The following is a 57,671-nucleotide window of genomic DNA, read 5'->3' as shown; positions in this document are numbered from 1 at the left end:
GAAACTCGGTGGCAATTCTGCACCCTGTACCGGGTATCCCCGCAAGTATCACGGTTCCGGCGCTGGATAATGACGGTAGTTTTGGTGTCAGTTGGGGAACTGCCAGCGGGCATGTTGAGCACTATAACCTTCAGCGACGATTGGGTGAGGGAGCTTGGTCATCAAATCTGTATTCGGGTATAAGCCAAAGCTACAGTCAGGCAGGCCTTTCAAATGGCAGCTACACCTATAAGGTGCAAGCCTGTAACACGACCGGGTGTAGTGACTGGAAGATCTCCTCAGTTGCAGAGGTATTACATCCTCCGGCAACACCGGCCAGCTTAACCCCACCGGCTTCCGATTATGACGGTGCCTTTACGGTAAGCTGGGCCAGTACAGCCACGGCTACGTCCTACAAATTACAACGTAAAACCGGCAGTAATGGCACCTGGTCCTTGGATTTATATTCGGGCAGTGGAACCGGGTATAGTCAAACCGGCCTGGCGAATGGAACCTATTTTTATCGTGCTCAGGCATGTAACGCCGGTGGTTGTTCTGGGTGGAAAGAATCTGCGTCGGTACTGGTGAAGCGTACACCGGGAATCCCGTCCTCTATAGGAATTCCAGGTTCAGATATTGATGGCGCGTACCTGGTCACCTGGGAAGTGGGTTCAGGGATTGTTGAGTCGTATGAACTTAGTCGCAGTACAGACAACCAAAATTGGTCAGCGATTACCTTGTCTGGCGTTCCAACTTCATATTCTGAAACAGGTTTGGGGGATGGTACCTATTATTATCGGGTAAGAGCCTGTAATAGTCTGAGTTGTTCCGGTTGGCGGGAGTCGGTTACCGCTGTTGTGGTGAAATTACCTCCGGGTGTGCCTTCAAGTATCAATACCCCAAGCGTGGATGGTGATGGCAGCTTTACCGTAAGCTGGGTTTCGGGTTCGGGCATTGTCGAGAGCTACAAACTTCAACGACAGTTAGGCAGTGGTAACTGGTCGTCTGACATCTATTCCGGTTCGGGTACAAGCTACGCCCAGACCGGTTTAGCTAACGGCAGCTACAAATACCGTCTTCAGGCGTGTAACACCAGTGGATGCAGTGGCTGGAAAGATTCCTCCGTTGTCGAAGTGGTACATCCGCCCCTGCCTCCTTCCGCGTTTAGTCTGCCTTCATTGGATAACGATGGAAGTTTCACGGTGGGTTGGGATTTGTCTGCAACAGCCACCTCCTACAAACTTCAAAGAAAGAAGGAAAGTGCCGGTAGCTGGTCAACAGATCTCCTCCCTTTATCTGGTGCTTCGTACAGTCAATCCGGCCTGACCGATGGCACTTACTACTACCAGGTTCAAGCATGTAATGTCGGCGGCTGCTCCGGTTGGACTGAATCCGCTGGGGTATTAGTGGAATACATTCCTGGTGTTCCGCCGAGTATCAGTGTCCCCTCAATAGATCGTGACGGTACATTCACCATAAGTTGGGACGCGGCAACAGGAAGTGTGACCTCGTACAACCTGGAAGAAAAAGCCGATAGCGGTGGCTGGGGCCAGCTGTATTCCGGTTTGCAGATGAGCTTCAACCGTTTGGGGCTGCCATCGAGTGAGCGCACCTATCGGGTTAGAGCCTGCAATGGCGGTTCCTGCAGTGATTGGCGAACCAGTGATATGGTCACGGTGGCGGTTTCTGGTGGTGACAATGGCTTGCAACTCAGCGAAACCTTGTCCAGCGATGGCCATTATTCAATTAGCTGGGACGTAAATACCGTTTTTGGTAACGCAATTTTACGAGAATACTTTAATAATTCAGAAATCAGTGTTGCTCAACTGACTACGTCAACAGGAACCCGTGCTTACACCAAAACAACAGCTGGAACCTATTCATACAGCATTGAAGAGCGGGACTGTCGTCAAGCACCGTTAGTGGGCGAATGCCCTGTGATCGACACGATCCCAGCAAAGTCTGTCGAAGTGCTGTTTCCACCACAGGCTCCGGCCAGCATCTCCCCTTCGGTGACCAGTACGACTAACACCAGTGTCACGGTTTCCTGGCAGGCCTCGGAAACGGCCACAGAATATCGCCTGCAAAAGCGGTTTAATGGTGGTAGTTGGGTATCGGAATACGTTGGTGTCAGTACTAATCGAACGGTGACCAATTTAGCGCCTGGGAGTTGGGTGTTCCAAGTCGCAGCAGCAAATGCCGCAGGCGTCAGTGCCTACACCCCGTCAGTGACGGTTGCGATTAACCTGGTTCAACCAGCTTCACCTGCCACAGTCTCGGTCGATCCCACAAGCACATCCGGCAGCTTGAGTGTGAGTTGGAGCAGCAGCACGGATGCAACGGAATATCGGATAGAGCGGGTTAACACTCAGACGGATACCGTTGAAGCAAGTTTTACTCGTACCGGATCGCCACTGACAGAAAACAACATCGGCGATGGTCAATACACCTACCGTGTTCACGCATGCAATGTGCTGGGTTCCATGGAAGAGTGCAGTGCGCCGGCAGTGTCAAATATGGTGAGCGTACACAGCTCACTCGCGCCGGAAGTGGTCACGAACTTATCCGCGACCAATAATGGAAATAACCGGGATGCGACTGTCACCTGGACTTCGGCGGAAGTGACGAACTTTGTTATCAATCGAATTGGTCAGACGGCAGGAACGGAAAACAAACAATTTACCCAAACAAGCACACAATTGAATGACAGCGTTTTGCCAAATGGTACCTATGTGTATGAGGTGGTGGCATGCCGAACACTGTATGGCATGGAGAAATGCTCGTCGCCAGCCAGTTCAAGTCCACTGGTTATTACTGCGCCGACAGAACCCAATTATGCTAAGGCGTTTGACGGCGTAATCGCAGATAAAACACTGGTTAACTCTGCACCTGCCATGCCGGCCGAGCCGGTGGGTGTGCTGCAAGGTGCGGCGAATGTCAGCGGCGGCTCTGCCTCATACAGCGTTCCTATTGCTCTGCCCCCAGGCAGAAACGGTGTTCAGCCTTCAGTTTCCTTGAGTTATTCATCGCGTGGTGGCAATGACACCTTGGGGGTTGGCTGGAGTCTGGGCGCTGGCGGTGGGATCAGCCGCTGTGGTAACACCTACGCCCAGGATGCCTTAACCCGGGGAGTGCAGTACTCGATAACGGAAGACCGGTTGTGTCTGAATGGCTCACGACTGATGGTGGTATCGGGAACATACGGTGCGGCAGGTGCAGAATACCGGACAGAGAGCGATAGCTTTGTCCGGGTTACGCAGCACAGCGCAGGTATTAACAGCACGGTTGCATGGTTTACGGCGGAATACAAAGATGGTTCCGTTCAGTACTTTGGTAAAAATAGCCAAAGCAAACTGATCCATGCCGGTGCTTCCTACCCGCTTAGCTGGTTACTGGAATTTGAACACGACGCGGTCGGCAATACCGACGGTGCAGCAAACTTGGGGAACGTACCCGTTGCAGCCGCTAACTTTATTCATTACGACTACACCACCTTTGGTGAGGGTGAAAAGCTGTTAACCAAAATTTCCTATACCGGGAACAGCGAAAGCGACAAAGGTGATCGGGCAGTCGAATTTATTTATGAGCCGCGTGATGACAGGACGGTATCGTATTTAGCGGGTGGAAAATCGGAAACCACTCAGCGGCTGCACAAAATTACCACGAAGTATGGTTTAGACAGTGTTTACGAATACCGTGTTGGCTATGGTTTGAGCTTGGCGAGTGAGCGATCACTGGTTAAAAGCATTACCCACTGCGCATTTGAAGGCACTTGGCAGTGCCTGCCTGCAACCCGTTTTGACTGGTTGGAAAACAGTACTATTGCAGAAGTGACCCCACTCAAAATAGGCGGGGTGGAAACCTTTGCGGGAGAAGTGTACCTGCATAATGTGATGTCACAGGGCGACGTGGACGGTGACGGTACGCGGGATTTTATCGGTTACAACGTCAATGCCGAACAAGACAACGAAGGTACCAACGATGTGGATGTCGAGTTTGGTTGCCTGCGCACAGAAGTGAAGGGCCGATACACCTGCATCGAATTAGACCTGGATTCAGACGGCATCAACGATGCGTTCAAGTTTGAGCAAGGGAAGTTGCACGTGCAGTTTTCTTCACAAAAGCCAAGCTCCGGCGTGCACCCCTACGTGAACACCAACATCTTGTTGAAAATCCCTTCCAACTCGGCGACCGAAGATGAGTTGAGAAATCCGATATATAACCGTCGTGATGAAATCCTTACGGCGACGGATGTGGACGGTGATGGGCTGCAGGATTTGGTGGTGAAATACACGGAAACGGGTACCAGCCCCTTTTACCCTAACGAGCTGGCAGGCCGAACACAGCTCCGGGTGTATTTAAATAACGGTGGTGCTACCGCGACCCATTTTGCAACACAGGGAGCAGATGTGTACACCTACCAGGAGTTGGCCGAAACGGTGTATGGCTGCTCTATCGTAGGCTGTGGTCAGCTTCCAGCCGGTGGCCAGTATGATGTCTTTACCTACGAAGCCCTGACCCCTATTGGTGATTATGACGGCAACGGTTTAACGGATTTCATCATCGAAGAGACGATGGATAAATTTCATTTGGCCACCACCTATTACGACCCTGTTCCTGTCGCTGTGTTACTGAATAAAAGTACGCCGGGCAATTTGCAATTTGAGCGTGTGTTAAAAGGCGGCTTTGGTGCAGGAACAACCACGGATTATGGCCCTGGTGAAAAATACTTCCACACCTACCTGGATGTTAATGGCGATGGTTTGTCTGATACGCTAGGTTGGAGTAACGGTCAACTTGCGGTGATGCTAAACAAGGGCGATATCACGTCAAACAGTATCGTCTTAACGCAAGTGGATAACACCCAGAGTACTCGGAAGTTTATCGAAGAGCGATACCATGAAATTTTAATGTCTTATGGTGGAGGGCTATTAAAGCGTGCCATCGTACAGCCTAAATACAATGATGCCATGCACGCGGTTGACCTCAATGGCGATGGACGCCAGGAACTGGTTATGCCGGGGGAGCGTTTAATTTCGGTATGTTCCACCTCCGCATTTGGTTTTGAAGGCACCGTCGAAAAATGTGGGGATGAGTTGTATGGTGCGATCCAGACACAAACGTCGACATACCCGACCACTCCGATAGGGTCGTATTACTACGATGATTCTATCTACCGTTGGGACGCACTCTACTTTGATGACGATGGCAATGGCGGTTACACCGTCAGAAAAGAGCCGACTGCTTTTGTCGGTCCAGCCTACGAAGTGCGTTTCTTTGATGCCTTTGGTGACGGCAATGTGGATATGGTCAGCACCATCGGTTTGCGTACCTATACCGGCACCGTCTCTAAACGAATCGATACTGCGAACTCCAATTCAACCTGGCTATCCGAACTGGCCTCTGGCAGTAATTTTATTGCCGGTGCCTACATCACCCGTAACTACGGTTCGGGTAATGGCACCACCACCGGCAGCTACAACCCTGTGGATGTGATGAGCAAGGCAACCAATGGCTTTGGCGTGACAGGGGAATGGGCCTATCGTCCGCTATCCACCGGAGACACCAGTGTGGCAGGGCAGGCCCTCTACTCCACGGCACATGACTACGTTAACCAGAGCGAGGGGTATTTCCACTTTAGCTCCAGCATGTATGTGGTCAGCAACTTCAAGCAGTCCAACGGCATTGGCGGGCTCAATGAAACCAAATACGCCTACCGGGGCGCGATGTACAACAGCAAAGGGCGTGGTTTTACCGGCTTCCGCTCGATGATTCGTGAAGACGTGGCCAACGGCCTGGTCAGCCACACCGACTTCCATCAAATGTTCCCGATGGTGAGCCTGGTGCAGCAGCAAGGCCAATTCACCAGCGATACCTATGGTACTTTTGGTTCGAGCAATGTCTTTGGTGATGGCGCGGCCTGCACCATCAGTGGCACCTCGGAAACCAGCCTGTCCAGCTTGCCTGCCAATGCGAGCCAAGCCATTCACTTCAGCCACCACTGTTATGCGCAAAATACTGCCCATCAAATGGATATCGCGGTAACCGCGTCGGCTGGTGGTATACACAGCATCTATGCTACCCAGAATCAAAGCGTAATGCGCAAGCTGATGTGTGACACGTTACCCTGCAGCCTGAGCCGGCCCGTATCGATACAAACCAGCGAAACCACCAGCATAGATAAATGGGGCAACGCCATCGCGACCACACAAACCCATTGGGATGAATGGGGAACGCGGGTCACGGCGGCCAGCGCCACGATTGACATCACATCAACGCAGGAAGCCGCCTGGTGGCTGGATAAGAAAACGGTGAGTAGCGTGACCCAGGATAAGGTGACAGGCCGTCATCTTGAGGATGCGTTCTCCCGTTACAGCGGCAGTGAAACCGGCTTAGACAACGCCATTGAAGTTGAAACCACCTACAGCTACGACACGACCCGTTCACTTCGAATACCAAAGCAGGTCAAAGTGACTTCGGTGAACGTCAACGGTGTGGATCAGCTGGCCAGCAATCAAGGGCTATACAGTGACACCGTGACCCTATTCAATGACTACGGCCTGCCAACAAGCACCAGTCAAACCGCCTACCAAAAGAACACCAGTGGGCAATGGCAGTTGCAAACGCGGACCACCACCATCCCCGAGTACAGTACTGATGGCTACTTCCCGCGTACCGTGACCAACCCGTTAGGCCACAGCGTGATGACGGACATTGACCCGGCATCGGGGCAGGCGTTATCCGTCAGTCGCATGCTGGATGCCACCCACAGCGTGACGGTGACCACCAACTATGATCCGTTCGGTCGGCCATTGGCCATCCACACCGATGGTGCCGCCACTCAATATCTGCGTTATACCTTACCGGACATGGATGGCCCGACCCTGGCGGCACTTCAGGTGACCACAACCCAGGCGGGAACCCCCACAAGCAAAGCCTGGCAGGACAAATTGGGCCGAACCCTGCGCACCGCAACGCAAAGCTTTGCGGGCTCCTGGGTGTATGGCGATGTGTTCTACAATGCCCGTGGCCTGGTCAGCTTTGAGTCGGTGCCCAGCTTTAGCATGTTGAACAGTCCGAGTGAGGGCCACGGTGTGACCTACACCGCCTATGACCCGCTTGGCCGGTTAATGGGCAAGCAAGTCAGCCAAACCTGTGGCACCTTGGGCATCAATACCACCATGACCACCAGCTACCGGATTGATACCGCAGACCCCTATCAAACGGATATCCTGGTGCAAGGTGGGTGTGAAGGGAAAACGCTGACCATGAGCCGCACCTACAACAGCCTGGACCAATTGATGCGGACCACCGATGCCGAAGGCGGCATCACCCGCTACGGATACAACAGCCTGGGCAGCCCGGTGGTGATTGAAGACACACAGGGGCATCCGATCGTGGCGTTGTATGACGGCCTAAACCGCAAAGTTAAGGTTAATGACCCCAATCAGGGCATCACCCACTTTGTGTATAACGGCTTTGGTGAACTGCAACAGGAAACCCGGGCCAACAACAAAACCGTCAACTACTACCTGGACTCGCTTGGCCGTGTCACATTGCGCACTGCAACAGGCGAAGACAACCTCAGTTACAGCTACGATAACGCCAGTTATGGTTATGGTCAGCTCTACCAGGAATCGGGTGCTGGTTTAACCCGTCATTACAGCTACAACGACAAAGGTCAACCCGTCAGCACCACCGAGACCCACAGCACCGGTGAAAGCTACAGCGTCACCAGCCTGTACGACGCCAACTACGGCCGGCTCAAAGGCCTGGAATACCCCAATCACCTCACCGTGGAATACGACTACAACACCTATGGCTACATGAATGTGGTAAAAAATGCGGCCACGGGCTATGTCTATCAGGAAGTTGACGACATGGACCAGTGGGGCAACATCGTCGGGGCGACACTGGGCAATGGCATTCAGGAATTGGCGCAATACAGTGCGGTCAATGGCCAGGCATTGCAGATAAGCGCACTGCGCAACCTGCAAGAGATACTGGATATCCAATACCAGATGTACGACGGCTTCGGCAATATTCTGCTGGAACACATGCAAAACGGCGCCGCCACCCCGGATATGGGCGATAAGGGCGGAAGCCACAACTACAGCGAATACTTTGTCTATGACGACCTGCACCGGTTAACCCACAGCAGCTTTAACAGCTTCAATGGCACCGGTCTTGATTACACCTACGACTCAGGTGGCAACCTGCTGAGTAAATCCGACTACGCCCGCAACTACGACTACACCACCGGCACCAGCGGTGGGCCCAACGCGGTCAAACGGGTAGAGAAAATCCTCAAGCAACAGGACGGCACCACCCAATACCAATGGGCGAACTTTGGCTACGATGCCCGGGGGAATATGACCAGCGGCGATGGCTTAAGCCAAGCCATCTACAATGCCATGGACAAACCCACCTATATCGAGAAAGGAGGCGCGACCCTGAGTTTTGCCTATGGCCCCAGCCATATGCGTTACCGGCAAATCAAAGTCAAAGAAAATATAACCACCACCACACACTACGTGGGCAAACTGTTTGAAAAGGAATACCGCGAAGAAAATGGTGTGAAGCGGGAAAGCTGGCGGGCCTACATTGGCAGCACTGCGGTGGTCAGTCAGGACAACGACGGTTTTGCCATCCGTTACCAACACAAAGACCGGCTAGGCAGTGCACGTACCTTCACCGATGCAAACGGCCTGGTGGTGGCACAACGGGACTACGACCCGTTTGGTAAACCGCGAGAAGCCGATGGCAGCCTGAAAGAAAATGTCTGGTTAGGCGGTGGTGAACAACAGCGCCCCATATTGGGCGACGAAGCCGATGCCAAAACCCGACGTGGCTTTACCGACCATGAACATCTGGACGATGTGGAGTATATACATATGAACGGTCGGGTGTATGATTACAACCTGGGCCGGTTTCTGAGTGTGGACCCGTACATCCAGAGTCCAAAGAACTCGCAGAGTATTAACTCATACTCGTACATCATGAATAACCCGCTGGCAGGGACTGATCCGACGGGGTATCAAGCAGAGTGTGGGGTTGGTTGCTATTCCGTTATTTTTAACCAAGATGGTAGTAGTACAACAACGCGAAATGGAAGGATTACGTCCGCATACACAGAAGTGACTACAGCAACAGAAGGTGGTACGAAAACCACATTTTATAATGGGGCTCTGAGCAATGAGCAAGTTGTAAAAAGGCTGTTTAGGGAGAAAGGGGCTGAAACAGATGCGGATACTGAAACCAAAACTAATCAGTCTACTTTACGGAATCAGGAAGCATTGCACGGGTCTGAGAATGGGCTTGTTTATACGGGGTTGATACCGAAGGAGTTGACGAAAGCTGCTGAAGAGACTGAAGGAGACATTGAGGCGATTAGGGTGCCTGGGGCGTCACAAGAGGGGGGGGTTAAGGTTGGAGATGGTTTCCTAAATCCGGCAAATTGGCCTACTCTTCCTGATTGGCTTGTAAACTCGGCGGCAGGTTTTGGTGATGGTGTTTCTTTTGGTCTGACTGATGTTGTTCGTGAGTGGATGGGGATTGATGGGGGAGTCGATGAGCTTTCTACGGAATATGGTTTCTCCAGAGTAGCTGGTCAGCTCCATACTTCTGCACTAATAATTGGCGGTTTTGTTTTAAGGCCGTTTACAGCTCAGACACAAGTTGTTACTCAGTGGACTGTTGCTGGAGAGATTGGTGTAAATACCCGTTGGGTGATGACCGGAGGAAACTCCCTAAGAAACTATATAATGGCGGGAGGGCCACAATTACAGGCTTCGTACTCACAGTCTGTTACAGCAACTGTTGCGGGTAGTAGTCTACGCTATCCTTCCGGCTGGGAAGCTTTTAAAGGCTTGTTTGGTCAAAGAATGCTTGTTCCATAGAGGGATAGATAAATATGACAATGTTTCCAGTCAGTATGATGTTTCTTCTAGTTGGAGTTCTTTTAGATCTTTTATCCTGCTATTTAAATACTCGGAAGCAGGTAACTAAATCTGGTGCATCAGGGATTCCAGGTGTATCTCTAGCAATCTATTTGTTGGTTTTTTTGTGGGATAGAGAGTTGGTTATTTGGGCCAAATATTTGGACATATTATTTTTTATTTGTTTTTATGTTTTTTTTCAGCATGTTGTACCAAAATTTTTATCTAGAGTTTTAAAAAAGAAGAATAGGGGGCAGCCCCTAATAAAATAAACAAAGCCCTGGATTAATCTCCGGGGCTTTTTTTTAGTCTGCGGCAAGCATGAATCCATTCCGCTTGGTGACGTCCCGGCCGATCCCTGGCCTGTCCTTGGCGAATTGCTAATTCAACCTAAAGATGGGAGATGAAAGAGGCCTCGACAGTGGCTTTCCCACGAGTAGTCAGAAAGCTTAAGCGTGTTTTTTGAGCAGTTTATGGGTGGCCTTTCCATTGTGGACGAATGGCAGCGGTGCTGATTGTAGTAATGCTTAAACTGATCAAGCTTTCGCTGCAAATCCTGACTGTTCCAGAAGAGCGTCTGATCGAGTAATTCCCTTCTAACTGTTCCGATTACGCGTTCAATAAACGGGTGGGATGTGGGCACACAAGGAATGGACTTTACTTCTTCTATCTCCAGTATCCGCAAGTTTGCTTTCCAGCGATGGAATTGAAATAACGGATCATTATCGGAGCTTAGATAGTTAGGCAGTGTTTGTTTGCTTTGTATCTGGTTAAACATACGGCATGCCACTATGCCATTTAGATCGCCAGCATGAACAGCAAAACCCACGATGCGACGGGTGAACTGATCCATGACCACCATTACCCAGTGGCTTTTTAGCGTGGCCGATTCACACCGGAAAAAATCCGTACTCCATAAGCTGTCCTTGCTATGGCCTAAAAAGGTTAGCCACGAGGGACCATGATTATCGCCATTTGGTTTGTGGTATTTGAATAAAATGCGGCGAACAATATCCTTATTAATCGTTAAACCAAATGCCTGATTAATTTGTTGAGCAATTCTTGATGTGCCAAAACGTGGGTTTCGCTTTTTGAATTCCAAAATTGCATCAATAACTTCCTGAGAAGGCCCTTTAGGGCCGGGTTTAGCTTTGGTTTTAGCTGTGTAAAGTGATTTATACTTTTTATTTTTCAACGCTGTATGAAAGCGAAGGATAGTCGCGGGTTTTAGTAGGACAGCATTTTTGGTAATACGCTGAAGGCTAAGAAACTCAGCACATAGGGAAAAAACAAAACGATCCTCCGTTTTTAAATTAGGACAACGTTTTTGTTTTCTGGAAAGAATTAAGAGTTGTTGCCTAAGTAGAATATTCTCGGTAACAATCGATCGTGTTTTTCTGGGTACAAGAAACCTGAATAATGTTGTAAGCAAAAACCAAATTATTGTGCACCGGTATTTCATGGTCGCGGATCATAAATAAGTATAGGTAGAGCCGCAAATCTACTTATTCGTGATTTGATTTTGGTTAAACTAATTAAGTTTGATCCGGCTTAGGTGTGAGGGTTCTTATATGTAGGAATCGGCTAATTAACAAGGCATTAACCCCTACAGCTACATTTTAAATAACCCATTAGCGGGGACGGATCCGACGGGGTATAGTGTTGAGAATGAAAAGTCGACGAGAAAGGAAGATCCATGCGTTCCGGGGATTTGCTATACGATTGATTATAACGGGAGAGGGGGAAAGCTGAATTACACGAATGTATCAGTCACCAAAGCCGATGGTTCGACGATTGTCGTAGAAATGGTGGCTCGATATTTAGCGTTTCTTTTGGCAAAATGGGGTGGAATTTGATTTGTTGGTTTTATGGGGGTAGCCAGTGGCAGAGATACTCTTTAAATTAATACACTTTCTTTCCGGAAAGTTTATAAAGAAATTGAATTATGGTTTGAATGGGAATCCTATCTATGGCTTGCAAGTTTGAGAGTAAAGGGTTCGGTTTCTGCTTCATTCTATTAATTCTTACCATGTATTTCGGGGTTTGTTCGGTTGTGTTCGGCTACCCCGCTAATTTGAGTTTTCTGATAATTCCTGCATTGACGACCTTATGGAGTCAGTTGCGCTTAGGTAAAGCTATCTATTCATACGTAACAGAGTTAAGGTTCTGGCACGTGGTTTTAATTATGGTTGTTTCAATATCTGTTTCGTATGGTGTATATAGTACTGTTTATGAAAAATTGGTCTTCAGTTTTATGTCGGTCTGTGTTTTTTATTGTTCAATAGTCATGTTTGTTTTAAATAAAGGTGAATCTAGTAAGAGTGAAGATATTTAGAAGGTAAGCGAAAAGATATGGTAACTAGATGGTGTTTCTGATATGTGGGTTGAGAGAATTTTATGCTAATAATTCAGAGAAAATAAGAATTAATTAAATCTAGTCATGCTAATAAATTTGATATGAAATAAAACTAGACATAATGTTGGGTCTGATAATGAAAGTATTTGTCGGAGTTGCTATTTTCTTTTTTTCCTTTTTCTATTCTGTTTTATCATGGAGTGGTGGTGAAGACGATATGTGTGTATATCGTCCTGCGTATTTTAATAACGACAGTAGCCCTATTCAGATAGAACTTGGGTCTGAAAGGATTGATGAAACGATGAGATCTGGAATTGTAAAAGTCCTAAGCCATTACGGTCATAAATTTGAAGAGCGTAATGGTAAAGTTTTTTTTGGTTGTAATATGTATAGGGATTTTGAGATTTTGGTGAACTACACAAAAAAAGCCACTGATGAAAAGTGGTTGGGTACGCACAAACAACGTCGTAATTCAAAAGAAATAAAATAACAGGGTGTTCCGGCGAACTCCTGATTTAAGCCAAGGGCGGGAGCTGAAAAAGATCATGGTAGTGGCTTTCCGGCGAGTAGTCAGAAAACTTAAGCGTGTTTTTAGAGTAATCAATGTTTTTTGAATTTGGAAAGGATTAGTACGTTTTGTTAAATCTGGATGTTATTTTTAATGGAAGACTTAGTTTTATTGGAAAGCAATATCGTATTGAGTGATTTTAATAACTCAGTTTACTAGAGATTGGTGAAATACTAATATTTATTAATTTTAATAATATTGCTGTTGTTGATATGAGACTGCTGTACCAGTCGCAGGTTGTTAAAATATGATAATGATTTGAACTAAGGGGAATATCATGGTCTTCAGGATTGTCTTGCTTATTTTTGTTGTTGGTACTCTTATTGGCTGTGCAGCTAGCGGACCGATATATAAGCAGTATTCTCCAAAGAGCACAGATTCGGCTGTTGTGTATGTTTACAGAATTAGCCGTTCCGTAAACTGTTGTGTTGCTCCTGCGGTTTATATTAATGATTCCAAAAGGGACAGTCTGAAGAACGGTGGTTATCTTGTTTATGAATTAGATAGTGGAGCGCAAAAAATTACAGTAGGGGATGGGTCATATGGGTTCACGGAGGAAACGCTGGAACTGAATTTGGAGAAAGGTAAACAATACTTTCTTAAGTGGAATATTGGTCCAATTGTTAATATGGAATATGCCATAACTATGGCAGTCGCTTTTGGTGTGGCCTTAGGGCAAAGAGAATACAACTTGGTGCAAATGGATGATAGTGTTGCAAAGCAAGAAATTTCGTCGCTAAAATTAAGTAAAAAATAAGTTCAAAGAGTGAAGTTCTATCGCTGATGAATTCCTAATTTAGGTTAAAAAGGTTCGTGACGGGTAGCTTCCCCAAAATATGAAATATATTTGCGTAAATAATGGGTAAAAAAGGGCAATGGTTATTGCCCTTTTTTATGCGTGCGAGTTAAAAAACCTGAGCTGGATTTTCCAACATAATCTGGTCTTTTCCTGCTGTTAGTACATCAATCATATAATTAAAGTAGCTGGTTTTATTCGCTCCGGTAAAGTCTTTTGCCATCTCCAATACCGCAATCACTTGTTGTATCTGCGCTTTTAGCTGTGGGTAAAGGTTTTGGTCGTCTAATACCCGAATAACATCATTCAGGTCACCTTTACACATCGCGACTATTGCGTCCGAATCTTTGTCCGGGTTGGCGGCAATATAGGTAAAGTTTTTACGGACTTGTTGCATGTTGTCCAGAACATTTACCGAACGCATAAAGTCTGTGATGTCAGCCAGTTGTGTGGGGGTAAATTCGATTTTGCCAAATCGATTGCCTTCGGGGGATAGGGCAAATGCATCGGAAGCATAATGCAGAATCGCCTCTTCTAAGGTTTGCGCGCTATTGTTGTGGAAGTATGGTGCAGTGTCGGCTGCATGGAGTAGCGTTTGTGAGTTAAAGTCTTCGCTTCCCTCAAAATCGTTTCCATCATCAAACGGTAAGTGCGATGCGGATGGACGATTAACGGTACCCGTGTCAAATTCGGCGTTGTTTTCGAACATGCTACCGTGGCAGGCGAAGCATGAATCGCTGAGCATAATGTTCATACCGTTTTGTGTTGTTTGGTTACGGAAGGTAATTGCAAACATGCCGTTGACAAAATCCTGCTGACCAATTGAAAGTTGAAATGCTTCAAGTGCTTCCACTTCGCGTTGACGGGGGATTCTAAAATCGGTGCCGGGTGTACGATTAAGTGAAAGAGGGAAGTGTTGGTTTATTGCACCAAATACAAACTCAGCCAGTGTTCCACGCCCAGGTGAGCCGTCGCCGCTCCAGCCCAAACCGTGAGGTGTTGGATCGGTATTGGAAGCTCTACTGACAACGACAGCGATGCTCGATAAATGGTTGACAGAACGCATTACAAATTTGTTGGCCAGGTCATCGAAACCGTCGATGTTTTCTTTAATTAAACCTTCCGTGCGCAGTAATGTTGCGTCTTCTAACAAGGCAAGTTGAGGCACTCTTTCGTGAACGAATAATGGGTCGTTACTGTCGAGAGTGGCGATGAAATCCGCATCCAGTGAGAAATTATTTTCTGCACGATGACAGGTTCCGCATGTGCGGCCGTTCCCGCCGAAGGTTTCGTTAAAGAACAGGTGTGCACCAAATTTGACCAGCTCGTCATCGGTTGCGGCAACAGTGCCTTCAGCATTTAGGCTGGCAAAATTACTCGGTTGGTTGAATTTTTCCCGATAGAAACGTTTTTCAAACAAGGTGCGTGCGCCGGAAGCAAGTACACCATTGACGGGATCCACACCGCGTGGTGTGACTATGACGAAGTCAAAGTCAAATTCAACGTTAAAGTTGACGGGTGCAACAATATGTTTGTTGTTGCCGTTAAATACAAACTCCCCCACTTTTATTCGCGTATCAATGATTTCCGGTCTAACTGTTCCATTGCTGCCGACAGTGTTTCTTACTAACCATAGGTCAGCTTGGAGAGTGGGGTCGGTGCTGTTTATTTCGCCGGATGCCTGTTGAGTGGCAAAGTTTAATTCAATAAAACCGGTGATTTTATCGTCTGTCGTATTTAAAAGTGGGTTGTAACCGAAACCAAAGCGGTGAAGATTTTGAAATATTAGGTCGCCGTTTAGGTCGTTTTTAAATTTGTTGTATGCAACTTCGAGGGCATCGTTGTTGTTGGCATAACTTAGAGTGGAAAAAAAAGAGGTAAGTAGCAGGCAAGATAAGGCTATCTGCTTAAACATAAAAGTCCTTGTTAAATTGAGATGTGTGGTTGCAAAATTGCGCGGCAATTCTATGCATTCAATACTGCATGTAAAGTGGGTGATGGGTTTTGAGTTTAATTTTGGCGTGTGAAATAAGAATGTTTTTTAGGTGCTTTTTAATGTAAGCCTGCTTAGTGAGCAAGTTGTTTTGTTTTTGTTTTATTTGAATAAAAAGTAATTTTTTGAGTGTATGAAGAGTTGCTGATAAGAGAATTTATTTAGCGACTATTATCTGGTTAAAAATAGATATGATCGATTCTACTTTGTTCAATAAGTCTGTTTATTATTCTGTATAAATTATATGTAATATAATTGGATTGTTGCCTGCTGCATGGCTTTTAATTGTTTATATAACGTAAACGATCGTTTTGTTTGTGTTTATTTCGAGGGTTCAGATTTTTTGGCCAAAAAAAGCCCCCAAGTTGGGGGCCTTGATCAAGAAGAGGAAATCTTTAGTTACATTGATTATTTAACACACAAGCTGCTACGCCGTTGGAGAAGAAGTAATTCACAAGCTCATCTTCTTTCGCGGACCAAGCCATCACACCACCCAGATTCGGATAGGCTTTCGCTGGTGTGTAGCCACCGCCACATTGCAATGTGCGCAAACATTTAATTGCGGCTTTCACAATCGCGGGGTCGGTATAACCACTTCCAGCAGCGCTTGATGAACCGGAAGCCGGTAAACCAATTACCACTTTTTCCTGCGGTAAACCAAGGTAGCGAGTACCGGTACTGGCAATGTCGAAGCCTTCGATCATGGCTTCTGTCCAGGCGACCAAACCATCTTGTGTTGCAGAATCGAAGAAACGGTTACGGTCGATGCCGGGCATTGAACCAGTGTTGTAGTACTGCATTTGTACCCAGGAAATTTCATTGCGCAACTCATTAATCAGTGGCAAATAAACGCCCCAGTTAATGCTGCCAAGCCAGTTGGTTGGTGTGTTTGCACCGATGGTGTGGGCCGTTTCTGGAGCCATGGTGAGCAAAAAGTCTGGGCCAAAGTGTGCCTTGATTCGTCGAATTGCACGCACCAGGTGATCGGCAGAGTATTGCGGGTTGTCAGCGTGGATCAATGTGTCCGGGTTGGTCGACAAACCTTTTTCGGTATCAATATCGATGCCGTCCAGGCCATATTCTGTTGCAATGGCGATGAAGGAATTAACAAAGTTATCTTCGTGAGACTGGCTGGTCAGGTATAGCTGATCCGCCGCGCCACCGATAGATAGCAAGACTTTTTTACCCTGGGCTTTTGCTGCTGCGACTTCTTCCGGGGTCGGGTTGTTTTGCGTGTAGTCCGCATTGGTAAGCTTTAAACTTCCGTCAGCATTGGTTTTAGGGAAGGCAATGTTGAGCACGTTGTAGTTAGGAATATCAGTCATCACCTGACGAGGCCAATGCCAGTTCTCATAGTAGCCAACCAGTTTTACGCTACTGCCACCGGAGCTTGATGAAGACGAGCTGGAGGAAGAAGAACTACTGCTGCTGGAACTGGATGAAGAACTGCTGGACGAAGATGAACTGCTACTGCTTGAGCTGGACGAAGAGCTGCTGGATGAAGACGAGCTGCTGCTTGAGCTGGAAGAGCTGCTGCAGGTGCCGCCAAGATCCCATGCCATATCCCAGTACAAACCCGTGCCTGGAGCGTAAGCCCAGTCCGCATCGGATGAACACCAACCGGCAATTTCACAGGTGTAGTTTGCGCCTGCATTGGTAACTACTTGCCCTACCGCGTAGCTGGTTCCTGGTACGTATTGAGTACAGGTTGAGCCGCCGCTGGACGATGACGAGCTGCTGGAGGAAGAAGAGCTACTGCTGCTACTGGAACTGGATGAAGAGCTGCTCGAAGAGGAACTGCTGCTGGAGCTGGACGATGAACTGCTCGAAGAAGAGCTGCTGCTTGAACTGGATGAAGACGAGCTGGAAGAACTGTTGCACGCACCATCGAATTTCCAGGCTTCCCATGGGCCGGAGTTGGCTTCCGGGTCATTGCCTTGTGTCCAGTAGGCTGCGGTGTAGCCATTGTTATTATGCTGGACTTGAGCGCCGCCGGAGTAGGCTTGTGCTGCTGCCCAAACGTCACGGCTGCTGCAGTCGATTGCCACAGCATTGACTGCGGTGAGCGCGCCGGTAGCCAGCATGAATTGATACAGTTGTTTTATCATAAATCGCTATCCTTTTATTGTGTTTATTGCGTTACGACTTGGAAAAATCTCGCCAAGGTTCCTGATGAAAAACAAAAAATCTGCCACGTTTTCCAGTGGGTTCCGTTGGGAGGGGTTGTGGATAATTAACAGGTGTTGTGAACTATCCAGATGCTTTATCGAGTGATGCGTGATAATCGATTTTTATTCGTACTTATATATCGACCTATGGTCCAGGCTCAATTTATTCACAAAGCAGCGTTTGTGTCTGTGAAAAACTTCCGTAGATTAACATCCCTTTTGTGGCTTTTATATTGCCTTAGCCTATATCAAGCCTTCTTTGTTACATGCTGATTGCATAGTGTGCATTTTTTCACTCGTAACGTCATTGCGATGCATGCGCCAAATAAGCTACTGCTATAAGTCAAACGTCGAATATAGCAGCATTGTATCCATTTTTTTCTCATTTTGGCTTGGACGTATTAGTCAGAAAATATGTGATAAAAAAGTGATTTTTTTGTGACGTGGTCACGACTTTTCTTTTTTAGACTGCCTGAACTGTATCGGTAAGAGGGTAGTGCAATGACATTCAAAACATTTATTACAGCTTCGCTGTTTGGCTTGGTTTCAGTAAACAGCTATTCGGCAACGGTAGATATTTCCATTACGAATTTAACTCAGGGTATTTACTTCACGCCATTATTAATCAGTGCCCACGGGGATGTGCATTTATTCGAGTTAGGCAGTACCGCCAGCCCGGAGCTGCAGGCAATGGCAGAAGGGGGCGATATCTCCGGGTTGGCGAGTGCTGTTTCAGCATTGGGGGGCAGTAGTGTGGAAAACCCCGCTGCGGGTTTATTGGCTCCCGGCAGTACAGCCATGACCATGAGTTTTGATACCGGAGATCAAAAATATTTGAGTATTTTGGCAATGCTGTTGCCGACCAACGATGGTTTTGTCGGGTTAGATGCATGGTCAATCCCGGAGCAGCCTGGCGACTATACTTTATATCTCAATGCCTATGATGCGGGTACCGAAGTAAACGATGAAATTGTTAATGGTGGTGGCGCACCGGGTACACCTGGAATACCGGCTAACCCAGGCGCTAACGGTGGTATGAATGGAACCGGTGTGACGACCATAGAAAATAATAATAGCGTGCATATTCATCGAGGAAATATTGGGGATACGGATGCGGCAGGTGGAGCGAGCGATGTGGACGCCAGAATTCATCGCTGGTTAAACCCGGTGGCCAAAGTGATTGTGACTGTGAAATAGGAGGTGGCTATGAACGGGCTCGGCACATTAATAAAAATTTGTTTACTGATTTGTATCCCCCTCGCGTTTACTGCATGTGGCGGTGACGACAACGACGATGAAGTGCGCAGTCTGGAGAGCCGTGTTGCTGAATTACAAATGCAACTGGATCAACTGGCTGTGGAAGATACGTCGTTAGCAAATAATTTAGCCGCAATTAATACACGGTTGGAGGCGTTGGAAAATGACGCTACCGTCGCTTCCGAGATTGCGGAAATTCAGATTTTACTGGATGACATTGCAGAACGTATCGCTGCGTTAACGGCGGCAGCAAAAAATATTTACCGTATTACTTTAACCAACCTTACTGAAAATCAGCCACTTGCGCCGGCCGCTGTATTGTTACATGGCGCGGATTATTCGGCCTGGAACATCGGTGAAGCCGCAACAGATGGTTTGGAAACTTTAGCGGAGTCTGGTGATCCAACAGAAGTCATTGCTGAAGCCTCAAATGCGATATCTGCAAAATCTTCGGAAGCGGTATTGGCTCCTGGTGATTCATTGGTATTGAATATTTCGGGCTTGTGGCAAGAGGATTTATCGCTGACGTTGGTGTCAATGCTAGTCAATACCAATGACGCTTTTGCCGGAGCGAATACACTTGCTCTGTCACATTTGCGAGTTGGCGAGCAATTTAGCTATATTGCCCCCATTTACGACGCCGGTACGGAGCGCAATACGGAAACGGCTGAAACCATTCCCGGTCCAGCGGGTGGCGGCGAGGGTTTAAATCGCATTCGCGATGATGTGGCAAATCAGGTCACCATGCATCCGGGTGTGGTTTCTCAGGATGATGGCTATGCGCAATCCGCGTTAGATTCATCCCACCGTTTTGATCAGGGCGCGTTAAAAATTGATGTTGCGAGAATGGAATAAACAATCATGATTAAGGGCAGTTTGTCGCTCTGTTGAAATAGAAATTATGACCGCGAAAGTATTAATCGTCGAAGACCAAGAGGACATAGGTTCACTCATTGCAGTGAACCTGGAGTCCTTAAATTTACAAACAGTACATTGTCGTGATGGTTTGCAGGGGTATCTGGAAGCGCAAAAAAATCAATATGATGCAATTATTCTGGATATTATGCTGCCGGGTATGGAAGGCTTGGAGGTCTGCCAAAAATTGCGGCAGGAGGCAAATTACACGCCCATACTTATGCTGACAGCGAAAAAATCCGAAGCGGATCGTGTTGTTGGTTTAGAGGTCGGTGCGGATGATTATCTAACCAAACCTTTCAGCGTTCGCGAGCTCCAGGCTAGGATCAAAGCGCTACTGCGTCGTGTGGCTTTTCACGAAAATACGCAAACAAATAATCACACCGAAGATTTACTACGGTTTGATGATCTGACTATTGATATTCAAAAACGAAAAATATTACGTAACGATATGAATATTAATGTCACGGCCAAAGAGTTTGATTTATTACTCTATATGGCACGACATCCCGGTACGGTTTATACCCGTGAGCAGTTGCTTAATGCGGTATGGGGATACCAGCACGATGGTTACGAACACACTGTTAATTCTCATATCAATCGGCTTCGTTCAAAACTGGAAGAGGATTCGACCAAGCCCAAATTTGTATTAACCGTTTGGGGGGTAGGGTACAAGTTTTATGATAGCTAGTTTTTTACAGACGCTGTTTGGCCGTATTCTTCTTATCCTGGTGGGCGTGTTCACCATCTTTGGCGTGTTCTCTACACTGCTGGTAGTTAATTCATCGAAAAATTACGAACAGGAAGTGACGCAACGAATTCACCGGGAGCTGGCCCAGCATGTGGTGAATAGTTATTTGCTGTATGAAAATGGCAAGCCTAACTTCGCCGCTGCCAAGGCGACGTTTGAAAATTTAATGATTTTAGGGCCGAACTTTGAATTTTATTTGGTCGACAAGGACGGAAACATCGTCGCGCACAGCGAAAAAACCAATCATGTTGTGCGTAAAACTGTTGACCTGAAGCCCATAAAAGAATTTATTACAACCAAAGGCAATCAAGGTTTAATTTTTGGCGAAGACCCAAAATACCAGAATGTGAAAAAGATTTTTTCCGTTGCGCCAATTATTCAAATGGGGCAAACCTATGGTTACCTTTATGTGGTTATTGGTAGTGAAATTCGGGCGGAGTTGGAAGAACAGTTATGGGGAAGCCAAATTCTCCAGTCGGGAATGTGGTTGTCTATTGGTGGCGGAGCCTTGGCAATTTTGGTGTTGATTGTTGTTATTCGTTTGGTTACCCGACCACTCTCCCGCCTTATGGGGCAAATTCAGGAAATTCGTGAGTTGGGTTTTGAAACCAGTGACGAAGTGCGGGAAAAAATCGAGCAGAATCTTGATTGCTGGGATGGCAATAGTTCAAATGATATTCAGTTGCTGGGTTTTACCTTGATGAAGGCTCTGGAGAAATTGCAGCTACAGTACCAGAATATTGTCACCATTGATGATCTGCGAAAAGAATTGCTTTCCCATGTTTCCCATGATCTGCGTACACCCCTGGCAGCGCTGCTGGGCTATTTGGAAACCTGGGAAATTCAACAGGAAAGTCTGACCAAAGAAAAAAGCGAACAGTATATTTCCACCGCCCGAAAAAGCGCACAGAAAATTGCGGTGCTTATAGAACAGTTATTCGAATTGGCTCACCTGGATGGCGCTAACGTGTCGGTGAATAAGGAAAGTTTTCCCATCGCAGAATTAATTCAGGACGTTCTGCAAAAATTTACTATTGTGGCTGAGAAAAAGAATATTGAGCTGGCGGTAGAACCAAAAGACAGCAGTATTTTAGTCAGTGCCGATATCGAAAAGCTGGAGCGTGTTTTTACTAACCTGATTGAAAATGCGTTGCGCCATACGCCGGAAGGCGGAAAAATCACTGTTGAAGTACATCAGAGTCAGAGTAAGGTGGTGATTCGGGTATGCGATACTGGTATTGGTATTCCAGAAGAAGATTTACCGCATGTTTTTGATCCGCATTTCAAGGCTGGTAATAGTGTGAGAGAGAACACTTCACATGGTGGTTTGGGCCTGGCGATAACCAAAAAAATTCTGGAACTGCATGAGTCTGTGATCAGTGTGCAAAGTAAAATTGAGCAAGGCACAACATTTGAGTTTGCCTTGAACTCGGTGCGAGCATAAAGCACTATGTTTGACATTTGTGGTTAGCTAGTGGTAAAGCAGTGAGTGATTCAGGCTTGTGGTATGTGTATATTATTGAAACAGATAATCACCGGTTATATACGGGGATTACTAAAGATGTTGCGCGCCGGTTTTCTGAGCACCAAGATGTGTTTGCGGGGAATTCCGGGGCCAAGGGGGCTAAATACTTTCGCACCGCCAAACCGGTTCGTATTGTTTTTCAGGAAGCGTGTGATAACCGGTCAGAAGCGACAAAAAAAGAGATTCAGATTAAATCTTTAAGTCGTGCACAAAAACTGAAATTAATAAATCAACATTCCGGGTAAAATTCTGCACGTTTCCATTACTTGTATTCTATGGGAAGTTGTTCTCGAATAATTCTTGTATCCTTTATCTTCTAGCTGGTCAGATGAACGAATTATGCTAACCTAGGCGCGTTACTGGCATCTCTGTCATAAATGAATCATCACACCGTAATATAGGGCTACCGCTATCATTGAGAAACAGCATTTAATAAAACTGGCCAATATGAAAATGCCGTTTGGTAAGTATGCTGGCCGGGTTTTAATTGACCTGCCTGAAGAGTACTTGCTTTGGTTGTCTAAGAAAGGAATGCCAAGTGGTGAGTTGGGCTTGCTACTGGCGCTTGCGTTAGAGGTGAAAATAAATGGCCAAGAGTCCATTCTTGACCCATTAAGAGGCTACCCGACATTGCATTAATTCCTTTTCTGATAGCCTCAATTACGCTTGCTCATTTAATGAGCTGAAGGAGCATTTTGGGGTTGTTCAAGAGGTAAAACATAAAAAGATCGAAACGGCTGATTTCTTTTACTTCGGGCATGGGTAGCGAGTTCATGGTTCACTCCAGCAACTATCTGGTTGTTTTTAATCATTGGTGACCAGATTACAACGCTCTGGCTTAACGAAAACTGAATGCTTTTATTCAGTGACAAAAAAACTGCAAGGTTAAAGTGTGTTCGAAGAGGATAATTGTTCTTGCATCGGTATTTGCGCGACAGGTTTTTTATACTTCTACTTTTGGGGCTAATTTAAACATTGAGTTTCTGTAATCCGCCTTAATATAGAATCCATTACGTCGTGTTTCCTGTTTTATTGCTAAGGGTATGTTATGTCTAGAACTGTATTAATTACGGGTGCCAACAGAGGTATCGGTTTTGCTCTATGTGAGCACTATGTGAACAATGGTGATGAGGTTTTGGCCGTGTGTCGTACACCGTCAGAACAGTTAAGCGCTCTGTCGGGTGTGACCATTATTGACGGCGTGGATGTTTCTGTGGCGGAAGATCTTGCCCGCTTAAAATCTGCGGTCGGGGATAAAAACATTGATATTTTGATTAACAATGCGGGTATTTTGTCCAACGAATCACTGGGTGCAATTGATGTAGAGGCAATTGAGAAACAATTCATGGTCAATGCTATTGCGCCAATTCTGGTTACTGAAGCGTTGATGGCCAATTTATCTGCGGGCTCAAAAGTGGCTATGATCACCAGCCGTATGGGGTCGATTGCCGATAATGGCAGTGGCGGTTACTACGGGTATCGTATGTCCAAGACAGCACTGAATATGGCTGGCGTTTCTCTGGCTAAAGATTTGGCACCAAAAGAAATTGCTGTAGCCTTGTTGCACCCCGGCTTTGTGCAAACGGATATGGTTAACCATGCGGGTGATATTAGTGCCAATACTGCGGCCAAAGGTTTGGTTCAGCGTATCGAAGAATTAACCCTGGAGACCTCTGGTGGTTTCTGGCATTCCAATGGAGAAAGCCTGCCCTGGTAATTTCTCAACGGGCTATTACTTCTTGGGGTTATCGGTATTGGCACTTCTGTTGAGTACTGTGCCGTTAACCCAAGCACTTTTCTTTGTTATTCACCTCATCAAATGGTTGGTAATTCTGTAAAACGGTTATCGAATTAATGCATGTATTCGGTCTTGAATGGCGCGAGTTCAATCGCTTGTACATGTTGGCCGCGTAAACGTATCGACCCTTTGTATCTGTAATCGCCTACAGACGAGAATTCAAAGTTATAGACTCGTTCTACTGTAAATAAAGAATGGCCGGAACGGCGCAGTCTCAGGCGTTGTAGTGTGACATTCTGATCGAGTAACTGGACGCCGGATTTTTCACAATGCAGCATTGCTGATTTTCGCGCTAGCCTGCCGGCATTTATGTGTTGCCAAAACAGGTAGCCAAGCAAGAGCAGGAAAAGTGCTGCTACTAAGTCGTTTATTGTCATAGGTCGCTACCGGTATTCATCAATGTTTTTTATTGGGGCGTAAACTAGAAATCAAAGCCGTTTTTTACTGATGCTTCCCCGGTTGCGATTAAGCCGCCACGGAAGTTATGGTTTATCATTGAATAGTACCACTTATCGTCACTGATTCTCTCTATTCTGGATTGAAGTGACACAAGCTGGGAGTTGTTGATGTATCAGGCATTTATTTTTGATCTTGATGGCACTTTGGTGGATTCGTCGCGGGCGATAAGCGCGGCGATGACTGCCTGGTGTCAGCGACACGACTTGGATCTTGAGCGTGCTTTGCAAGTGTGTCAGGGAACGCGAACAGAGGATTTTGTTGCCGAATTTGCCCCTCATCTCCATGTTGAGCAAGAAGTTAAGCATATTGAGGCGCTGGAAAATGAATACCTGGATTTTGTTGAACCGTTAGTGGGTGCCGAGGCATTTGTACATTCGCTGGCGGGCGGTCAATGGGGCATAGCGACCTCCGGCCCTTACGATATTGCATTCCCCCGGCTAATGAAAGGCAACTTGCCTGTGCCTCGAGTGCTGGTGACTGCGGAAATGGTGAGCCGAGGCAAACCCCACCCTGAACCGTATTTGTTAGCCTGTGAGCAGTTGGGTGTGGATGCGCAAGAGGTTCTGGTTTTTGAAGATTCCGATGCAGGTATTGAGTCAGCGCTTTCTGCTGGATGTGATGTGGTTGCTGTGGGCTATGCGCATTCGGTTAGTCGGGACCGTTTGGTCGCCAACATCACCGATTACGCGGGTCTTAGTGTACAAAACACTGAGCGACTAATCCTGAACGGACTCAGCGAGTAATTTTTTTTGCCAACTCAAGCCATATGCTCATTCAAGCGTGTGGCTTTCTAGTTTTCCGTAAAGCCAAAATCTTCCAGAATGGAATACATCGCTGGTAGGACAACCAGTACCAGCAAGGTGGAAGCGATAAGCCCGAAGCCAATGCTGGTCACCAGAGGAATTAACACCTGAGCTTGCAAACTGCTTTCCAGAAGCAATGGTGCGATGCCGGCGATGGTAGTAAATGAGGTCAAGAATATTGCTCTAAAACGATCGCGGGATGCCTGGCTGGCAGCATCATGAACGCTAAACCCTTCGGCGGCACGTTGTTTAACGGACTCCACTAACAATATGGAGTCGTTCACCACAATGCCGGCGAGCGAGACAAAGCCCATGACGCTGGGCATGGTTAAATCCAGGCCCATAATAATGTGCCCCCATATCACCCCAATAAATGCCAGTGGAATAGCGAGCATGACAATAATGGGTTCCAGATAATTGCGAAACTGCAAACTAAGCAAAAGGAAAATACCGATAGCGCCGAGTAAAAACCCTTTTCTTAAAGAACCTCCGGTAACGGCAGCATTTTTTACTTCACCTTCCAGAGTAATCTTTACATCCGGGTATTTATTTTTAAGTTGCGGAAAAAATTCTTTTTGAGTATTGAGTAATACCTGATTCGTGTTTGCAATATCCGCATCGACATCACCGTACACGGTGACAGCGCGCATATTGTCAATGCGATGAATACGCGCGTAAGATCTGTCCTCGGTAATCTCAGCCACTGCTCTTAACGGAATGGGCGTTTCACCTTTGGTTGAATAAATACGCATATTTTCAAAATCCGCCAGACTGTCACGGGAGGCTAAATCCAGTTTGACTTGCAGTTCGTAATCCTCTCCCTCATATTGAATATCGTCAATTTTTACCCCCTGATATGCCGCGCGTAATTGTTTGGCGATGGACTCTGCCGGCAAGTTATGAACCAGATTTCCCGGAAGCAGGGAAATATTTAATTGCGGTTTACCCTGGCGTAAATCATCCATCACATCCACTACGCCGTTATAACCACGTAACCAGTTTTGCAATTCGTAAGAAGCACTGGAAAGCTGTTCAAGATCGTTCCCCTGTAAACGAATTTCTATCGCCCGGCCAGCGGGTCCCATGGTGGGTTGTTTATATTGAATATTGATCACGTCGGCAACGTCACCAACTTCCGCCCGCCATAAACGGGTTAGTGTGTCCATGGTGGTTTGACGTTGGTCCGCTGAGAGTAAATCGACACTGATGGTGGCGATATGTGTGCCGGTTTCGAATGCATCCTGATTTTGGTTGTATGACACGGTAATATTTTTTAATAACCGTTGCCCCTCAACTTCTTCCAGTTGTTGATCAACCTGTTGGAGGCCGTGTATGACTTTGTTTACTACGGCTTCGGTTCTGGACAGTGGTGTGCCCTGGGGGAGTAAAATTCTTGCCTGTACTACATCGCCGTCCAAGTCTGGGAAAGCTTTAAATTTAAGTACACCCGTAGCTAACATACTGATGGAAAAAAGTAAAAGTGCAATGGTTAAGCCCACTGCACCATAACGATAGCGGACGGACATATCCGCCAGCCGGCCAACTTTATGGCGAGTTTTTTCGAATAGATCAGTAAATTTCTGTTTCCATTTGAAGGGTTCTTTTTGATTGTGGTGCAGCGAGTGCATTAAATGATGAGGCAATATACAGAAGGCTTCGACCAGGCTGACACTTAACACCGATATCAGTACAACGGGCATCACCTTAAGCACCTGACCGATATCCCCTTGCAAAAACGCCAGGCCGCTAAAAATAAATACGGTTGTGGCAAACGAAGATAAAACGCCACGGGCAACGCGAGTAGTACCGTCTATTGCGGCATCAGCGGGTGATTTTCCTTTGGCGTATTCGGTGGCGATGCTCTCGGAAATGACAATGGCGTCGTCCATTAAAATACCAATGGAGATGAGCAGGCCAACCAGGCTGATCATGTTGATTGAGATACCAAAGGCGGTAATCAGCGCAAAGCTTCCCAGAAACGAAACGGGTAAACCCAACGCTACCCAAAATGTGTAACGCCAGGAAAAAAATAAATACAACGCCAGGCTGACCAAAATAATACCCTGCCAGCCGTTTTTGACGATCAGCTTTAACCTGTCCTCTACAATCGAAGTCATATCGCGAGTCAGGTGTAGTGAAATACCTTCGGGAAGGGTTTTGTTTTGTTCGGAAATAAAGGTTTTAATTTCCTCTAGCAGAGTTAAGCTATCGTCGTGTTTGTTTTTCTGTATTTGTAAAATTGCAGCGGGCTTGCCGTTAAATGTGATTTTGTCTTCCAGGTGTTCAAAACTGTCAGAAATAGTAGCGATATCGGCCAAGCGAATTTCGCCACCGTTCTGACTGGAAATTACTCGTAGGGAAGCCAATTGTTCCGGCGTGCGGCGTTTTTCCATAAATCGGATTTGATGAATACCGTTCTCCGATTCGATATCTCCAGAAGGTAGGTCGGTTGCCTGTGCACGTATTGCTGTGGCGATATCATTAATGCTCAAACCGTATTGCAAAAGGTTGTGTTGCGGAACCTCGATAATCAGCTGATGTTCGGAAAAACCTTCAATATTTACAATCGCGATATGGGGAAGTTGCTGTAATTTTTGTTTTAGGTCTTCCGCCAACTTTTTTAATTCGGGTTTGGGGATATCTGCGGCGATGGCAATGGCGACTACTGGGTCCGTGCGTCCTAGTTCTTTAATAATGGGTGTTTCGGTGTTGTCGGGAAAGCTGTCTATGCCATCCACTGCGGTTTTTATGTCGTCAATAAACTGAGACATATCACCTGATTCCTGCATTTTGAGGGTCATGATGCCGATGTTGTCTTTGGCTTCGCAGCGTTTTTCATCGGTAAAACTAATGCCGTCAGTAGCTTCCTCAAGTGGCTGGCAAATACTTTCTTCAATGTCTTTTGCTGATGCTGATGGGTATAAAACTGAAACACTGACTTCGAACTTCTTAATTTCCGGAAAAGTTTCCCGCATCATGGAAGGCAGAGTGGCCAACCCGGAAACCAGGAAAATAACCATCAGAATATTTGCTGCAGTCGGATGGTGGACAAAAAACCGAATCATTTCGTTGTCTCCCCGGTTGCCGCCTGTTGTTGGATGCTGTTCTGATAGTCTTGTTTATGAATTGGTTTAAGGGGAATGTTGGCGACAGCGGGAATTAAGTCATTGATAATGACTTTTTCATTTTCTGTTAGCCCATGTTCAATAATGGCTAACTCTCCTTGAGTAAATGCCAGTGTGACAGGGCGAATTTCCAGTTCATTTTCTGCGTTCACCAAATACACTTTATTTTGATGTATTGCCTTACGTGGAATAACCAGTCTGAGTTGAGGTTGAGCCAATAATTCAACCTGTGTGTAAATGCCCGAAAGCAAAGGCGGGCGTTTACCGGGAATAATTTTCTCATAAGGCTTGTCGACCGCGACCACAAATGAAACGGTTCGACTAATAGGGTCGAGTGATTCACCTACGCGCACCAATCTGGCCGGCCAGTGCGCTTCAGGTGGGCCGCCGACCATGGTGACTTTTGCCTCCAGATGAATATTGTCGATAAAGGATTGCGATTGTCTGGCGTCATCCCAGGCGTGTTTAATTTGGTCAATGCCAAGGATAAGTGGTCGAGCATGTAATAGCGGTAATTGCGCGTTAATTTCCACCTGCGCCATATCCGAGGCTTGGAATAATGGTGTACCGGGTGAAACGTATTCTTCCTCCTCAACCAAAACTTTCCCTATTCGGGAATCGAATGGCAGGCGCTGTTCGGTGCGTAAAATATTTTGTTGCCGTTCGCGAATCTGTGCTTGGCTGGCCGCAATTTTAGCCAGAGCCACTTCCTGTTTTGCTGGTAGCACCGCAAGTTGGGTCTTGAGGTTTTGCACTTCTTGTCGTAAACCCAATAGATTTTTTTCTTCGTTATCCACACTGGATTGAGAGATGGAGCCTTGTGTTAACAGGTTCTTTTTACGCTTGAGTTCCTTTTCGCCCAGGTTTAGACGGCGTTGCGCAATTTTCAGGGATGTGGTGGTGTTTTGCTGTTGAATTTCCAGCTCGCTTAACGCCGCTTTGTTGGCTGCGAGGTCGGCTTTGGCTTGTGCCAGCGCCAACTGATAATTTGTCTGGTCGATTTTTAACACCAGTGTGTCTTTCGGTAAAACCGACCCGGCTTTTAACTGGGGGTGCAGGTACACAATTTTGCCGGATACTTCCGCATTGGCTTGCAGCAAGGTGGTTGGTTTTACTTCACCATAAGCGGTGGCTTTTGCCCTGTGTGGAATATGTTGTGCGTAAATAAATTCAACCAGGCGGGCGGGCATTTGGTCGGGATTGTGTTTCAGGTCGGGTTTGAGCTTTACCGCAATAATCACCAATAGTAGGGCACTAATAACAATAATAGGCAGGCTATACCGGTGTCTGAAGAAATCTTTCACAGGATACCTCCTGATGAATTTTGACAACCTTGAATAAATAGCTTGAAGGTGTGTTGGGCCCATTGTTTGCGCTCCTCTTTATAGGGGTCTACACCAACAGCTTCCTTTAGCATCGGGGCGGCGATAAACGGAAAGGCCATCAAGCTGATAAGTGATGTGCGTGCGTACTCAGTACTTAAGTCTTCACGGAAAAAACCGGATGCTTTGAGTTCATCAATAATATGAATAACCAGTTTATTGTTACGCTCTACAATATTTTTAATAAACAAATCCCGTAACTTGCCTTTTTTCAGGATGATCTGGTCGATGACTAACCGGGAAAGCCAGGGGTGGTTTTGGTGTAAGCCAACGAAGGTTTCAATCAGGAAGTACAGTTTTTCGATGGCGGGTACAGTGTCGTCAGTGGTAAACGAATCCAGCTTGCCGAAGGCTTCATCGCCAATTCCCCGTTCAATAAGATGAAAAAACAAGCCTTCCTTACCACCAAAGTAATAACTGATCATCGCGGAATTCAGTTCCGCTTTACCAGCGATTTCCCGAATCGATATCTCGGAATAGGGTTTATGTTTGAGGAGTTCCTGAGTGACGTTGAGCAGGGACTGCCTGGCTTTCTCTTCGCGTTCAGTGTCTTTGGGGCGGCCTCGGGAGGAGATGGGATTAGACATGATCGGCTCTAATTAGTTAATCGTTAGATTAATTTAATCGACCGATTAGGAAATGGCAAGCTAGCTAACGCTTTTTTGCGATAAGTGGTTAAACATTGTTGGATACATAATATATAGTCGGTTTTGGTGGAATGGCGATACCGGAGCATAATATGCCCTAGTGTCAAGCAATTATAAGAAAGTAAGCGCTTGCTTACACTGGGCGTAATAGATGAAAACAGCAAGGCACTCTACTCCGGAATCCTGAGTGAATGCTAAAAAGGATGGGGTTTGTAAGGGGGCGGTGCTTAGTACCATTTACAGTGTTTCGGGATCATTCGATAGATATAAGCCTCCTCGTCGAGAAAGTCGTAATAGCCTTCCAGTGAAGAGCGCAGTTTCTTCTCTTTGTCATAGGCCCGCCAGAAATATGTGGTCTCAACGGTTTTCCTTGCCCTGTCAATATACGCGCAGTAGTAGTTGCTGCTCTTAATAAAGTCGTAGCGGACCGGACGGGAGGACTGTTGAAATGGGATGGGATGGATCAGGCAGATTTTGACTTGGTCTTCGCCGTAATTGGAATATTCGGCGATGGTTTTTACCTTTTCTGTCGAGAATTTACGGTATTTGGTGAGCCTGCGTAAGGTGAGGTTATCCAGGTTTTTGGTTTTAATTTTGCTGTGTTTGTATTTGCCAAATACTTGCTTATAAAAATTTGCCGCTAATGTATCGTCGTTTTCCTTTGCGGTGAGTATGGTCTGCCCGTATTGGGTTACCAGAGTCAGTGCCTGGTTGCTATGCGCCTGGAAGGACTCCTGGGAAAGGTGAAATTCATTTTTGGCTTTTTTAATGTCGCTGTTACAGGTTGGTACGGGTGAGTCCATTCGACCAATTTTCTGTTTCACAAATGGAATAAAATCCAATAATCGGAAATCGCCGTCAGATGTGTCTTCCTTAAATGCTTGTTCGCGTTTTTGCTGTTCCGCTTTAAAAGCTTGTTTTTCCTTTGTGGTCATTTCCTGATACTGGGCGCAGACAGCATCCAGCCTGAATTTCAGTGCGTCAGGTTTTAAGCCCAGCATAAGATAGCGTTTCCAATAGATATCGTGCTGCGTCGATACCCAGCGATCCGGCTGCTTTAGGTACTCAGGTTTTTCACAATAAGTCATTAATACATTGGTTACACTGGCAGCCAATGATGGGTCGAAGTCGTTGGGTAGGAGCGCTTCGCTCCAGAAATCATTGGCATGGTCTCTAAATGTAAACTTTCGTTGAATAATGGGCGTGTCGCCATCCCAGCGAATAATCGCTTTTTTACCGGGAACAATATTGTCTTCCAGCACGCTACGATAAAATAGATAGCCCTCCCAGTTGGCGACAAGGTCTGCGTTGGAATAGATGTTGGTGGATGAGCGGCCCCAATACGTCTGTTCTGTAAAAATGCCCTCTTCAATAGCGGCTCTTCTGCGTTCGCCTTCCGGCTTACCTTGGTGTTCCCTTTCGCTAACTTTCCAATAAATCCAGCCAACGCCAAAAAAGTGGCTGAGTTTATCGGTGCCCATTTGTACGTTATTGAGGCTAAAACTGGCGGCAAGGCCTTTCCAGCGAATAATAAAAGAGTGTTTCCAGCCGGTAGTTTTAAAAATACTGTCGGATTTCACATTTCTCGATTCTACTATCGGCGATTCATTCACCCATTTTTCCAATTGGCGAGAATGAAAAAAACCGGCGATACGACTGAGTAGAGAATAATCGTTGCGCTCTTTGTTCCAGTTTCGAACCACATGTTCGATGGCGTCGTTAACAATTTTATCCATTGACTCCGTTGAGTCGTCCAGCTCATAGAACAGTGTGGAATACTGATCTGTCTCATAGGCATATGCGTTGTTATAAAAAGGCGAGAAGGTAAACAACAGTATGAATATGAGAGGAAGATATGCGCGCAATGTATCAAGTCCTTGGTGTGCTTTTAGAGTGAGAATGCTTATCTTTTCTGTAGGTTATTTAAAATTTTATTTTGCCAGCAAATAGCGAGACGGAGGCTAGCATAAAAAAAATCCATTTTTTAAAAAATATTGTATTTGTGATAACCATCGCGTGTTCTGTAATCCAAATGTCACATTAATTTGTTTTGGGGTGTCCACTGGAAATTAGTTGATGCGGTATGATTCTGGCGTAATACAAAAAATAAAAAATCACCTGTCCTTTTTATCTTTTTTGCATTTGTAGTTGATTGGCGAGCCCTATTGCAGTGAATAGTGGCTTTCGCCGGTGTTGGCAGTTATTTGTTATTGAATACTCCCTGGACGTGTTTTTTTAGAAATGCGAACTTATACCAAAAAAAATGGAATAAAAATGTCTCGAGTAAATTTTCTAACCTGTAAATGGTTGTTGCGACTTTGTCTCGGCTGTGTGTTGGTTGTGACATGTTCAAATGTGTACCCGGATGCTTCGAGCAAGCAGATGCAAAAGGAAATCGAAAAACTAAAGAAGGACCTTAAGAAGCTGAAAAAGAAGGTGAATAAACAGGAAACCAAAACCAATAAAGATTATAAGAAGCTGCCCAAGGTCCACGGTTTATTTCAGCAGGATGTGGATGTCTTTGATGGTGCTTACAATGCCAGTGGTGAAGGTGAACAGATTCACGATACTTTTTTAAGAAGGCTTAGGGTTGGTATTGGCGATAAGCATAAAGATTGGAAATATTATGTCTTATTGGATTTTTCCAATGATGAGGATTTTCAGTCCGAGTTGATTATGGCCCGGCTTCGCTATAGCGGTTTCAAAAATGGGCCGAATATCGATATTGGTAAAATTCGCGAAGACATTAGTTTGGAAGCCCTGTCCTCCAGTTCGAGTATTAATACCATTTCGCGCTCTATGATGGCCAACGTTATGTCGCCCTATTTTAATTGGGGGGTGGGAATTAATCAGTACATAAAACCGACCGGTTTGCGTTATGCGCTGGGCGCCTATAAAGGGCGTGGTTTCGGTTCCACTGGTAACGAAAAAGACAGCGATAAAATGGTAACGGCATATACCTCCAGATTTACCTGGGCGCCGTTAAGCAAAAATGGTCAATATCTTCATTTTGGTGTGTGGAACTCCCATCGTGAATACGACGATGGAATGCGTATGTATTTACGCGACAGGGCAGAGGTGAGAGATACCAATGTTCGATTGGTTGATTATGCCGCTGGTGGTAGCCGTTTTGAAATTAATAAGCTGGTGCAGACGGGGTATGAAATAGCCGCGGGAATAGGGCCGGTTTATATGCAGGCTGAATATGCTGAACGGGATGTGACGGCCGTAGACCCGATAAACGATAACGTTTATGAAGGTGGTTATGTTGGTTTGGGGTATTTTTTAACGGGAGAAAAAGCTTCATATAAACCGAATTCCGCTATTGTGACTGCACCTAAGCCCAAATCGAAATACGGTGCCTGGGAAGTTCTACTGCGTGCCAGCGAATTTGATGCAACAAGTGAGACGCAGGGTACCAAGGTGACAGCCAATACAATCGGAGCGAATTATCATTACAGTAAAAAGCTCAAGTTTATGCTGAATTACATTGAGTCTGAAGTTGAAGGGCCTGGGGCTGAAGAATTAATCGGCGAATATGACGATGGCTCTGCTTATACCTTCCGTGTCCAGTATTCATTTTAAGGAATGCTTCGCAATGACGCCCCGATCTGACATTAAGAGCTCGACATGACGACTTCTACGTTGCATCCAGTACGCTCTCAATCGGTTGCCATTGACAAAGGGCCGGATAAACGTGCCGCGATTAAACGAAAAATGCGGCGCGTTCTTGAGGATATTTCGTCCCGGTTTAAGCGCCGCCAAAAAATAGTTACATTGGCGGTGCTCGCTGATATAGCGTTAAGAAAAGTGGCAAAGCGTCAAGGTGGTTTGCCTAACCTGACTAAGATATGCAATAAGGCAACAGAAAAGGAAAAAGTTCTGGCGCTTAAATATTTGGGTAAGGTGGGGCTAATTCGTAGAGCACCTTCCTTTTTAACCCGTGATAAATTAACCCATTTTCAGCTGGCGAATGGCGAGTTGGCTGATGCGTTATTGAATCTTCTGGAAAAACACTCCGATGTCAGAGCTTACCTCTATGCTGAGAATCTGACTCATCCAGCGGGCAAGCCGGATTCCTGGCAGAAAAATACATCTATTTATTTGACCAGAAATCAATTAGAAAAGTCGATTCTGGTTTTTTTGGATATATTGCCTCTGCAAGAGATTTCGATCCGTTTTTTATTGGAAAGCGCTTTATATCGCAAGAGTCAGGCGTTGAAGTATATAGCGAAATATTATGGTCTGGATAAAACCTACCGGACTATTGAGCAGTTTATTCATTCCGATGATATGCGTTTACGCCTGGGCGCGGCATATGGCCTGAGTCGGTTGGATGCATTTAAGTTTCGCCAGCGTGAAATTGGTGATCTTTTATATCGTTGTGCCATGTCGGACGCGTACCCCAAGGTGCGGATATTATGTGCTTATGGTTTGGCGAAATATTATCGGAATATCCACATAGAAAAAATTAAACAGGATACGCAAAAAGTGCGCTTTGGCTTATTGCCTTTTAGCACGCGTACGTTTGATCTGTTTTATCGTTGGTTGGCATACCGTCCGAAAAATATTCTAAACTCGTCCACTCGTGAAGAGCGAGCTCTGGATATTATCGCTGTATTTCAAGCGTGTAATATCGACTTAAGTTGTGTTCGTCGCGTAGTCAGGCGAAAAGCCCGCTTGCGATGGCATAAGCGCCGCTTAATGGGGGCCAGGTTAAGTTTATTGGACTGGTCTAATCAGGGGCGTCTTATCGGTTTGTCTGCTGCGCTGGGCTGGTTAGCCACGACCGGAGCTTTTTTATCGCTTCTGGTTAAAAATATTTTTATTGCCAATACGGACGTGAGTGGACCGCTTTATTTGATGTGTGTAGGGCTAGTCTCCTTTTTGATTGTGGTTGTCGGATTGAGTTGGGGAAAATCGATATCCAAAACGACATTCGTCAGGCATGCTTTGCTGAGCTGTTCATCGTGGTACAAGTATGTTTTGCACAATACACCCTATAAAACAATATTGCTGGTATTGGTTTTGGCCAGTGTGTTACTTGCCAGGGATGTTGAGCATTATGCGGTTGCCTATTCCATTACGGGTCTGCTGTTGTTATGGCTTATTGTGCCTTTGATATTTCATGCTTCGAATAAAATGGACTGGAGCCACAGGGAAATAATTCGAGGAAAAACGTTTCTTGGCGGTCTTGTTATTTTTTATTGTGCCTTTTATCTCGGGCACTATTTGTCTAATCATCATCAGGATGATCAATACTTTTTCTTTTTTGTGGTTCTTGCGGGTGTGATCAGCGCAATTTACTCCATCATTTACTTTGCGTCCAATATGTCAATCGAGGCGCATTCGTTGCAAGGAGAAAGCAGTCGTTCATTGACTTTAACTGGTTTGCCCTTGATGACCAATCTGTTGCTGATTGGTCTTTCGATTATTGTATTTGCCCTGGCGATAGTGGATGCTTACGGAAAAGAAGCATTGCTGGGTCGAATCGGAGCAAAGAAGCTGGAGTACAGTAGCAAAGAAAATATTTACTACGCGAAGGATGCTAATCAATATGGTGTTGGAGACTTAAACTATTACAAGTTTGATGTAAACAACCGTGAACCTGTACTCATGCGTATTCCTCTGGAAAATAACCTGCAACGTCAACAAAATGCGGTATTGAATTTTGATAAACTTGAGGAATTGGATGTGTCTTTTTCTCCTGGTGAGGCGTATTTGGTGCCGCCTGGGGAACATTTTGTTACCGCGCGCAGTAAAGACCACTTTTCCAGCTTCCAGAAGCGTCACCTGTTTTTTGCTTATCATTTGGATTCTATTCCGGAGACAACGGCCGGTTTTGTCAAAAAGGCGAAGAATAAGCCTGGTTCACTTTTGATGTTGGATGGGCTTAAAGCTACCCGAGTAATGTGGTATCGAAATGAGCGAAATGGTTATTGGACTGCGACATTGACCGATATGATCGATTCTTCATCGTCAACAGGTCGGTTTCGTATTCTCAAACCGCTTTTTAGTACTGCGATCACAAACGTGAACAAAGCTTTAATTTACGCCGCTGAGCCTGAGCAGGGAGCATTACATGCCAGTGTTACCGTGCAACCTTTGTCGGGAATTACACACGTTTCTACGGACACTTTTTTTCAGGAAATAATCGACAATGCTGTACTGGAAAACCGTGACGGGTATTGGGAGCTTACCCTGTACTTGCATTGCCCGGATCTGGATCCGTCAATGAGCCATTTTGAAACCATTCTTTTCTATGACCTGGCGGTTAAGTCGCAGTAGATTAATCCACCCGCTTGCAGCAGCAAACCTCGATAGTCTTCGAGGTCTTATATGACTATTGACCGCCCGCGTTTGTAGTATATTCTTGCCGTACATTCTTCGGTAAACCAAGTCCGGAAACTTGAATGAGTAGTGAAGGTTTTATACTCACGCGCGGTCGCAAAGAAATTTTAGGGCAAACTCATATTGAATACTGGCTTTCCAGTGCAGAAGGGCCTGTGTGTTTGTTAACGCCTGCGCAGCGGGATCTATTTTTTATTTGTCAATCTGATCTGGAGTTGGCTAAAAATTTCCTTTCGGATGCGGATATCCCCTTTGAAAGCAGGGAGCTTGAACTTAAGACCTTTGAGCAACGGTCGGTTGCTGCGTTATATTTTGTTTCTTCTACAGACGCTTATAAAGCAAAAGATGTGCTCGATGAGGCCGGGTTAGAGGTATTTGAAGCCGATATACGCCTGACAGATCGCTTTCTTATGGAGCGGTTTGTATACGGTAGTGCAGAGTACGTCGGGCAGGCGTTGCCTGTGTCCAATTACGGTAGTGAATACAAACGCTACCAGCATATCAGTATGCGGCCTTCGACATATATTCCCACACTAAAAAGCCTGTCATTGGATGTCGAGTGTAGCCGTGAAGGGGTGCTCTATTCTATTGGTATGAGCAGTGGCGACTACAAGCGTGTCATTATGGTTGGCAAAAAAGAACAGACCGCTGAGAGTTGGATTCACTGGGTATCTAACGAAAAGGCATTACTGCGGCATTTCATCGCGGAGATTAATCAGTTTGATCCGGATATTATTATTGGCTGGAGCGTTGTTAATTTCGATTTTCGATTATTAATTCGCCGAGCTGAATTGCATGGTATTTCGTTAACTATCGGGCGTGGAAGGCAAAAAATCAGCTGGCGGGATAGAGCCGGTGAGGTGGATCAGGGATTCGTTAATATTAGCGGCCGGGTTATTATCGATGGTATCGATGCATTAAAAACCGCGACTTATCAATTTGATAGTTTTAGCCTGGAGGCCGTATCGCAACTGCTATTGGGGAAAGGCAAGGCAACAGAGGATGTGCATAATCGGGTTGAAACCATTGAGCATGATTTTCGCCACAATAAACAGAAGCTTGCTTATTATAACTTGCAGGACTGTGTTCTTGTTGAAGAGATTTTTGAAAAAACGAAGCTTCTCGATTTTCTTGTTCTGCGAAGCCAGCTAACAGGATTGGACCTGGACAGAGTGGGTGGCTCAGTTGCCGCATTTTTAAATCTGTATTTACCGAAACTGCATCGTGCAGGATATATTTCACCAAACCGCCCGGAGGATGGCGGCTTAGCCAGCCCTGGCGGTTATGTGATGGATTCAATTCCCGGCTTATATAGCAACGTCATTGTGCTGGATTTTAAAAGCCTTTATCCATCGATTATTCGAACTTTCAAAATTGATCCACTCGGGTTGATTGAAGGTTTGCTTGAAAGTGACCATTCGATTCCCGGCTATAAAGGGGCTCAGTTTTCCAGAGAAAAACATTTTTTGCCGGATATCATTACATCTTTGTGGCTGCAAAGGGATCAGGCAAAAAAAGATAAAGATCATGCGCGTTCGCAAGCCATTAAGATCTTAATGAATTCCTTTTACGGTGTATTGGGGGCGGGCGGTTGCCCTTTTTATGATACTCGACTTGCCAGTTCCATTACCCTTAGAGGGCACGACATCATGCAGCAAACAGCTAAATGGATTGCTGATGCCGGTTATGAGGTTATTTATGGCGATACGGATTCTACGTTTGTGCGAATAGTCGGCGAGCACAGTTGTGAGCAGATAGATAGTATTGGAAAGAAGCTCGCCAATGACATTAATACACGTTGGCAGAAGAAATTGGAAAAAGAATTTAACTTAACCAGTTGCTTGGAGTTAGAGTTCGAAACCCACTTTACCAAGTTTTTAATGCCAACAATACGGGGCTCCAGCCAGGGAAGCAAAAAACGATATGCGGGTTTGAAGTTAAAAGCGGATGGCGAAGAGTTGGTTTTTAAGGGCTTGGAAACTGTGCGATCTGACTGGACACCTTTAGCTAAAAAATTTCAGAAAAAGTTGTATTCCTTGGTTTTTTATAACAAGCCTGTTAAGGAATATCTTGAGCAGCTCATTCAAGATGTTCGGTTAGGGAAATATGATGGTGATTTAATATATAACAAGCGCCTTCGTCGAACACTAAGTGCCTATGTTAAGAATGTGCCTCCACATGTCCGGGCAGCGCGGTTGGCAGACCAATATAATAAAGCTGACAACAAGCCTCTACGTTATCAAAACAAGACATGGATTCGGTATGTAATGACAGTTAACGGACCGGAGCCTGTTGAATATTTGAAAAGCCCTGTCGATTATGAGCACTATATTGAAAAACAGCTTCGGCCGATTGCTGAGGCTATTCTGCCTTTTGTTGATTTATCTTTTGATTCATTAATAAAACATCAGATGGGGCTTTTTTAGAATGTTTGGTTACTAGGTTTAGTTTGTTTTTATATAAATAAACAATATCGATCCGAAAAATTAGATAAATTGAGAAATGGTCGACATGATTCTTCGGTTTTTTACGCCTCAGATCAAAGTTTCGTCGAAACGTTTTACAATCTAATTTTCTGGAAAAGTGTGACTTGGTTTAAATATTTGTTTTCTTTGTTATTTTTTTTTGTGGCTTAAAAGTTGCCTTTAGCTAGTTGAAAGTGGAAATCCGCTTGTGTGGCAAATTCAACTGGTTTAGGGAGAAATAGCGAAAATGAATAAAAAGACTCTTTTATTAAAATGCTTTCATCTGTGTCTTTTTCTAACCGCATTTAGCTTTGCTGGCAAAGGTTATGCCGTTGTTATTGACTTTGATGACCTCAGTTTATTTGAGGATGTTACTTCTCAGTATGCGGCAGATGGTGTGATTTTTAGCGGCGTTGAAAACGGTCAAACTGTTAATCTCGAAGCAGTCGACGGTTCAGTTTATAGTGATATTCACCCCAGTTCCCCGCCAATGGCATTGTCTAACTTTTATAATAATAATTCCGGCCTAAGGGCTGATGCGATGGTGATGACGTTCACCTCCGGAGCAAGCAATATCGCATTTGATTACAATGGTGCAGGTAGTTCGGGTGTGAATAGCGTCATTAATCTGTACGATTTGTCGTTGTCATTAGTAAGCAGTTTTACCATCGGTAGTTTAAGCCCAACACCAGTAACTTCATGGTTTGATAGGGTGGATGTTGGAGGTACTGCGATAGGTATGATGGAAATTCTCCAGCCAAGTGATAGTTGGGGACACTATATTGATAATTTGACTTTTGATGCGGTGGACGTTCCCGAGCCAAATGGATTGGCGATTTTCCTTATTAGCTTAACATGCTTGTGCATATTAAGAAGAAAGAGGCATTAATAAATAGAAACACTCAACGGCTCCTAGGGAGCCGTTTTTGATTCTATCGAGTAAAAACTATCGAACTCGTATTTTATGAAATTAAGATGTTTTTGCTTGGATGTGGTTATTTACATCCACTATAAGGTATCTATGTGATAGTGGTGGATTTGTAAAATTTTTGTAATAACTTCATTTCCTTTTTGCTTATAGTCGTATCCTATGACAATATTTCCCCCTCTTTTTGGATGACTATATTCGTTGGGTTTGCGTCTGATGCGACACTCGTATTAATAATAAATTTGTTCGGGGAAATAGACTATGAACAAGATCGTACTGATTGTCTTGGCAATACTATTGCCACCTCTAGCCGTTTTTCTGAAAAACGGGATAGGTAAACACTTTTTGATAAATATTATTCTTTGTTTTCTAATGTACTTTCCTGGCATTATTCATGCGGTGTGGTTGGTAACCAAATAAACATACGAACGTTATTCTCCCTGTCCTCGTTCAGAGGCGGTCGCAATTTGTGATCGCCTTGTCTCCTCCTCGCTTGCCTCTACTTATAACACTGCGATTGTGTATCTCATTAACCATGGTGTAGGTAAAATGGCATTCTTCGGTATATTTGACTTCGTATAAAGTTTTCTCCTGCTGGTTGTACTATAGTATTGGCCTTTTAAAAGTGAGCAGTGTTCAGTGTCGATACCTACTTTATGGAACGGCAAGCCTTACTACCCCATCAGTCAATATTTTCGTCATCGGTTCGGTGAACGTGTTGGTAAGATTTCGGTAAGTGTTGCTGAGCAGTGCCCAAATCGATCGAATAGTTCAGTGCTGCCACCCTGTATTTTTTGTGATGAATATGGATCGGCCGCCTATCACCTGGAAAGGGAAGAATCGTTAGTTGAACAGATAGAGCGGAATAAAAGGCATGTGATTCGCCGTTTAAAATGCTCGAAGTTTTTGGTTTATTTTCAGTCTTATACGAATACTCTGGATAAGGTAGAAATATTAAAGCAACGGTTCTCTATTGCTGCCGCACAGGAGGGGGTATGTGGTTTGGTCGTCGGGACTCGACCGGATTGTCTCCCCAGCCGAGTAATAGACCTATTCAATAAAGTGACAGCAGATAATTATTTGTTGGTCGAATTAGGTTTGCAGAGTTTTTTCGATCATCACTTACAATTTTTACAGCGCGGGCATAGCGTACAGCAGAATATCCGATCCATAGAAACTTTGGCCAGTGAAACCGAAGCTGATGTCGGGGTGCATTTAATTTTTGGTTTGCCCAACGAAACAGAGCAGGAAATTGTCGAAACGGCGCAGAGAATAAATGAACTGCCTGTAAATAATGTAAAACTACATAATTTGCATGTCTTTAAAAATACCCCGTTGGCAAAACTCTATCAGGAAGGAAATTTTACGCCTGTTGAGTTGGATACGTATTCCGACAAGATAATTTTATTCTTGCGCCACCTTTCCCCTGATGTTTCTGTTCAGCGATTAGCTGCGATTGCTAACCGGCGACAGGATCTGATTGCACCTAAATGGACAGAGCAGAAAATGGTGCCAATAGATTTTATTGATAAAAAAATGCGCGATTCAGATTATTATCAAGGGCAGCTAGTTCGTTAGGCACCCAAGCTTCGAGTCAAACCAAGGTAAAGAAAATGAATTGGGCGACTTTTTTTGTGCCTAATATTTCAAAGCGAGATATGCATCAATAAATCACATATCGAGAATTTACCATAGTTTTTTTTAAGTCTAACCTAGCCTTGGGCAATAGCCCAATTTCTAATAATTTATAGAACAACGGATCGTTCTTTCTACACGGTTTGCTTGTTCTATAGTCAAACCTTATCAAGGAGCATGATTGTGAATTTATATGCATTAGCAAAAAAATGCGTTATCGCGTCTGGCACAATTTTAATTGCCAGTTTAACTTCGTCTTTATCCTATGCGGAACTTGTCGGATACAAGTTTGAGAATATAAGACCAAGCTATTGGGGAGCTTACCCTGGCCCGGATCTAAATGAAGTATCCGGTGCAATAGTCTACGGGAAAATGGATGAACAATTTGGTTTTCTACCAGAGACTCTGGAAATTAAGTTTCCGCGAGCTACAGACTATAAAGTGTCTGGTTTTAAGAGGCAGGAAAGTCATCCGTATGGATTGGCGGGTTCGACTGATGCTTGGATATACAAAGATGTATTGGCCGAATTTGATGATCCTTCTTTCTACCCTAGACAATCGAAAACTGTTCGCTTAAAGGTTACAACTAATAAGAGTACATTCAATGATCCAGCCATGAGTCAAGGTGAGACCATATTTGAATTTAGTGGTGAGCTTTCCCCTATATATGAGCGCACACTTGCGGATTCAGTGAGTGTGACGATTGACAACAAAAAAGTATTAATCGATCTTTATCAAGATTACCGAATAAACGACGGTACTATGGGTGTTCATCCAGAAGGGTTTGATCTTAGAGTTAACTGGCTTGGTCATGGCCAAAAAGATCTACTAACCTACACTGGTGGTTCTTGTTATGTTGGAGAAGGTTGTAAAGCTGTTGCACTTAAACTAACAACGGAAATTCTTCCGCCAGCAATGGAGCCTGAACATTTTTACGAAGTTGAGTTTATGGATCGGTCGGGTTATAAACAGATCAGCCCTAGACTTTCTCTACGCGATCTACTTAACGAAAATTTTCCTCCTACTCCTTAATTAAATCAGGCGCTCTTCCGGGAGCGCCTTGAGTTCAAAGCGTTAAGATTGATTTTCAAAAATATGCTCAGTTCTGAAATGAATTGAGCAAATTATCAATTTATCTAGGCCGAATTTTTGAGTCATGGCTTTTTTCTTATGCAGATTTTTTGATACTTTGTCCTAACGAATAGGGTTTTAACAGTGTTTATTTAATCGAGATGGCTGAAAATATCCACTATTGTTGTTTTTAAATGCTGTTAGATTCGAGTTGTTGCGATCTGGCGAAAATTCGTTGTGCTGAATCGTCAGTTTGAGAAAATGACAACCCTTCAAACTATATAAATAGTTTATTACTAACGAAGTTTTTTATTCGCCTCATTTATGCCGGATAGGAGAAATGGGCGAGCTCTATTACAAATAAGGGCGCAGGTGAGGGTTAATTAACGGCATTTGTTCCAGGGCTCCGTCACTTTGTACTTTTTGCTGGACGCTGTTTGCCTGAATAGTTACCGATTGGCACCAGCTTACATCGTTATTAAGCGGTGTTGGTGTTACCAGATCGGTGAAAAACGTCCCAAAATCTACGCCGAGCATCAATTGTTCCACCACCAGTTGTGCCCGTATTCTGACTTCCTCGTCACCGATACGATTGCGAATACCCCATTTGACTACGTAGTCCTGGCAGTTATTGTTTGCTCCGGGAGGCGTGGTAAACGCGATATCGCGGTCAATATCAAAGAAGTATTTCATCATGGCTTCTTCGAATAGCATGGCGGTATCTTCATAGAGGCTGGAATAGGCGTAATCATCGGAGGCGATATCCATTTCAAATTCCTGTCCAACCTCGTCGGCGGAAATCGCACGTTCGGCATCTGACGGTGCATGGCCATGAAACATCACGCCAGCCAGGCCGTAGAGTAATGAGGACGATAATGGCGCGCTGTCACGCAGTTGTATCGATGGGCTTGAACTGTGTAATAAATCGATTGTCTGGCTGACTGTGAGGTTTCGATTTATCTGCTGATAACTGCCGGGAGCAATAAAATCGTTGGCGTGGGCAAGTTCATGAAATAGTAGTGCGGCAAATGTCGGAATAATATCCTCAAGGGTTCTTTCACTCATATCCGATAGTGAGCCGCGAGCGGAAACAACTGTATTGCCTTTTACATAACGCCAGACAGAGCGAAAGCTTAATGGGTCAGAAAAACCCGCACGATAATCTTCCTTGGGGTTGATGGTTCGTTTTTCTTGTACGGTTAGCCAGAGTAACGCCGGGTCGAGGTAGATTGCACCTGTTCCGTGACTGTAAAAGGCGGGTCGAATGTCATTGTCTATTACTACCGCAGTAACGCCCTTGAATAAATACAGCACTTCCGTGGGCAATTGGTTGAGAACCTGCTCAAAACGCTCTCCCATCCAGTCGTGAGAGACCACCACATGATCCATAACGTTTTCTATGCTTGGGCTTTCATGGTCGAGGCCGATGATAGGCAGTTTGTGTAACGTACAACTGGGAAAATTATAGTGGCGTACGCAGGGGGCAAGGGAGTCTATGTATGGGCTGTTTGCCTGGTATGCATAGGTGTCATTGAGATCGCCTTTGGGGGCATCGTCATTGCCGCAAGAGACGATAAGAATAAAAGGGATAAGCGCAAAAATCCGGTTTATAGGTAAGGTCATTGCGTAGTCGCCATAATAATCAGTGAAAGACTGCCTGATTCTAGCAGTCTTCACGATTAGGGGTGTTACAAAATGTAATGCGATTAGAGGTATGGCCGCAACTGCCAGGACGGATCGATTTTGGTTGGTGATGTTTTTTGCTGAGTGGATGAATTATTTTTATTTTGGCTGGTTAACCCGCACCATGTCATATTGAGCGGTAAGCTTTCCGCGATCACATAGTCCTGAAAGAATAAATCCAGGTTGATATTGGGCAGAATGGCGTCGGCAATAAACTGCGCACGTGCTTTTACGTCCTGGTCGCCAAGACGATTTCTAGCGCCCCATTTTATGATGTAGTCGGAGCAATAAACTGAGTTGGAGGCATTGGTAAAAGCAATATCCCGCTCGTAGCCGAAGAAATACCGCATCATGGCTTCTTCAAATAACATGGCCGCGTCTTCACGTTCAGTGGCATATGCATAGTCATCCGACGCGTGGTCAGTTTCAAATGCTTCCCCGACTTGTTCTGGCGTTAATGCTTTTTGAAAATTGGTGGCTTGTTCACCGAAAAACATAACCTGCCCTAATTCTTTTAGTAAGGTCGAGTTTAGGGGGCTGGTTTGATAAAGCTGGCTGCTTAACCAGTTGGCCTGATTTTCCAGTATGGCCGTCGACACGGGTTTATTCACTGCGACAGAGTCGTGAGTTGCGGGAGGGAGAAAATCATTTGCGTGGGTTAATTCGTGGAGCAACAGGTTGGCAAAAATGGGAACAACCTGGTCCAGCGTTCGTGTCGAGCTATCGGTTAATGAACCGCTTAGGCGCAGCGGTGCGCCGTTTTTTATGTAGTGCGAAAGAACACGAAAATTCAAATCATTAGAAAAACCCGAGCGATAATCTGCTTTGGGGTTGATAGTGCGTTTTTCTTCGACGGTGAGCCATAGGTAGGCCGGGTCTAAATAAATTGCACCGGTCACCCCAGTGTAATAAGCGGGACGAATATCGGCATCAATCACAATTGCGGTAACGGCATTAAATAAATACAGCATCTCTGTCGGCAGCGCTTGTAATATTTGTTCGAAGCGAATGGCCATCCAATCGTGCGAGACGGCCACATGGTCCATTATCTGGCTGACCGTTGGCGTATTTCCCAGCGAGTCCTTGCCAATAATTGGCAGGGTGGTGAGGGTGCAGGAATTATTGACTTCTTCCACCCGAACACAATTAGGGATATCGGCTGCGTAAGGGCTGGTACTTTTATAGGTTTGAATGTCGAACAGATCGGCTTGCTGTGACGGCGAAGAGCTGCTGTTTGAGGCTAAGGCTTTGCTACCTGAACCACCGCCGCCTCCGCAGGCGCTTACAAGTAAGATGAAAATCAGGGGGGCAAGTAATCGTGTGGATGGCAACGTCATAGCGAACTCCTGCATGCCTTTGGGCGTCCATAAAAAATACAAAGCCGAAATCTAACAGTATCGCGGCATAGAAAACAAGTCTTTATACCGCTTTACAGGTCGGCTAGAAATCTCCCCAGTGGGACTGCAATACCGCCAGCGCCACAATGGGAGCGGTTTCTGTGCGTAATACCCTTGGGCCTAGCGTCAGTTCATGAAAACCATGCTGTGTCGCATGCGCTATTTCTTCGTCTGTTAGTCCACCTTCGGGTCCAATTAGCAGCGAAACGGATTTGGGTGTGGAATAGGATGTCAGTTGTTTTTCGGAGCGGTGGTGTAATACAAATTTTAAGTCGCTCTGGCTGGTGGATATAAAATCCTGGGCACGTTGTGGATCATGTATTTCAGGGATGCGGTTGCGCTGGCATTGTTCACAGGCACTGATTACCACCTGTTGCCAATGGTCGACTCGTTTCTGTAAACGGTCGCCTGTTAATTTCACTTCCGTACGTTCGGTTAAAAGTGGCCTAATAGTGTTGATCCCAAGTTCGGTGGCTTTTTGTAAAACCCAGTCCATACGCTCGCCTTTGGATATGCCAATGGCCAACTCGGTATTCAAAGGAGATTCTGTTTCTCGGTGAATTTCAGACTTTACCGCTACCGTTGCATTTTTTTTGGTTGCCGCAATGATCTCTGCAGGGTATTCCGCCCCTTGACCATTAAACAATATCAGCTCGCGGCCAACACTCATACGCAGCACTTTTAATAAATGATGGGATGCACCAGCTTCGAGCTCGAAGCTGGTTTCGGGCGTTATAGACTGAGGAGTATATATACGGGGAATGCGCATTATTCCAGGTCGACTAAATCCAGGTTATTAATAATGGTTGATGTGGGTTCAATCTGGTTCATGGTATAGAAATGCAAACCGGGAGCACCGCCATCCAATAACGTTTCGCAAAGCTCGGTGACAATTTCGGTTCCGGTCGCAGTGATACTTTCCACGTTGTCGCCACAGCTTTCCAGACGCTTGCGTATCCAGCGTGGAATTTCGGCACCGCAATTATCGCTAAAACGAGCCAGATTGCGGTAATTGGTGATTGGCATGATGCCCGGGTATATTGGTTTATCAATACCTTCTTTCGCGCATTCATCAATAAAATAGAAATACGCATCAGGATTAAAAAAGTATTGGGTGATCGCGCTGCTTGCACCTGCGTCCAATTTTTGTTTCAGGAAACGAATGTCTTCGACGTAAGATGGCGCTTCAGGATGAATTTCTGGGTACGCAGCCACTTCCAGTTCAAATTGACCGGGAAAATGTTTTTCGATAAAGGCCACAAGTTCATTGGCGTAGACGAGCTGTAACCCACCGCCGACACCGGATGGCATATCGCCTCTTAAAGCCACGATGCGATTCACACCATACTCTTTATATTCTGCAAGCAGCTCCACCATGCTGTCTTCGTCATCACCACCAAATGACAGATGAGGCGCAACAGACATACCTTCATCTTTCATCGCTTTCACAATACCTTTGGTATTGTCTCGGGTTGAACCGCCTGCACCGTATGTGACAGAGAAAAAGTCAGGATTAAGTTTGTTAAGTTCTTGTCTTACGGATTTAAGCTTTTCCCGTCCGTTGTCGGTTTTTGGGGGGAAAAATTCAAAACTTAATCGGATCGGTGTTTGTTCTTCGTCGGACATGTTTTATCCTTTATTTCAAATACGTTTTATATCTAACCGGTATTTTATCGCTGCAAATTCATAAATATATGATAAGCAAAAGGCAGAGCGTATAACGCCCTGCCTTTGTTTGCACTAAAAACGAATACCGGATTAGTATTTGTAGTGCTCTGGCTTATATGGGCCGTCTACATTTACGTTAATGTATTTTGCCTGGTCTTGAGTTAAGCGGGTTATTACGCCGCCGAAACCTTCAACCATATCTTTTGCTACTTCTTCGTCCAGTTTTTTTGGTAGGACTTTGACGTAAATATTTTTGGCTTTGTAGTCTGCTTCCAGTTCACCAAATTTTTCTTCATATAGATATATCTGTGCCAGCACTTGGTTGGCAAAGGAACCATCCATAATACGTGAAGGGTGACCGGTTGCATTACCCAGGTTCACCAGTCGACCTTCTGATAACAAAATTAGGTGGTCGTTTGCAGACTTGTCGCGATACACCTTATGGACTTGGGGTTTGATTTCTTCCCACTCCCATGTTTTACGCATGTACGCGGTATCAATCTCATTGTCGAAGTGACCGATGTTACACACAACCGCGCCACTTTTCAGGGCTTGTAATATTGCAGCATCACACACGTTAATATTACCCGTAGTGGTTACAACCAAGTCGGTATTTTGCAGTAGATCTTTGTTGGTATCTTCCACTTTTCCTGTGTTGATGCCGTTTTGGTATGGCGATACCACTTCAAAACCGTCCATACAGGCTTGCATGGCGCAGATTGGATCGATTTCCGATACTTTAACAATCATACCTTCCTGGCGTAGAGATGCTGCAGAACCTTTACCCACATCACCATAACCGATTACCAAGGCTTTTTTACCGGACAGCAAGTGGTCAGTACCACGTTTGATTGCGTCATTTAAACTGTGGCGACAACCGTATTTATTGTCGTTTTTCGATTTGGTGACGGAATCATTCACATTAATCGCAGGTACTTTCAACGTGCCTTTTTCCATCATTTCAACTAAACGATGCACACCGGTAGTGGTTTCTTCGGAAATACCGTGAATATTATCGAGCATGGTGTGGTATTTATCGTGCACAACAAGTGTTAAATCCCCACCGTCGTCCAGAATCATATTCGCGTCCCAAGGCTTGCCGTCAACCAGAATGGTTTGCTCGATACACCACCAGAATTCTTCTTCTGTTTCACCTTTCCAGGCAAAAACCGGAATACCGGCAGCAGCGATTGCGGCGGCGGCGTGATCTTGGGTAGAGAAAATATTACATGACGACCAACGTACTTCAGCGCCTAACGAAATCAGTGTTTCGATAAGTACGGCTGTTTGGATTGTCATGTGGATGCAGCCCATAATTTTAGCTCCGGCTAAAGGCTGCTCGTCCTGATATTTTTTACGCAAGGCCATTAATGCCGGCATTTCGCCTTCAGCAATGTCAATTTCCCTGCGGCCCCAGTTGGCCAATTGTTCGAACTCTTCAATGTTTTTTGCTGCGACTTTAAAGTCGGCAAAGCCTGTGCTGGTTGTGAGTTGCTCTGTCATTTGTGATTCTCCTATAAACAGTAAGTAAAGCTCTAATTACAGAGCAGCTTTTAATGCGTCAGCTTTGTTAGTTTGTTCCCAAGTAAAGTTTGCTTCTTCTCGACCAAAGTGACCGTATGCCGCAGTGGCGCGGTAAATTGGGCGAAGAAGGTCAAGCATTTCAATAAGTCCACCTGGGCGTAGGTCGAAATGTTCGTTAACCAACTCTACGATTTTATCGTCAGCGATTTTTCCTGTGCCAAATGTGTTGATAGAAATTGAGGTTGGCTCGGCAACACCAATAGCATAGGACACTTGTATTTCACATCGATCCGCAAGACCCGCAGCAACGATATTTTTTGCTACATAACGCCCGGCATAAGCAGCGGAACGGTCAACCTTGGATGGGTCCTTGCCGGAAAATGCACCACCGCCATGACGCGCCATACCACCGTAGGTATCAACAATAATTTTCCGGCCGGTTAAACCACAGTCACCAACTGGGCCACCGATAATAAATTGCCCGGTAGGGTTAATGTGATATTGGGTATCGGCATGTAACCATTGTGCGGGTAAAACCGGTTTAATAATTTCTTCCATCACTGCTTCTTGTAGCAGTGAGTGGGAAATGTCCGGAGAGTGTTGTGTGGAAAGCACAACCGCATCCACCGCAACAGGTTTGCCGTTTTCGTAGCGTAAAGTAACCTGGCTTTTGGCATCGGGGCGAGACCAAGCGTGAGTGCCGTTCTTACGTAACTCAGCTTGTTTTTCCACTAATCGGTGCGAGTAATAAATTGGAGCAGGCATGAGCACATCGGTTTCATTAGTGGCATAACCAAACATTAAACCTTGGTCGCCAGCGCCCAATTCTTTTTTATCGCCTTCGTCAACACCCATGGCAATATCGGATGATTGTTTACCTATTGCATTTAATACGGCACACGAGGCCCCATCAAAGCCAACATCACTGGAGTTATAACCAATGTCCAGAATTACATCGCGGATAAGGTCTTCCAGGTCGACGTAGGTGTTGGTACGCACTTCACCTGCAACAATCACCATGCCTGTTTTTACCATTGTCTCAACCGCTACGCGGGATTGGCGGTCGTCTTTTATAATCGCATCTAGAACAGCATCAGAAATTTGATCCGCCATTTTATCGGGGTGACCTTCTGAAACAGATTCAGAGGTAAAAATAGAATACTCAGACATCAATAGTCTCCTGGATGATTTTTAATAAATTGTTGAATTTGAATTTGAAAACCGTTGCGCAAAGTAAAATAGGCGCTTTGGCCTTCATGGAATTGATTTTCCCTGCCCCATTGAATTAAATCCTTCCTGTCAAACCCCAGCCAAAGATCGCCACAGGCATTTTTAACCCATTCCTGATCGTGGTTGGACAAATCACAAATCAGCAAAATACCTTTGGGTTTGATGATTTGGCTGATGTCGGAAAAGATCTGGTTAGGTGATGGTGTGTGATGAAGCACCATATTTATCACCACGCAATCAAATAATTCGCTGTATTCCTGGCAGTAGCTGGTATCGCTGCAAATAAACTGAATATTATTAAGTTGTTTTTCAGCGCTCAGTGTTTTGGCCTTTTCCAACATACTGGCCGAGAGATCCAGAGCGGTAACTGAATCAAAGCGTTGGGCCAGGAAGGGTAAAAATTCTCCTGCACCAGGGCCAATTTCCAATACCGAATTGTTGCTTGGTAATGGACTGGAATCGAGCAGCTCTCCAACCTGTTCGCCGTATATTTCAAAGCTGGCAATTAAATCCTGTTGCTCTTTGAAGTCCTGAGCCCGGTCGTTAAAAAACTGCTTGGACGCTTTTGCCCGATCTTCGTGAATGGTCTGGATTTTCTCTAACACCGTGTCACCTAGATCAAGTTGGTCGGTATTGCGATAAATAGCACTTTTAACTTCCGCGAAGTGCTCTCCAGGAAAAATGTGGTTACGGCGATAAAAAATGGTATTGCCTTCACGGCGGGTGGTAACCAGGCCAACAGTGGATAAAACTTTAAGGTGATGGCTTAGAGCGGATTGCTTGACTCCAAAGGCATAACACAACTCCAGTACGCCAAAAGAGTCGGAACTGAGCGCACGCAAAATTTCCAGTCGCAGAGGGTCTCCCGCGGCTTTCAGCAATTGTGCCAACTCGGTTCCAAGTGGGGTTGGCTGTTTTTTGATCAAATCTTCGCTCATGGTGAGTAAGCATAGCAGGCAAAAAAATCTATATCAAAATATTTTGATATAGATTTATGGGTTTTTGCGCCAAAATGATTCTTTAGCTTGAGATTGACAGAATTTTCCTGAAGGTCAGGTTGATTCTGGCTCCAAGAGGTTTCCTGCTTTTGGCGACTTGGTGGTGCCAGTAGTGCTGGGTAGAACCGGCCATAATTAACAGCGACCCGGATTCCAGTTCGAGGTGAACAGGTTTGAGTTGTTTGTTGAAACGGTGTTTTAGAGAGAAGCGTCGGCTTTCGCCTAGGCTAACCGAGGCTATAACCGGATTTGGGCCAAGTTCGGGTTCGTCATCACTGTGCCAGGAGACGCTGTCCTGGCCATCGCGATAGAGATTGGCCAGCATGCCATTAAATTGATGATGACTGATGTCTTCGACGCGCTTTTTTATTGAGAGCAGCTCGGGCGACCATGGGTTGTGCGTCAAGGCTGTGCCTGAATAGCCGTAATTTTGAGACTCATCCGCGTACCAGGCATTGAGGCGGGGAATCATAACGCTTCTGCCGTAAACGTGGATTTGATCCTGCTGCCAGTTAAGCTCTTCCTGCAGTTTTTGAAAGAGAGTTTTGGCTTCTTTCGGTGCAATAAATTCAGGAAAGTACGTCAAACTGCCGTTTTCTATGGGAATATTCACTGAAGTGCAATCGAAAAGAGTCATGGGCGAGAGTGTCCGGGCGGGTGCAAATACGAGTACTTTGTCGATTTTGTATGAATTATGATCGTGTTTGTTTGTCGGTTGGGTAATTTAAGACAGCCACTTCTTCATGGCTGGTTTACCTTACCGCTAGAGTAGGCGAAAATACGCCACTTTTACACACTGCCCAGCGGTATTCATCAAAACGAATTAGGAGCCAATTCCATGCCTTCTCGCAGAGAACTTGCTAACGCCATACGTGCACTGAGTATGGACGCAGTCCAACAAGCTAATAGTGGTCACCCCGGAGCGCCAATGGGGATGGCCGACATCGCCGAAGTGCTATGGAATGACTATTTAAAGCATAACCCAGCTAATCCAGACTGGTCCGACCGCGACCGCTTCGTGTTGTCAAACGGTCACGGTTCCATGCTGATTTATTCGCTTTTGCATTTGACTGGCTATGATCTGCCAATTGAAGAATTGAAAAACTTCCGTCAAATGCACTCCAAAACACCCGGTCACCCTGAATACGGTTATGCGCCAGGTGTTGAAACCACAACTGGTCCACTTGGGCAGGGCATCAGTAATGCGGTGGGCATGGCGATCGCAGAAAAGATTTTGGCTGGGCAGTTTAACCGTGATGGTCACGAAATCGTTGACCACTATACCTATTGCTTCCTTGGCGATGGTTGCTTAATGGAAGGTATTTCTCACGAAGTATGTTCATTAGCGGGAACTCTGGGCTTGGGCAAGTTGATTGCCTTTTATGATGACAACGGTATCTCAATCGATGGTGAAGTTGAGGGTTGGTTTACCGATGACACGCCCAAGCGTTTTGAATCCTATGGTTGGAATGTGATTCCTGGAGTTGATGGTCACGACCCTGAGGCAATCTCTGCGGCAATTCAAAAGGCTCGAGCCGAAACGGGCAAGCCGACATTAATCTGCTGTAAAACCATCATTGGTTTTGGCTCTCCAAATAAGCAAGGTAAAGAAGATTGCCATGGTGCACCGCTGGGTGCCGACGAAGTGAAGCTTGCCCGTGAGACTCTAGGTTGGGAGCATCCTGCTTTTGAAGTACCACAAGATATTTACCAAAGCTGGGACGGCAAAGGCAAAGGTGCCGAGGTTGAATCGGCATGGAATGTCAAATTTGAAGCCTATAAACAAGCACACCCAGAGTTAGCCGCCGAATATGAGCGCCGGGTTATTAAGGGTGAGTTGCCTGCGGATTTCTCTGCCAAAGCGGATACGTATATTGCAGAATGCCAGGCAGCAGGTGAAAAAGTGGCTTCTCGTAAAGCATCGCAAAATTCACTTAACGCCTTTGGCCCATTGTTACCTGAATTGCTGGGCGGTTCTGCCGACCTTGCCGGTTCCAACCTGACTCTTTGGTCTGGTTGCAAAGGCATTGAAGCCAATGACGCTTCAGGAAACTACTTGTATTACGGTGTGCGCGAATTTGGTATGAGCGCCATCATGAACGGTATTGCATTACACGGTGGTTTCGTAAATTACGGTGCAACGTTCTTAATGTTTATGGAGTACGCGCGCAACGCGGTGCGTATGTCGGCATTGATGGGTATTCAAAGCATTTTTGTTTATACCCATGACTCTATTGGCTTGGGTGAAGATGGCCCAACCCACCAACCGGTTGAGCAACTTACTGCTCTGCGCTCTACCCCCAATATGGCCACTTGGCGCCCTTGTGACGCCGCTGAATCTGCTGTGGCCTGGAAGTGTGCAATTGAGCGTCGTAACGGGCCGTCTGCATTGATTTTCAGTCGTCAGGGCTTGGCTCCTCAGGCTCGTACAGAAGCGCAGCTTGCTGATGTCGCTCGTGGTGGTTATATCCTTAAAGATTGCGATGGCGAGCCTGATGCAATCATTATGGCCACTGGTTCTGAAGTGGAATTGGCTGTTGGTGCCGCTGAACAGTTAGCCGTTACCGGCAAGAAAATCCGCGTGGTTTCCATGCCTTGTGCCGAAGAGTTTGATCGTCAGGATGCTGCATACAAAGAGTCGGTATTACCGCTTTCAGTAACCGCTCGCGTCGCTGTCGAAGCGCTTCATGCCGACTTCTGGTACAAGTATGTCGGTTTGGATGGACGCATTATTGGTATGACGACCTTTGGTGAGTCTGCGCCTGGCGATGAACTCATGGCGCATTTCGGTTTTACGGTTGAAAATGTAGTAAATACCGTTAACGAATTGGTTGAAGCGATATAAGACTGAGTTGGGTTCAAGGGTTTGGTTTCAAAAAAACCTTTCAACCCCCTGTTTAATATACCAAAGCGCGCTCGACCCGATTGAACACCTTCTTCCATTGTGAATTGGCTATAGTCAATCATAGAAGGTAAAGATCGTTATTTAACCGCATCTTATTTAATGCCCGACATAAGTCGGGCTTTTTGGTGTTTTACTCTGGCTTTTCTGCACGCATTTGAGCGTAAGCAATAAAAAAGTCACGGCAAAGCCTGATACTAGGCAGCTCTTGGATTACTTCAATAGCTACCTGAGTCAGCAAACTTTAGTAACGTTTTTAGGAGACAATAATGTCAGTACTTTTGATGAAAGACCTGGATCTTCAGGGCAAAAGAGTTCTTATCCGTCAGGATTTGAATGTACCTATTCAAGATGGCGAAATCACATCAGACGTTCGTATCCAGGCTTCCATTCCGACCATCAAGCTGGCGGTAGAGAAGGGTGCAAAAGTAATGTTGATGTCTCACCTTGGCCGTCCAACCGAGGGTGAATTTGAAGCGAAATTCTCATTAGCTCCAGTTGCCAAAAGAATTGGCGAAATTCTGGGTAAAGAAGTACCTGTTGTTGCTGACTGGAAAAACGGCATCGCCATGAATGAAGGCGAAGTGGTATTGTTGGAAAACGTTCGTTTTAATAAAGGTGAGAAAAAAGACGAAGAAGAATTGTCGAAAGCCTACGCTTCCTTGTGTGATGTGTTTGTTATGGATGCTTTCGGTACTGCTCACCGAGCTCAGGCTTCAACTCACGGTGTAGCCAAATATGCTGACACAGCTTGTGCCGGCCCTCTATTGGCCAATGAGTTGGATGCTTTGGAAAAAGCGTTGGCAAACCCTGCTCGTCCAATGGTTGCCGTTGTTGGTGGTTCAAAAGTTTCCACCAAATTAACTGTATTGGATTCGCTATCTAAAATTGTCGACACGCTTGTTGTGGGTGGTGGTATCTCCAATACATTTGTTGCTTCGGAAGGTAATGAAGTCGGTTTGTCTCTATATGAAAAAGACCTGATCCCAGAAGCGCAGCGCCTGCGTGAAGAAGCTGATGTTATTTACGCTAAAGACGCTCGAGTGACTAAAGTGCCTTTCTCTGATTTCGCTCACGACTCTCCTGCTGACGTGCGCAAGACCAACGAAATTGCTGCTGATGAAGAAATTATCGATTACGGTCCCGAAACCGCAGCCCGCGTAGCGGAAATTCTAAAAGGTGCAAAAACCATCATCTGGAATGGCCCATGTGGTGTATTTGAGTTTGATAACTTTGCAAAAGGTACTGAAACTGTTGCTCGTGCAATCGCTGAGAGTGAAGCTTTCTCAATCGCTGGTGGCGGTGATACCTTGGCTGCGATTGATAAATTCAACTTGGCGGATGATATTTCTTACATCTCCACTGGTGGTGGTGCTTTCCTTGAGTATGTTGAAGGTAAAACACTTCCAGCTGTTGCTATTCTTGAAGAAAAAGCGAAAGGCTAATCTTTTCAGAATAAACACGGAAAATTATATCGAATCCAAAAGCGGCTTGATGCCGCTTTTTTCGTATACTGACGTCGTAAAATCAATGCTAGACTGAAATAAGTGATTTCAGGAGGCGCATTTGCAATTCTCTAGGCAAATCCTTTCCCAGGTTAAAAAACAAATAATGAACCTGGGGAAAGTCGATAATATCAAAACAGTCCAACAGCCCGAGGAGCTTGGCAGTTATCTCAGCTTCTATGGGTTTGATCGTCTTATGGAACTTGAGTGTTGCCGGTATGGTTTGGGCTACATAGACACTGATTTGGGAAGTATGCTGGTACATCAGTGGCAAAATAACGAGGCGATAGCAACGATCGTCGTTGTTCATGGTTTATTTGATCATGTTGGCCTGTATCTAAAGCTTATTGAGTTTTTACTATTAAATGGTTATTCGGTCATTGCTTTTGATATGCCTGGTCACGGCTTGAGTGATGGTGAGCGGGTATCTATTAATAACTATGAAGAGTATGCAAACGTTATTCGATCTGTAGTCAAAGAATGGAAAAGTCGAAAGTCGGGGCCGTTGTATGCTATTGGGCAAAGCAATGGTTGTGCTGCATTAATGACCCTGCTGTTGAGTCAGCCTAATTCGAACGTGCCGATAGATAAGTTTGTTATGCTTGCACCATTGGTTCGGGTGAAGATGTGGTGGTGGGTCAAGCTTGCCTACGCACTGGCAGGAAAAATACTTAAAACAGTCCACAGAGAGTTTAGTAATAACTCCCACGACAAGGCATTTACCCAATTTATTCGATATCACGATCCGTTGCAGTTTAATCGTGTGTCGGTTCGATGGGTGGGCGCGTTAATCCAATGGGTCAATCAATTTGATCATTTTCAAAGCTCGGATATTTCTGTGTTGGTTATTCAAGGTGATGCGGATGAAACCGTTGACTGGCAATGGAATCGAGAAAAAATAGAGAGTAAGTTTTCTAATTTGAAATATGTTACGATTCCCGGCGCCATGCATCACCTGGTGAATGAAGGTGCTGAATGGCGAGGTCAGTGTTTTAAGCACATTGGGAGTTTTTTGAGTTTGTCCAAGTAACAGGTCATGCTTTCTTGTTATGGCGCGACTCGCTAATTAGGAAAAATACTATGAAAAAAATAATCTTCTCTGTTTTCTTTGTCTTTATTTCGATACAGGTTTCTGCTGGCGAACTAATTAGAGTTTCCGCTTCGCCGCAATATCATGATCCAGAGATAATTCCAGAAAATATCAAAAGTGAATGTACCGGATTAGGGAATACATTTTCTTCTTACACTAAACAGTCATTGGAGAAATATGGATACACGGTTGAGTTGACTGATGATATTAGCGAAACAAGTCAGGGCACAAATATCCGGTTGACGATAGTTAATGCAGTAAGTTCTGGTAACGCATTTATGGGGCATAACAAGTCTGTTTCTATGCGTGCAGATGTTATTGTTGACGGGAAAGTAGTTGATACCTATAAGCACACGCGTAACTCTCGCGGTGGTTTCGGCGCAGGATACAAAGGATCATGTGCTGTTCTCGGTCGATGCGCAAAGGCTTTAGGGAAAGATGTAGCTAATTGGTATAAAAAGAAAGCAAAGAAGCAATAGTTTAAAAATGACTGAGGCTCGGATTCTATCCGAGCATTTCTCTTTCAATTGAAGAGTGATTATGAGCCCCTGGATCTTAGCAATTCGTCCGCGAACGCTTCCTGCATCAATTAGCCCGATAATATTGGCTTCTGCCCTGGCTTTTACACAGCAACAATTCTCATGGGTGGTGTTTTTTGTCGCCACTTTTTGTGCCCTGTGTTTACAGGTCGCGGTGAATCTAGCGAATGATTACTTCGATGCAAAATCAGGCGTGGATACCGAAGAACGACTTGGGCCAACAAG

The 57,671-nt window shown here is 45.4% G+C and carries 39 protein-coding genes (2 of these 39 running past the window's edge); 23 read left to right on the top strand and 16 right to left on the bottom strand.

Annotated features, from left to right (window positions below):
• Positions 1-9,878: the 3' portion of an RHS repeat-associated core domain-containing protein gene (locus tag P5V12_RS18540; RefSeq protein WP_316954567.1), read on the top strand. It extends 925 nt beyond the left edge of the window; only the last 9,878 of its 10,803 coding nucleotides appear in the window; its start codon lies off the left edge, out of view; its stop codon occupies positions 9,876-9,878.
• 424 nt (positions 9,879-10,302) lie between these two features.
• On the opposite strand, the gene P5V12_RS18535 is transcribed toward P5V12_RS18540, so the two are convergent.
• Entirely contained in the window at positions 10,303-11,349 is a 1,047-nt protein-coding gene (locus P5V12_RS18535; RefSeq protein WP_316954566.1) for an integrase core domain-containing protein, read from the bottom strand.
• Positions 11,350-12,409: 1,060 nt separating this feature from the next.
• Between P5V12_RS18535 and P5V12_RS18530 the strand changes: the two genes are divergently transcribed.
• A complete protein-coding gene (locus P5V12_RS18530; RefSeq protein WP_316954565.1) occupies positions 12,410-12,763 on the top strand; it encodes a hypothetical protein in 354 nt (117 codons plus the stop codon).
• A gap of 355 nt (positions 12,764-13,118) precedes the next feature.
• Complete coding sequence (locus tag P5V12_RS18525) at positions 13,119-13,598, top strand: DUF2846 domain-containing protein (protein WP_316954564.1); 480 nt, start codon at positions 13,119-13,121, stop codon at positions 13,596-13,598.
• A gap of 148 nt (positions 13,599-13,746) precedes the next feature.
• Here P5V12_RS18525 and P5V12_RS18520 read toward each other — a convergent pair whose 3' ends face one another.
• The gene (locus P5V12_RS18520; protein WP_316954563.1) at positions 13,747-15,552 is read right to left on the bottom strand and encodes a hypothetical protein; all 1,806 of its coding nucleotides are present in this window, start codon (positions 15,550-15,552) and stop codon (positions 13,747-13,749) included.
• A 473-nt stretch (positions 15,553-16,025) separates the two neighbouring features.
• On the bottom strand, positions 16,026-17,738 hold the full coding sequence (locus P5V12_RS18515) for a glycosyl hydrolase family 18 protein (RefSeq protein ID WP_316954562.1): 1,713 nt from the start codon (positions 17,736-17,738) through the stop codon (positions 16,026-16,028).
• Positions 17,739-18,299: 561 nt separating this feature from the next.
• Here P5V12_RS18515 and P5V12_RS18510 point away from each other — a divergent pair.
• The 7 genes from P5V12_RS18510 (at position 18,300) to P5V12_RS18480 (ending at position 23,963) form a co-directional block, all read left to right on the top strand.
• On the top strand, positions 18,300-18,995 hold the full coding sequence (locus tag P5V12_RS18510; RefSeq protein WP_316954561.1) for a spondin domain-containing protein: 696 nt from the start codon (positions 18,300-18,302) through the stop codon (positions 18,993-18,995).
• Between the two features lie 9 nt (positions 18,996-19,004).
• On the top strand, positions 19,005-19,910 hold the full coding sequence (locus P5V12_RS18505) for a spondin domain-containing protein (protein ID WP_316954560.1): 906 nt from the start codon (positions 19,005-19,007) through the stop codon (positions 19,908-19,910).
• Between the two features lie 46 nt (positions 19,911-19,956).
• Positions 19,957-20,661, top strand: a complete 705-nt coding sequence (locus P5V12_RS18500) for a response regulator transcription factor (RefSeq protein ID WP_316954559.1) — start codon at positions 19,957-19,959, stop codon at positions 20,659-20,661.
• Positions 20,651-22,165 carry an ATP-binding protein gene (locus P5V12_RS18495; RefSeq protein WP_316954558.1) on the top strand — a complete coding sequence of 505 codons (1,515 nt, stop codon included), beginning with the start codon at positions 20,651-20,653 and terminating at the stop codon, positions 22,163-22,165. The genes P5V12_RS18500 and P5V12_RS18495 overlap by 11 nt, the downstream gene beginning before the upstream one ends.
• A 41-nt stretch (positions 22,166-22,206) precedes the next feature.
• Positions 22,207-22,491: a GIY-YIG nuclease family protein gene (locus tag P5V12_RS18490; RefSeq protein WP_316954557.1), complete on the top strand. Its 285-nt coding sequence runs from the start codon at positions 22,207-22,209 to the stop codon at positions 22,489-22,491.
• Positions 22,492-22,657: 166 nt separating this feature from the next.
• Positions 22,658-22,885, top strand: coding sequence for a DUF3820 family protein (locus tag P5V12_RS18485; RefSeq protein WP_410483345.1), 228 nt, complete (start codon positions 22,658-22,660; stop codon positions 22,883-22,885).
• A 409-nt stretch (positions 22,886-23,294) separates the two neighbouring features.
• Positions 23,295-23,963, top strand: coding sequence for an SDR family oxidoreductase (locus P5V12_RS18480; RefSeq protein ID WP_316954555.1), 669 nt, complete (start codon positions 23,295-23,297; stop codon positions 23,961-23,963).
• A 134-nt stretch (positions 23,964-24,097) separates the two neighbouring features.
• Here P5V12_RS18480 and P5V12_RS18475 read toward each other — a convergent pair whose 3' ends face one another.
• On the bottom strand, positions 24,098-24,421 hold the full coding sequence (locus tag P5V12_RS18475; protein ID WP_316954554.1) for a DUF3301 domain-containing protein: 324 nt from the start codon (positions 24,419-24,421) through the stop codon (positions 24,098-24,100).
• Positions 24,422-24,610: 189 nt separating this feature from the next.
• Here P5V12_RS18475 and P5V12_RS18470 point away from each other — a divergent pair, with 189 nt between their 5' ends.
• Positions 24,611-25,246 carry an HAD-IA family hydrolase gene (locus tag P5V12_RS18470; RefSeq protein WP_316954553.1) on the top strand — a complete coding sequence of 212 codons (636 nt, stop codon included), beginning with the start codon at positions 24,611-24,613 and terminating at the stop codon, positions 25,244-25,246.
• A 47-nt stretch (positions 25,247-25,293) separates the two neighbouring features.
• On the opposite strand, the gene P5V12_RS18465 is transcribed toward P5V12_RS18470, so the two are convergent.
• The 4 genes from P5V12_RS18465 to P5V12_RS18450 all read right to left on the bottom strand — a co-directional run bounded on the left by P5V12_RS18465 (position 25,294) and on the right by P5V12_RS18450 (position 32,325).
• Positions 25,294-28,371 carry an efflux RND transporter permease subunit gene (locus P5V12_RS18465; RefSeq protein WP_316954552.1) on the bottom strand — a complete coding sequence of 1,026 codons (3,078 nt, stop codon included), beginning with the start codon at positions 28,369-28,371 and terminating at the stop codon, positions 25,294-25,296.
• Positions 28,368-29,735 carry a hypothetical protein gene (locus P5V12_RS18460; RefSeq protein ID WP_316954551.1) on the bottom strand — a complete coding sequence of 456 codons (1,368 nt, stop codon included), beginning with the start codon at positions 29,733-29,735 and terminating at the stop codon, positions 28,368-28,370. The genes P5V12_RS18465 and P5V12_RS18460 overlap by 4 nt, the downstream gene beginning before the upstream one ends.
• The gene (locus P5V12_RS18455; protein WP_316954550.1) at positions 29,732-30,400 is read right to left on the bottom strand and encodes a TetR family transcriptional regulator; all 669 of its coding nucleotides are present in this window, start codon (positions 30,398-30,400) and stop codon (positions 29,732-29,734) included. Before P5V12_RS18455 ends, P5V12_RS18460 begins: the two co-directional genes overlap by 4 nt.
• A 287-nt stretch (positions 30,401-30,687) precedes the next feature.
• On the bottom strand, positions 30,688-32,325 hold the full coding sequence (locus P5V12_RS18450; protein ID WP_316954549.1) for a hypothetical protein: 1,638 nt from the start codon (positions 32,323-32,325) through the stop codon (positions 30,688-30,690).
• Positions 32,326-32,734: 409 nt separating this feature from the next.
• Between P5V12_RS18450 and P5V12_RS18445 the strand changes: the two genes are divergently transcribed.
• The 7 genes from P5V12_RS18445 (at position 32,735) to P5V12_RS18415 (ending at position 42,871) form a co-directional block, all read left to right on the top strand.
• On the top strand, positions 32,735-34,045 hold the full coding sequence (locus P5V12_RS18445; RefSeq protein ID WP_316954548.1) for an OprO/OprP family phosphate-selective porin: 1,311 nt from the start codon (positions 32,735-32,737) through the stop codon (positions 34,043-34,045).
• Positions 34,046-34,090: 45 nt separating this feature from the next.
• Complete coding sequence (locus tag P5V12_RS18440) at positions 34,091-36,748, top strand: hypothetical protein (RefSeq protein ID WP_316954547.1); 2,658 nt, start codon at positions 34,091-34,093, stop codon at positions 36,746-36,748.
• A 125-nt stretch (positions 36,749-36,873) separates the two neighbouring features.
• Positions 36,874-39,237, top strand: coding sequence for a DNA polymerase II (locus P5V12_RS18435; RefSeq protein WP_316954546.1), 2,364 nt, complete (start codon positions 36,874-36,876; stop codon positions 39,235-39,237).
• Positions 39,238-39,523: 286 nt separating this feature from the next.
• Positions 39,524-40,165: a hypothetical protein gene (locus tag P5V12_RS18430; protein WP_316954545.1), complete on the top strand. Its 642-nt coding sequence runs from the start codon at positions 39,524-39,526 to the stop codon at positions 40,163-40,165.
• 300 nt (positions 40,166-40,465) lie between these two features.
• A complete protein-coding gene (locus P5V12_RS18425; protein WP_316954544.1) occupies positions 40,466-40,624 on the top strand; it encodes a YqaE/Pmp3 family membrane protein in 159 nt (52 codons plus the stop codon).
• A gap of 219 nt (positions 40,625-40,843) precedes the next feature.
• A complete protein-coding gene (locus P5V12_RS18420; RefSeq protein WP_316954543.1) occupies positions 40,844-41,782 on the top strand; it encodes a TIGR01212 family radical SAM protein in 939 nt (312 codons plus the stop codon).
• 240 nt (positions 41,783-42,022) lie between these two features.
• Positions 42,023-42,871 (top strand): hypothetical protein, encoded by an 849-nt coding sequence (locus P5V12_RS18415; RefSeq protein WP_316954542.1) that lies wholly within the window; start codon positions 42,023-42,025, stop codon positions 42,869-42,871.
• Positions 42,872-43,264: 393 nt separating this feature from the next.
• Here the strand turns inward: P5V12_RS18415 and P5V12_RS18410 are convergent, their stop codons facing one another.
• The 8 genes from P5V12_RS18410 to P5V12_RS18375 all read right to left on the bottom strand — a co-directional run bounded on the left by P5V12_RS18410 (position 43,265) and on the right by P5V12_RS18375 (position 52,047).
• Positions 43,265-44,533, bottom strand: a complete 1,269-nt coding sequence (locus P5V12_RS18410) for a hypothetical protein (protein WP_316954541.1) — start codon at positions 44,531-44,533, stop codon at positions 43,265-43,267.
• Positions 44,534-44,616: 83 nt separating this feature from the next.
• Positions 44,617-45,930 carry a hypothetical protein gene (locus P5V12_RS18405; RefSeq protein ID WP_316954540.1) on the bottom strand — a complete coding sequence of 438 codons (1,314 nt, stop codon included), beginning with the start codon at positions 45,928-45,930 and terminating at the stop codon, positions 44,617-44,619.
• Between the two features lie 103 nt (positions 45,931-46,033).
• Positions 46,034-46,759 carry a 16S rRNA (uracil(1498)-N(3))-methyltransferase gene (locus P5V12_RS18400; protein ID WP_316954539.1) on the bottom strand — a complete coding sequence of 242 codons (726 nt, stop codon included), beginning with the start codon at positions 46,757-46,759 and terminating at the stop codon, positions 46,034-46,036.
• On the bottom strand, positions 46,759-47,616 hold the full coding sequence (gene metF / locus P5V12_RS18395; RefSeq protein ID WP_316954538.1) for a methylenetetrahydrofolate reductase [NAD(P)H]: 858 nt from the start codon (positions 47,614-47,616) through the stop codon (positions 46,759-46,761). The genes P5V12_RS18400 and metF overlap by 1 nt, the downstream gene beginning before the upstream one ends.
• Before the next feature lie 132 nt (positions 47,617-47,748).
• Positions 47,749-49,161: an adenosylhomocysteinase gene (gene ahcY, locus P5V12_RS18390; RefSeq protein WP_316954537.1), complete on the bottom strand. Its 1,413-nt coding sequence runs from the start codon at positions 49,159-49,161 to the stop codon at positions 47,749-47,751.
• A 36-nt stretch (positions 49,162-49,197) separates the two neighbouring features.
• Positions 49,198-50,352: a methionine adenosyltransferase gene (gene metK, locus P5V12_RS18385; RefSeq protein ID WP_316954536.1), complete on the bottom strand. Its 1,155-nt coding sequence runs from the start codon at positions 50,350-50,352 to the stop codon at positions 49,198-49,200.
• Positions 50,352-51,350, bottom strand: a complete 999-nt coding sequence (locus tag P5V12_RS18380) for a metalloregulator ArsR/SmtB family transcription factor (RefSeq protein ID WP_316954535.1) — start codon at positions 51,348-51,350, stop codon at positions 50,352-50,354. The genes metK and P5V12_RS18380 overlap by 1 nt, the downstream gene beginning before the upstream one ends.
• Before the next feature lie 82 nt (positions 51,351-51,432).
• The gene (locus tag P5V12_RS18375; protein WP_316954534.1) at positions 51,433-52,047 is read right to left on the bottom strand and encodes an alpha-ketoglutarate-dependent dioxygenase AlkB family protein; all 615 of its coding nucleotides are present in this window, start codon (positions 52,045-52,047) and stop codon (positions 51,433-51,435) included.
• A 201-nt stretch (positions 52,048-52,248) separates the two neighbouring features.
• Here P5V12_RS18375 and tkt point away from each other — a divergent pair, with 201 nt between their 5' ends.
• From tkt to P5V12_RS18350, 5 genes are all read left to right on the top strand, one after another.
• Positions 52,249-54,255 (top strand): transketolase, encoded by a 2,007-nt coding sequence (gene tkt / locus P5V12_RS18370; RefSeq protein ID WP_316954533.1) that lies wholly within the window; start codon positions 52,249-52,251, stop codon positions 54,253-54,255.
• A gap of 326 nt (positions 54,256-54,581) precedes the next feature.
• Positions 54,582-55,757 carry a phosphoglycerate kinase gene (locus P5V12_RS18365; RefSeq protein ID WP_316954532.1) on the top strand — a complete coding sequence of 392 codons (1,176 nt, stop codon included), beginning with the start codon at positions 54,582-54,584 and terminating at the stop codon, positions 55,755-55,757.
• A gap of 121 nt (positions 55,758-55,878) precedes the next feature.
• The gene (locus P5V12_RS18360; RefSeq protein WP_316954531.1) at positions 55,879-56,847 is read left to right on the top strand and encodes an alpha/beta hydrolase; all 969 of its coding nucleotides are present in this window, start codon (positions 55,879-55,881) and stop codon (positions 56,845-56,847) included.
• Between the two features lie 50 nt (positions 56,848-56,897).
• Positions 56,898-57,386, top strand: coding sequence for a hypothetical protein (locus P5V12_RS18355; protein ID WP_316954530.1), 489 nt, complete (start codon positions 56,898-56,900; stop codon positions 57,384-57,386).
• Positions 57,387-57,447: 61 nt separating this feature from the next.
• Positions 57,448-57,671: the start of a 1,4-dihydroxy-2-naphthoate polyprenyltransferase gene (locus tag P5V12_RS18350; RefSeq protein WP_316954529.1), read on the top strand. The gene runs 661 nt beyond the window's last position; only the first 224 of its 885 coding nucleotides appear in the window; its start codon is at positions 57,448-57,450; its stop codon lies beyond the right edge, outside the window.

This window comes from Teredinibacter sp. KSP-S5-2, assembly GCF_032773895.1.
GTDB lineage: Bacteria > Pseudomonadota > Gammaproteobacteria > Pseudomonadales > Cellvibrionaceae.
The sequence above is the reverse complement of the archived record's forward strand: the minus strand, read 5'-3'. Positions and strand labels throughout refer to the sequence as shown.

Excerpts from the sequence above, each read along its gene's own strand:
- P5V12_RS18530 (WP_316954565.1), top strand. The coding sequence starts at position 12,410 with ATGAAAGTATTTGTCGGAGTTGCTATTTTCTTTTTTTCCTTTTTCTAT.
- P5V12_RS18400 (WP_316954539.1), bottom strand. The coding sequence starts at position 46,759 with ATGCGCATTCCCCGTATATATACTCCTCAGTCTATAACGCCCGAAACC.
- ahcY (WP_316954537.1), bottom strand. The coding sequence starts at position 49,161 with ATGACAGAGCAACTCACAACCAGCACAGGCTTTGCCGACTTTAAAGTC.
- P5V12_RS18430 (WP_316954545.1), top strand. The coding sequence starts at position 39,524 with ATGAATAAAAAGACTCTTTTATTAAAATGCTTTCATCTGTGTCTTTTT.
- P5V12_RS18470 (WP_316954553.1), top strand. The coding sequence starts at position 24,611 with ATGTATCAGGCATTTATTTTTGATCTTGATGGCACTTTGGTGGATTCG.
- P5V12_RS18465 (WP_316954552.1), bottom strand. The coding sequence starts at position 28,371 with ATGATTCGGTTTTTTGTCCACCATCCGACTGCAGCAAATATTCTGATG.
- P5V12_RS18445 (WP_316954548.1), top strand. The coding sequence starts at position 32,735 with ATGTCTCGAGTAAATTTTCTAACCTGTAAATGGTTGTTGCGACTTTGT.
- P5V12_RS18500 (WP_316954559.1), top strand. The coding sequence starts at position 19,957 with ATGACCGCGAAAGTATTAATCGTCGAAGACCAAGAGGACATAGGTTCA.
- P5V12_RS18435 (WP_316954546.1), top strand. The coding sequence starts at position 36,874 with ATGAGTAGTGAAGGTTTTATACTCACGCGCGGTCGCAAAGAAATTTTA.
- P5V12_RS18365 (WP_316954532.1), top strand. The coding sequence starts at position 54,582 with ATGTCAGTACTTTTGATGAAAGACCTGGATCTTCAGGGCAAAAGAGTT.
- P5V12_RS18505 (WP_316954560.1), top strand. The coding sequence starts at position 19,005 with ATGAACGGGCTCGGCACATTAATAAAAATTTGTTTACTGATTTGTATC.
- P5V12_RS18510 (WP_316954561.1), top strand. The coding sequence starts at position 18,300 with ATGACATTCAAAACATTTATTACAGCTTCGCTGTTTGGCTTGGTTTCA.
- P5V12_RS18440 (WP_316954547.1), top strand. The coding sequence starts at position 34,091 with ATGACGACTTCTACGTTGCATCCAGTACGCTCTCAATCGGTTGCCATT.
- metF (WP_316954538.1), bottom strand. The coding sequence starts at position 47,616 with ATGTCCGACGAAGAACAAACACCGATCCGATTAAGTTTTGAATTTTTC.
- tkt (WP_316954533.1), top strand. The coding sequence starts at position 52,249 with ATGCCTTCTCGCAGAGAACTTGCTAACGCCATACGTGCACTGAGTATG.
- P5V12_RS18525 (WP_316954564.1), top strand. The coding sequence starts at position 13,119 with ATGGTCTTCAGGATTGTCTTGCTTATTTTTGTTGTTGGTACTCTTATT.
- P5V12_RS18425 (WP_316954544.1), top strand. The coding sequence starts at position 40,466 with ATGAACAAGATCGTACTGATTGTCTTGGCAATACTATTGCCACCTCTA.
- P5V12_RS18475 (WP_316954554.1), bottom strand. The coding sequence starts at position 24,421 with ATGACAATAAACGACTTAGTAGCAGCACTTTTCCTGCTCTTGCTTGGC.
- P5V12_RS18405 (WP_316954540.1), bottom strand. The coding sequence starts at position 45,930 with ATGACGTTGCCATCCACACGATTACTTGCCCCCCTGATTTTCATCTTA.
- P5V12_RS18380 (WP_316954535.1), bottom strand. The coding sequence starts at position 51,350 with ATGAGCGAAGATTTGATCAAAAAACAGCCAACCCCACTTGGAACCGAG.
- P5V12_RS18495 (WP_316954558.1), top strand. The coding sequence starts at position 20,651 with ATGATAGCTAGTTTTTTACAGACGCTGTTTGGCCGTATTCTTCTTATC.
- P5V12_RS18480 (WP_316954555.1), top strand. The coding sequence starts at position 23,295 with ATGTCTAGAACTGTATTAATTACGGGTGCCAACAGAGGTATCGGTTTT.
- P5V12_RS18375 (WP_316954534.1), bottom strand. The coding sequence starts at position 52,047 with ATGACTCTTTTCGATTGCACTTCAGTGAATATTCCCATAGAAAACGGC.
- P5V12_RS18515 (WP_316954562.1), bottom strand. The coding sequence starts at position 17,738 with ATGATAAAACAACTGTATCAATTCATGCTGGCTACCGGCGCGCTCACC.
- P5V12_RS18355 (WP_316954530.1), top strand. The coding sequence starts at position 56,898 with ATGAAAAAAATAATCTTCTCTGTTTTCTTTGTCTTTATTTCGATACAG.
- P5V12_RS18520 (WP_316954563.1), bottom strand. The coding sequence starts at position 15,552 with ATGTTTAAGCAGATAGCCTTATCTTGCCTGCTACTTACCTCTTTTTTT.
- metK (WP_316954536.1), bottom strand. The coding sequence starts at position 50,352 with ATGTCTGAGTATTCTATTTTTACCTCTGAATCTGTTTCAGAAGGTCAC.
- P5V12_RS18455 (WP_316954550.1), bottom strand. The coding sequence starts at position 30,400 with ATGTCTAATCCCATCTCCTCCCGAGGCCGCCCCAAAGACACTGAACGC.
- P5V12_RS18410 (WP_316954541.1), bottom strand. The coding sequence starts at position 44,533 with ATGACCTTACCTATAAACCGGATTTTTGCGCTTATCCCTTTTATTCTT.